This window comes from Halovivax ruber XH-70, assembly GCF_000328525.1.
GTDB lineage: Archaea > Halobacteriota > Halobacteria > Halobacteriales > Natrialbaceae > Halovivax > Halovivax ruber.
Window position 1 is genome coordinate 169,758 of record NC_019964.1, and the last position, 57,671, is coordinate 227,428.

The window sequence follows — 57,671 nt, forward strand, 5'->3', positions numbered from 1 at the left end:
CCTCGTCGTACGCCCCGCGGTTGATGGCGACGCGAGCCAGTCCGAGCAGGCGTTCGCCACGCTGAGCGATGGTGTCGTTCGGTATCCGTTCGAACGCTCGCTCCGCGCGATCGTAGTAGCCGCCAGCGAGGAACAGTTCTCCGAGCCAGATCGGTATATCCCGAACCGTCGCATCCGAACATTCCTTCGGGAGATCGATCCTGTCCCGTTTCCCATCGCCGAATAGCGGCGCCAGTTGCGACCGATGCTCGCCCACGGCGTACACCGCTTCAACCGTCTCGTCGACCCATCGCCGCGGCTCGTCACGAATCTCGGCGAGTCCGAACGGTCCGTCGACGTGTCCGGCGATCCGATCGATCCGCGCCGGATCCGCCGCGAGTGCGAGGACGTCGCTCACGACAGTCCCGAATTGTTCGGCGGCCCGTTCCGCTCCCGCCGCTTCGATGACGTGTGCGAGAAGCGCCGTCGACCACTCCTCGTGGACCGTCCGGTACCGCCCGCCGCGTCCGGGGAAGAGAACCCGTCCCTCCAGGCGGGAAATCGCGTCGTCGACGGCGTCGAACGCCGTTTCGTCCCCGACCGCGTACAGGAGGCCCCGATCGATGCCGATTCCCGCCGCGTTGAGCACGTTGGCGAGGATACAGACGGATCGAGCTGTCTCGTCGTTTGCTACCTCGTCGTAGACCGCGGCGACAGCGTCTTCGAGCGCGGTCGGTTCGTTTGCGAGCGGGTCGGCGTACGTCGAGAGCCGGTGGACGAGTCGGAGCAGTTCGTGCGTCCTGTCGCCACCTTCGGTGGTCTCGTCTCGAATCGACGACCACAGCTCCTCGGCGGGGACGTCGAACGCGCGTTCGACGGTCCGTTCGAAGTGGTCGACGAGTCGCTCGCAGTCTCGCTCCCGGAGCGGCGGGACGTACGTTACCTCGAGACCGGTGCTCTCGGTCGACCGGGCGATCCGCTTTCGCCACTCGCTCTCGCGGGAATCGAGGAGCACGCTGACGTCCTCGCGATGACCGATCCGCTCTAGCACCTCGAAGATGGCCTCGGCATCCCCTCTAACAGCGTCTTCGACGACGACGAGCGCGTGGCCGTCGGCGGCCGTCGCCGTCGCGACGAGTTCCTCGATCGATTCGAAGGAGCGGTCGTGGTGCGCCTCGCGATAGTACACCGGTCCGCGGTCGCGCTCGTACCAGTCGCAGGCGACTTGCTTGCAGATCGTACTCTTTCCGGATCCCGGCGGCCCGAGAACGATCGTATTTCGCCCGTCGCGGAGCGCCTCGGAGACGGAGTCGGCGATTCCCTGACGGTCGTCGGCTCTCTCCTCGGCGCTGCGACCGTCTCTCGATCCGTCGGTCTCGGTTTGAACGGGTCGGTCGATCGCGTAGCCGGTGTGCACCTCGGCGAGCGAGAGCCCGGCCCGCCAGGCCATCGGCGGCTTCGCGACGGGTTCGTTCCGAAAGTACTCGCCGTCGATCCGAACGAATCCGTCGCGTTCGAGTGCCACCGGAAGCGATTGTCCGATCGCTGGTGACTCTCTCCTCCGAGTCGGCTGCGATCGATCGCCGGGAAGCAAGTCGACCGTCCGGTCCGTTGCCGTCTCCCGATAACGCTCGTACTGCGTCGTCGCCCACGAAACGCCGCGGTCGGTTCGGTTGAAGAGCGCCCCGTGAATTCCGCCAGTTTCGGCGTGGACGACGAGATGCGCCTGGCCGGCCGCCGGTCGACCGCGGTCGGAGTCGCGTTCGAGCAGTCCGAGGCCGTACGGCGGAACCTCGCCGACGTACACGGTGAATGCGTCGGCCTGAGCGAGCACAGCCATTCGCCGCGGAAACTCGCTTCCTAACGTTTGAAACACCGCGGCGGATACCACGAGCTCGACCGGTTTCTCCCGGGTGACGGCCAGCTCGTACAACGCCCTAACGGTCCGCGATTCCTCGATCGTCGGAACCAGCGCCCGGTAGGCCGTCGCCTCGCTTACAGCCTCGACGAGCCGATCGGCCGGTCTGTAGGGTGCCGGCTCCGTCGCCAGGATCCCGTCGGCTCCCGTCACCAGATCGTACGCGATGTCGGTTTCCGCTGGCAGGGGAGCGAGGATCGCGTGCGTCGTCAGGATGTCGTCGAGCGTCTCGAGGTACTCGGTAAGTTGATCGCGAGCGAACCGGCCGGTGAGCGTCGCTTCGATACCGTCGTCGCCACGTCGGGCGAGGTCGAGCGCTTCGAGTTCCTTGATCGCCCGATGGACCGTCGACCGAGCCTGGCCCGTTTCGTCGATAATGTCGCGAACGTGTGCTGGCGATACACAGAGTCGATCGAGGAGATCGAGCCGGCTGAGTAGCGTTTCCGCCTCACCGCTCCGGTCGGTTGACATTTGTTGATTCGGACATCGCTTCCATCTGCCTTATATTCATCGTGCGTGAAGCCTGGCAGTTCGAAACCGTTGTCGGCGGGTTTCCTCCGGTTCGGACGGTGCCGTTCTACGCGGCGAAACACCGTTTCGTCCCGTAACATGAGGTGGGTCTCGTCGCAAGTGATCGGTGGACCCGAACCAGGCCCGTCCGTTGGCCGTACCGTTACCGGTCGAATCGGACGCTGGTACGTGGATCATCAATGACTGTCAGTATCCCATTACAGCAGCGACCCGGAACGGATCGATCGATCGGCCGCCTCGAGGCGCGCCTCGACGAAACGCCAGCAACCTTCTCGATAATGCGGACTTTCTCGGAGTCAGACTCGACTCGACTAGCGCGAACGGCCAGCTGGACCGATTCGAGATGGCCGCTCGCTCGTCAGAAGCGCTGTTCGCTCCCACGATCACGACTGTTCCGCCGACGGAGCACTCGAGTCAGCACAGCAAACATCTCGTGTGACCGCTCAGACCCTCGCTCTATCGAAGGGGGTGGTCGCCGATGACTGATCGACGCCGCTCGGAGCCGTGCCAGCCTTCGATGGAAACAGACGATTCACACCACCCAATGACGGACGAAACAAGCGAATCCACGACGGACGACCCGTCTCTCGAAGACCGAATCGACGCTCTCGAGTCGGTCCTCGAGAGCCAACGGGAGACGATCGAACAGCAAGCGGACCGACTCGAGAAACAGCGGGCGACACTCGAACGACTCGACGGGGATGGCCCCGGCGAGGTTCAGGATGAACTGGCGGAGCGGCCGACCATCAGTCGTCGCACGGCGCTGACCGGGATCGGTCTCGCCGGTCTGGCGGGCCTCGGGGCGACGTCGGCATCGGCGAGCGAGGCCGAACCGTCGGGTGAGATCGGGACCGAGACGCGTCCGCTCGAATCTGTGTACACCCAGCAGTTGCGTGGCGTTCCGGACGGTGAGACGCCGTTCGACCTGTTCGCCGGTGGTGATCGAATCGCTCGATTCGAGCCGAACGGTTCCGAGTCTCCGAACCTGCTGTTCGGTGAGGGGACCAACGCGTACGATGTCGATAGGCAAGGACAGACGATCAGTGGCGGGCGAAACAACGTCACGAGTGGAAACTCTTCGGTAGTCGGCGGGGGAAGCGGAAACGAGGCACTCATGCACAGCGCGACGGTTTCGGGTGGCCAAGAGAACGTTGCAGAGTCGACGTTTTCAACCGTCGCGGGCGGAAATAGTAACCACGCCACGAATTCCGGCGCGACAGTCGGAGGCGGCAGTTCGAACGTCGTCGAAGGTGATCGGGCGGTGATCGGGGGCGGTTCCGATAACAGCGCCACCGGAACCCGGTCGGCGATCGGCGGCGGTTCCAATAACAGTGCCAACTCAATCGGCTCGACGATCGGCGGCGGCGGCCAAAACTCCACGAGCGGCAACTATTCCACGGTCGGCGGTGGCCAGGAAAACGAAATCGATGGTTACGACGCGACGATAGCCGGGGGACGGTTGAACACCGTCGACGCACCGGCGGCAACGGTGGGTGGCGGCGATCTGAACGAGGTGACTGGGGACCGGGCTACCGTTTCCGGGGGCCAACGCAACATTGCGTCGGCTTTTTGGGCGACGATTCCGGGCGGGTCCCACGCCAGAGCCAATTCGTCCGGTCAGTTCGCGTATGCGAACGGCGACTTCTCCGAACCCGGTGATGCGCAGGCCTCGATGTACGTCCTTCGGAACGAGACTAGTAGCGACAGCGAGACCGTCGGGTTGTTTCTCGACCATCTCGGTGAACAGATCGTCGTTCCGGGCGACCGATCCATCGCGTTCACGGCACAGATCCTCGGTCGAACGACTGCTCACGATGCGTCGTCCTGGTGCGTCAACGGCGTCGCGACCAACGATGGGTCGTCGTCGACGCTCAGTACCGAAACCGTCAGCAAATTCGACCAAGCGAATCTGGGAAGCGTCGATGTCGGCTTCGACGATGGCGAGAATCTTCTCGAGTTTTCGGTCACGTCGAGCGGTGACAACTTCCGGGACACCCAATGGGTGGCGACGATCAGGACCACCGAGACGGAGTTCGCGAACGGAGGTTCATGACGTGGCATCGAACTCGACGACCGGTGACCGTGAGTCGCGGGACTCGACGCGGTCGGGTCGGATCTTCGTGGCCCTGTTGGTCTGCGTACTCGCGGTCAGTCTACTGACCGTCGGTCTCGCCGGTCCGACACTCGCGGCCGATTCGTCCGTCGAGTGCGCCGCTGGATCCGGCGGCGGACCGGTGTACGTGACCGATAGCGGTCTCGAAGTCGCCGACAACGCCACCGCGGCCGACGAATCGTATCCCGCGTTCCCGGACGCAGAGACGGTCTCGCTAGAGGACGTGAACGTCTCGTTCAGTGCGGCTGGTCCGGCCGACCTCCGCCTCGAAGAGCGGTCGGCCGATTTCACCTGCGTCGCTGCGGTCAACGCATCGGCGAACGACGTCCTGATCGGCCCCGCGGAGGGGCCGGGGATGACGATCAACGGCTCGCTCGAGGCGCTCTCGTTCGGGCCTCTCGACTTCGAGTCCGACGACGCGGCTGACCTCACCTACGACGCGAACGACTCCGTTACGCTCACCATCGACGACACCGGTCTCGACGAGGGTGAGACGGTCGCGTTCGAGAGCCTGGGTTCGGACACGATCGACGCGGAGGTCGACGCCGACTCGAACGGCACGTTCTCGGTGGAACTCCCGGCCGGTGACTACGAACTGGCACTCTCGACGGCGTCGAGTGGCGGCGGTCTCCCGGGTCTCCCGCCACCGCCGCCGGACGACGAGCCGGCCGCGTTCGAATATTCCGAGATCGCGCTCGAGTCGACCGAGATCGGGGCGGGCGAGGAGATCACCGTTTCGGCGACGGCGACGAACGTCGGGGAAGCGTCCGGCTCACACACGGTGGAGCTGCTGGTCAACGGCGAAGTGGTTGGCGAAGAGAGCGTCTACCTCGCCGGCGGAAGTTCCGAGACGATTACATTCACCACCGTTCTCGACGACGCGGGAACGACCGGCATCTCGCTCGGAGACGAGTCGGTCGGAACCGTGACCGTCACCGACGAGGAACCCGGCTCGGACAATTCCGGGGGCACCGATCCGGGATCGGACGACGACGGCGAAGCGACGCCTGATCCCGAGTCCGAGATCGACGAGGGGAGCGAAACGCCGTGGCTCCTGATTACGATCGGTCTTCTCGCAATCGTGACCGCGGGCGTTGGCGTGGCGTACTCGCAGGGACACCTGGACCCATATCTGTCCGAGTGAGCCCCTTCCGTCCACTGTTCCGTTCGACGGAGGAGGACGGGTCGCATACACTTTTCCGGGCAACCGAAATGCAAGTCACACGGGTGTGACAGGACGGTCTCGCCGCAGAACCACGTGAGCGCGTCGTTCGTCGATGTCCTCACGACGGATAATTGAATGCGACCGAGGAGTCCGTCAACAGGACGGATGGTCCCACGCGCCTGCGAGCTTCTTTCTATGCCACACGGACACGTTCTGCGGACGCCGGTCAGGCCGCTCGCTCGGACGGGGTGATCGATGACGACCCACGAACCGTCCATCGAGGATCGAATTGAACAGCTGGAGTCGATAATACAGACCCAACAAGAGACCATCGACCTAATCGCTGACCTATATGGGGGTTGACGGATTTTGCTCCAGCGGATCGATACGTCTGATGAGTGCACCCGCATCCTGAGCGCGGCCCGTCTTGACCGTTCTACCGCATTGCGCGTGTCTACGTAGTATACTATTTCGGGGCCGGTTGCTGCGGAGGGGTGTCGATCAGGTCGTCGGTACTTCGACGAGTCGATCACAGGCAGCGTCGAGACAGCGTCGATCGGACCCGGTGTCGAACGCCGGCAGGCCGCAGCCGCAGGTGCCGTCGACGACGCCGCTGGGGACCACGAACCCGGTCTCACACTCGGGGTAGTGCTCACAGCCGGCGATCAGCCCACCCCGGCGAAGGATGCGCAGGTCGCCGCTGCAGTCGGGACAGCTCCATTCGCGGTCGAAGGCGTCGCGAACGGCGTCGTCGAGCGATTCACAGGTCCGGTCGAGACAGATGTCGAACGCGAGTCCGCGCTCGGCCCGGATTCGGGGCAGTCCACACGAACAGTACTCGTCTCGCACGACGGCGTCGGCCGGGATGGCGTAGCGTTCGTGGCAGTCGACGCAGCGAACGCCGTCGGCGCGGACGAGCGTCCCGTCGCACGTCGGACACGTTCCCACCGGCGTGCCAGCGGGCGAGGCGCGATAGTTCGTAAAGCCCTCCCGGTCGTGGGTCGCGATGCGCAGCGTCTGGACGTCTTTCTTCGCGACGAGGGTGAAGCCGCCGGTCCGTTCGGTGGAGACGCTGTCGGCCCGGGTCAGCCAGGCGACGGGCTGGTAGCCGTCGACGTCGTGGACGAGGACGGTGTTGTCTGGCTTGACGATCGTCGTCACGCGACCGCGGTACTCCTCGCGCTCGGTCCCGTCGAACATGACGGTGCAGTCGCCCGCGAGGATCCGGATCGTGTCTTCGAGCATGGGCCGTCTGGCCGCGGGTTGGTATATAAACGTGCGGTCGAACGACGGGGGTGACGACACGTCGTGACCTGGGCGGCGCGCTCGTCAGCCTGCCGACAGGCCGCTTCGCCTGGGGCAAGCCACGGCCGATCGACCCGCTCTCGACGGCGCTCGTCGCCGAACGCGTAGATCATCACACGTATAAGAGGTGATTCCGTGAACTCGTTCATGCAGCTCGACTGGACCGGGATCGACCACGTGACGAAGGTCGACCCGGAGAAGGCGATGCCGTCGGATCCGGCCTCGCTCCTCGCGGCGACGGACCTCGTGATGATCGGTGGCTCCGACGGTGTCACCGAGAAAAACACCATCGAGACGATCGAGGCGGTTCGCGACGCGGCGCCCGACGTGCCGATCTTCCAGGAACCGTACAACGCCGACCAGGTGACGAAGGAGACGGTCGACGCCGTCGACGTCCTCTCCGTGCCGGCGGTGTACAACGGCGACATGAAACACTTCGTCGGCAAGCACGTCTCGATGTACGCTCAGCTCGCGAGCAAACCGTCCTCGATGATGGGGACGAGTCTCCCGGTCGTCGGCAGCGTGATCGAGTCCAAGGCCGAAGGAGTGGTGGCCGACCTCACCGAGAAGATCGTCGGCGAGGGGTACGTCATCCAGCACACGGACTCAGCGGCCGCTCGAACCGCCGGCGCCACCGAGCCGTTCACGACCGAGGAGGTCGCTGGCGCGGCGCTCGCGACCGAGACGTTCTACGGCTTCCCGATCTTCTACGTCGAGTACTCCGGGACGTACGGCGGCCCCGCGGACGTCGAAGCCGCTGCGGCGCACCTGGAGGACACCGTCTTGCTCTACGGCGGTGGTATCGACTCGCGCGAGAAGGCCGAGGAGATTCTGGACGCCGGCGCGGACGCCGTCGTCGTCGGCGACTGTTTCCACGACGACCGCGAGAAGTTCACCGAGACGATCCCCCGGCGGTAACGCCGTTCGGCGCCCGCTTCACCCGTTCCTCCGCCTGTTTTACCCGTTCTTGCGCCCGCTTCGCTCGCTCCTCCGCCTGCTGACGTCGTGTTCGACCGTGACCGCTATCGCGCTGGATCCGTACGTCCTCGTATGGCCACGTTCGACGTCGAAATAGTGCTGTTCGACGGGTTCGACGAACTCGACGCCGTCGGTCCCTACGAGGTGTTCGACACCGCACGGTCGTTCGGTGCCGACCTGACCGTCTCGCTGGTGACACTCGACACACCGGGGCAGGTGACCGCGAGCCACGGTCTCCGCGTCGAAGCCGATGGGTCGCTCTCGACGGACGCTGCGCCCGATCTGCTGGTCGTCCCCGGCGGCGGCTGGACGAGCGACGATGGCGGGGTGCGACGAGTCGTCGACGAGGGGCGACTTCCGGCGGTAGCCGCCGAGCTGGCCGCGGCCGGGACGACGGTCGCGTCGGTCTGTACCGGGGCGATGATCCTGGCCGAGGCCGGGTTGGTCGACGGCCGACCGGCGACGACCCACGAGGCCGCCCTCGACGATCTGGCAGCCGTCGCCGGCGAGGTTTACGACGACCCCGCCGTCAGGGCCGTCGACGACGGCGACGTTCTCACCGCCGGCGGGGTCACGGCCGGAATCGACCTCGCACTCTGGCTCGTCGAACGCGAGTTCGACGCCGACGTGGCAGCTGCGGTCGCGACGGAACTCGAACACGAGCGCCGGGGAACGATCGTCCGGTAGTCGCCACCCGTCCGCGAGGCAGACTGCGCAACCGAATCGCTTTCCGGCGGGCCTGCGTACGCTGACCCGATGACCGCTGTGTTGTTCGACATGGACGGCGTGTTAGTCGACAGCGAGGATTACTGGGTCGCGTTCGAGGAGGACGAACTCCTGCCCGATGCGGTCCCCCACACCGAGATCGATCTCGCGGAGACCTCGGGCATGAACTTTCGGGAGATCTACGACTACCTCGACGCCGAGTACGGGACGGCGATCTCCCGCGAGGAGTGGATCGACCGGTTCGACGAGATGGCGCGGACGGTCTACACCGAGCGCGTGTCCCTCCTGCCCGGTCTGCGGGAGCTGCTCGCGGACCTTCGGGAGCGCGGGGTGACCGTCGCCGTCGTCTCCTCGTCGCCGCACGACTGGATCGGCCTCGTCCTCGATCGATTCGACCTCGTGGACGCGTTCGACGCCGTGGTCAGTGCTGACGACATCGATGGCGCCAGCAAGCCCGCGCCCGACGTGTACGAGTACGCCGCGGCGACGGTCGACGCGGAACCCGACGACTGTGTCGCCGTCGAAGATTCTGAAAACGGTATCACTGCGGGCCATCGAGCGGGGATGGCGGTCGTCGCCTACCGGGTTGTGGCTCACGGCGACATCGACCGATCGCGGGCGGACGTGGTGGCCGACGATCCCGCCGAGTTGCGCGAGGCAGTGCGGTCGCTGGTCCAGTAACTCGATAGTGCCAGGTGCGTCTCCTGTTGTCGCGCAGGAACGCCCTCGAAACTTCAGACGCTCGTGAGGACGGTCGTCACCGGTAGTTCAGCACTGCCGGCGCTCGTCCGCGTCGTCGTCCATCCCGGCCGCCTGGATCACCTGTCGAATGTGAAAGTCCTTCTCCCGCGGATCCTCGTTCGCCAATGCGTCTTCCAGATGCTGCTTGCACTGATTGCTAAGCTCCCCCATCCCGGGAATTACATCGAACGAAGCACCTATATCTGCTGTGGAATCGGTCCGCTATCGTGGGTACGCGGGACGGATACTAACTACCGGGGACTGTCCACCGTCGGCCGAGCGCTCCGGGCCGTGTCCGGTGCCTGCGTGGGCACTAGCGCGTCCGCACCGGCCCGAAGATCACTCGACGTCGACCGTTCGCGTTTCGCTGATCGGCACCAGCGGGAGTTCCGGAAACGCCACGCTCACGGTCAGTTCGAGGGTGTCGTGATCGGCCGAGCCGAAGACGGCGGCGGGAACGACCTCGCTTCCACGGAGGTAGGTGCTGGTACTGGTCATCTCGTGGCCGTTGACCATCACGCGAACCTCGGCGCGGGCGGCCTCGCCGGTGTTCGTGACGGTGACCGTTTGCATGTCGTTCTCGCCGACGGCGATGGTCGACGGGAAGTCACGCTCCCACGCGATTTCGACGGCGGGGAGTGCCCGGGCGCTCTCGAGGATTCGCTCTGCGACGCCCTCGTCTAGCCCGGCCTCGACCAGTCCCGACACGCCGGTCTCGCGGACGTCCGCCGGCGTGTGGATCTCGGATCGTGCGAGCTTGCTCGCTCGACCGGGGCCGACGCCGTCGATCGCGGTCAGGCCGACGGCAGCGGCGTCGACGCCGTTTTCGACGCGCGCTTCGAGCCGACTGGCGAGGTTCGCGTCGTGTCCGCTGGCGAAGCGATCGAGGAATGCCCGGAGCGCGGCGAGCAGGCGGAGCGCGTTGCGAGTGATCGCCCAGGCGTCACTCCGGAGTTCCGTCGGCGTCGTGCCGTTGGCCTCCGATCGGAGGATGGCGAGCACCTTTCGCTGCCCATTCGAGCCGATGTCGTCTCCGACGGGCTGGCCGGTGAGAACGCCGTCGATGGCGTCGCGCTCGGCCTGGCGCGTCGTGACGGAGTCGAATGCTCCCGCCTTCGCGATCGCTTCGAAGACTGTCGCCTCGTCGAGCGTGCCCTCGACCGCGCGCTCACAGCAATCGGCGAACCCGCGTGCGGTCTCCAGATCGAGGTAGTATCGAGAGGTCAGCCGGCCGAGTGCGGTCGGTTCGAGCCCGTTCCGCGCGTCGTCGGAATCTCCGGCCCCGTCACCGTCCCGTTCGACGAACCCGTCGGTGACGAGCGTCTCGATCGCGTCCCGGACGCGCCGATCGAGGTTCTCGAACCCGTACTTCGTCGGCCGCGTCTGGCCGCGTTCGTAGAAGAACGTGGTCTCGAGCCAGTCGAAGACGTCCGCCTCGCTCGTGACGTTTCCCATCGCGATCTCGGCGTTGAGGTGGGTTTCCAGGCTGTCTGCGAGTTGTGACTCGATCTCGGTTCCCTCGCGGAGCAGGCGTCGGTAGCGGTCGGCGTCCGCGGTGTCACAGACCACCCAGCCGTAGCCGACGTCGTCGTAGCCGGGTCGGCCGGCCCGTCCGAGCATCTGGAGGACGTCGAGCGGACTCATGTCGACCTCGCCTTCGAGTGGGTCGTGATACTTCGTGTCCCGGATGACGACGCAGCGGGCGGGCAGGTTGACGCCCCAGGCGAGCGTCGTCGTCGAGAAGAGCAACTCGATCAGCCCCTCCTTGAACCACGCCTCGACGAGGTCCTTGTCGTTCTTCGAGAGGCCGGCGTGGTGGAAGGCGACCCCGTCTAACACCGATTTGCGGAGGGTGTCGTTCTCGAGTTCCGTCGCGTCGGTGTGAAAGTCGTACTCGCCGCGAGCGCCCATCGGGATGTCGCGCTCGGCGATCTCGTCTCGGGATTTCTTCGCGGCCTGGACAGTGTCCTGCCGGGAGGAGACGAAGACGAGCGACTGGCCGTCCTCCCGGAGGTGCGGTTCGGCGAGGTCGAGCGCGCGGTAGAGTCGGCGATACTTGTCGGCGAAGGCGTTCTCGCCGTGCGTGTAGGTTTTGACGTCGGCGTGGAGGTCTACGGGGCGGTACTCGTCGCCGAAGTCGAAGGTGCACGCGTCCGGGGCGTCGAGCCAGGCGGCGACGTCGTCCACGTTGGGCATCGTCGCCGAGAGGGCGACGACGCGCGGATCACACAGTCGCCGCAGCCGGGAGATCGTCACCTCGAGGACGGAACCGCGGCCGTCGGCGTCCAGCAGGTGCACCTCGTCGATCACGCAGCAGTCGATGTCGGTGACGAAGTCGTACCGGCGTGAATCGTGCTTGCGCGTCGCCGAATCCAGCTTCTCGGGCGTCATCACCAGAATGTCGGCCCGGCGCGCTCTGCGGGGATTCAGGTCGCGCTCGCCGGTGACGACGTAGACCGAGTAGTCGAGTTCCTCGAACCGGTCCCAGTCGGCTTCCTTCTCGTTGGTCAGCGCACGAAGCGGTGCGACGAACAGGGCCGTCCCGCCCGAATCGAGCGCCTTGCAGATCGCCAGCTCTGCGAGCGCGGTCTTGCCGGAGGCGGTCGGCGCGCTGGCGACGACGTTTGCCTCGCGCTCTAACAGGGCCGGGAGGGCCTCGCGTTGCATCCGGTTGAACGAGTCGAACGCGAACGCCTCGGCGAAATCGGCCTCGAGCGAGTCGGCGAGCACCTCGGCGACGTCCATCTATCGGAGACGGGCGTCGGCCCGTGAAAGGCGTTTCCTTCGCGGCGACGCCGCGCTCCGTCGTGACACCGAATTGGGAAAAACGGACGATTCAAGCCGTGTCGACGGCCCGTCGTTACCGCAACGCCGACGTGATTACGGCGCCAGCCGTCGCGAACACGAGCGGGTAGAGGATCCCCGCGAGGACGACGGCCGGGAGGAGGACTGGGGCCATCGAGCCACCCCACTCGACACCGAAGACTGCTCCCTGGGAGCTCGACTCGGTCACAAGTGCGCCGAGACTCATCACGACACTGTAGCCGAGCGCGACCGGCGCTCCGGTCACGACGGCGCCACCGAGGTCGCGCACGTCGAGCCGATACGCCAGAAGCGCACCGGCGAACAGGAGCACGACGGGCGGAATAACATACAGCAGATCGGCGTTCGCGCTCCCCGATTCGCTGATCAGGTTGATCGTATCAGTGCCGCTGATCCCACCGACGGAGCCGCTCCGTTCCAGTTCGACGAAGTGGGCGTTGAAGTAGTACCAGGCTGTTCCCTTCCACTCAGCGAAGTTCTCTAGATTCTCTTTGACCTCGTCTCGTATCAGGAGCGTGGTCAGTAGGTAGCCGATCGCCGCGACGAGGACGCCGACCCCTGCGCTCGCAGCGATGCGTCCGCCGTCAGTACTGCCGGCTGTTCGGGACATGGAGTCGAACCTGAGCGACGGGGTCGGTATATGCCTTCTGTAAGGTACAATCCGTATTTGTCGCGGGCGAATTGGCGAATCTGGGCCGGGAACCGACGAAATACGAGGAAAGCGGGGTCAGAATAGGGCCGATCAGTTAATTTTTATTACAGACACGTTTACGAAGCGTCGTGAACCCCGATCGAAATCCCCTCGCACTCGCGTTCGCCGTGACAGTGGGCTGGATCGCCCTCCTGACGGTCGTATTCCTCGGGGGCGTCTGGGCGATCACTTTCGGCGTGTTTTCGGTTCTCGGTGTCTCCAGCGCGTCCACCTCTGCCTCCCTCCTGACGGCGGTCGCGCTTTGCTGGCTCGGCGTTCGGGAGTTCAGGCAGGTAACGGCCGTCGAGCGCCTCGCCGATGCCCGGACCGTCACACCGGACGAGTGTCCCACGTTGTATCGGCTGACGACGCGGGTCGCCGCCCAGCTCGACGTCCCACCGCCGACGATCGCCCTCGCGGACAGCCCCGCGCCGCAGGCCCTCGTCGTCGGCTTGCGACCCGGGAACGTCCACCTCGTCCTCTCGACGGGCGTCATCGACGCGCTCGGCGGGGACGACAGCCCAGTATCGGGCGAACTGGAGGCCGTGATCGCCCACGAACTCGCCCACGTCGCGAACCGCGACGCGATGGTGATGACGGTTGCATCCGTGCCGGTGCTCCTGGCGTCGCGACCCAAATCGTGGGCGCTGTCCGTGGCATCGGAGACCGACTCGTTCGCTTCGGTCTTCCTCACCGCGCCGATCGGCCTGCTCTCGGGCGCCGTCTGGCTGCTCGGACGGGCGACGACGGCCCGCCTCTCGCGCGCCAGAGAGCGCGTGGCCGATCGGACGGCCGTCGAGGTAACGGGGTCGGCGTCGGCGCTCGCCGGTGCGCTCGCGACGCTCGACGACGAGATCGACGCCGCGCCCGACCGCGACCTCCGGACGGTGTCGGCGCTCTCGTCGCTCTCGATCCTGCCGCTCGAACCGTCAGACCCGGTGTTGCTCGGTCCGGATGGCGAACGAAAACCGCCGTACTGGCGCGTCGAACGCGCGTTGAACCGGCTGTTTCGAACCCATCCGCCGACGGCGGACCGAGTCGACTCGCTCGCGACTCTCGTCGATCGGTCCTGACCGTGCTCACGCCTGCAACCGCACGACGGTCGCGTTAGGCGCGATCTCCGTTTCCCGACCGCCCGACCTGGGTGGCGAGGGCGGCCCTGGCGGCGTCCGGCTCGGGTGCCCGGACGAAGGTGACCTCGGGTTCGTCCGATCCGGCGGTGTAGACGCCGATGTCGCCGTAGCCCAGGACCCGGCCGGCGACCGACTGCCGCAAGGTGGTGTTCTGTACCCGTTCGAGCGAGAGTTGCGTGACGTCGCGCGAGACGACGCCACGTTTGGCGTAGAGCTGGTCGGTCGTGATCACGTAGCGCGTGTTCGTCCAGAACGCGTAGGCGGCCGTCGCACCGCCGATCCCGACGACGGCGACCGCGATGGCGAGCCAGCCGACCAGCTGGTAGCCGGCGTTCCACGCCCAGGCCGCGACGAGGAGTCCGGCGAGCGTGACGACGAGTCCGAGGACGAACCGCATCCCGAGCGCGATCGGGTGCGGTCGGTTCGTCCACGTGACGCGCTCGTCGTCGCGCAGGTGTACCCAGTCGGCCGTCTCTCGCGGGACGCTCACACGGGGACGTTCGTGGATTCCGACATAGTTAGGGTGTGATTTCTCCGGCGACGATCCGAGGTAGCGGGTCGTGAAACCCGGTCAGTCGCTCGCCGACTGGGCGGCGGCGACGGCCTGCCGGTTCATTCCTTCGGTCGTCTCGTAGTGGTAGTACGCCCCGAGTCCGACTGCGATGGCGGCGTTCGAGAGCGTGACCGCCCAGAAGACGCCCTGGACGTCGAACCCGAGCGGGTACGCCAGGACGAGTGCGAGCGGGAGCCTGACGACCCAGTACTGGGCAAGTGTGGCGACCAGGCTCGTCCGCGTCCGTCGCGCCCCGTTGAAACCGGCCTGCAGGAGGTACGTCGAACCGATCGCCCAGTAGCCCAGCGCGAGAATGACGAGGTACTGGGCGGCCAGTTCGATCTCGTGTGGCTCGGCTTTCGGCATCGCAATCTCGGAGAGCGTCTCGGGAATCACCAGCTGGACGAGGCCGACGAGGGTCAGCGCGCCGGCGGCGATGGCGACGCCGGTCCAGGTGGTCTGGCGGGCGCGTTCCGGCCGGTCGGCGCCGAGGTTCTGCCCGATCATGCTCTGGGCGGCCTTCTGCAGCCCCATCGCGGGGACGAACGCGACGCTCGAGATGCGCGCGCCGATGGTGTAGGCCGCGATGGCGGGTGAGCCGCCGACGGCCGAGACGACGCCGACCATCAGGACGCGTGCGGCCTGGCTCGCGGTGTACTGCCCGGCGGTGGGCCAGCCGATGTCGACAATTTCGCGACAGTCCTCGAGGTCGAAGACGAGGACGTCACGCGTGAGCGCGAACCCGTCCCGGCCGGCGACGAACATACCGAGGCCGAGCAGGAAGCCACAGCCGTAGCCGAGGCCGGTGGCCAGCGCCGCGCCGGCGACGCCGAGCTCCGGAGCGGGTCCCCAGCCGAAGATGAGGAACGGATCGAGGACGACGTTGACGACGACGGCGAGGAGGTTGATGTACAGCGCCGCTCGCGAGTCGCCCCATCCCACGAAGCCACCTTCGATCACGTCACTTGCGGACAGGACGGGCAGAAAGAGCGCGTAGATCGCGAGGTATTCGGCGGCATACTGCGTCGTGAGTTCTTTCGCGCCGAAGAGGGCCATCCCCTCCTGTGCGAGAAAGAACGCCACGACACCGACGATGGCGCCGGCGACGATCCCGAGTGCCGTCCCGTTGACGGCCGCCCGTCGCCCGGCGACCAGCTCGTCTGCGCCGACGCGCTGGGAGACCAGGACTTGCGTCCCGACCATCACGCCGATGGTCATCACGCTGATCAGCGTCACGACGGGGAAGTTGAGCCCGACGGCGGCGACGGCCTCCACGCTGTGGCGGCCAAGAAAGAGCGTATCGATCAGCTGCTGGCCGACTTGCACGAGGTTCTGGACGAGTAGCGGGGCCGCGAGGACGAGCAACGTCCGCGTGATCGGACCGTCCGTGATCGCCTCGCGATCGACGTCGAGCATGCTCGATCCGGAAATTGCCGCTACCAACGATAAATGTTTTCATCTACAGTCCGTTGACAGAATCCTGTTCGGCGACGTCGATCCAGCCGATCGGTCGTCCCTCGGGCGGTTGTCGCGCTGGCGGGCGACGGTGTGGGCCTGCTCCGCGTCGCGTCGGATCACCACGCTTTTTCACCATCGCCCCCGACGCTCTCCGTATGAGCAGTGCCCGGAAGCCCGACTGGCTGAAGATGCAACCGCCGTCGGGACGGGAGTTCGCGGGGATCCGCGAGACGCTCCGCGAGCACGATCTCCACACCGTCTGCGAGGAGGCCAACTGCCCGAACCTTGGTGAGTGCTGGTCCGGCGGCGCCGGCACGGGCTCCGGCGACGGCGGGACGGCCACGTTCATGCTGATGGGCGAGAAGTGCTCGCGCGCCTGCAACTTCTGTGACGTCCAGACGGGCGGGATGGACCCGCTCGATCCAGACGAACCCGAAAACGTCGCGGACGCGATCGCCGAGATCGGACTCGACTACGTCGTCCTCACCTCCGTCGACCGCGACGACCTCCCGGATCAGGGCGCCGGCCACTTCGCCGAGACGATCCGCGAGATCAAGCGGCGCCACCCCGGCATCCTCGTCGAGGTGTTGATTCCCGACTTCCAGGGCGAGGAGCGTCTCGTCCGGAAGATCATCGACGCGGATCCGGACGTCATCGCCCACAACGTCGAGACCGTCGAGCGCCTGCAGTTCCCGGTGCGGGATCGCCGCGCCGGCTACGAGCAGAGCCTGGGCGTTCTGGAACAGGTCGACCGCGAGTCGGACATCTACACGAAGACCTCCATCATGCTCGGCCACGGCGAGTACGACCACGAGGTCTACCAGACGCTGGCGGATTGTCGCGAGCGCGGCGTCGACATCGTCACGCTGGGCCAGTACCTCCAGCCCTCGCGGAATCACCTGGACGTGAAACGGTACGATCATCCCGACAAGTACGAGACCTGGCGCCGCGTCGCCGAGGACGAACTCGACTTCCTCTACTGCGCCAGCGGCCCGATGGTCCGCTCGTCGTACAAGGCCGGCGAACTCTTCGTCGACGCCGTCCTCCGGGAGGGAAAGACGGTCGAGCAGGCTCGCGCCGACGCTCGGGCGAGCGGGCAACCGTCACCGGCCGGAGGCGACTGAGTACACTAGGGTGACTGAGCACCCACTGTCGACTGATGCTGACGGCGACCGAGTGCCCACCGCCACCCTGCCGAGGCACGCGAGTGAGGGACGCTTCTCCGATTAGTTGTTGGACGCGTGACTGTGTGCCGGTGCACTCGACACACCCGTTCGACCACGAGCCGAATGCGGTGTGGTCTCCGTCACCAGTGAACGGCTATCCACGCACGTCCAGTTCCTCCCGAAAAATCTTGCAGAAATGGCCGCATACGCTCACCACACGAGATAAGAATACAAACGTCCAGTGCAATACTACATCGCCGCCGTCCTGTGGGACGCTGTCGCAATAATTCCGCTGTTAGTAAACTATTTACGAAAATTCTATACCGGGCGCGGTCCAATCGGACGGATATGCGAAGGTGGGTCTACCCGTGAGTACGTTACAGCGTGAACCAGACGAACGCGTCCAGATTCTCGACGAAGACGGTCGAGTCCGTGAGGGCGCGACGGTACCGGATCTGGACGAGGACGCCCTCGTCCGGATGTACGAACAGATGCGACTGGTCCGCCACTTCGACCAGCGCGCGGTCAGCCTCCAGCGCCAGGGGCGGATGGGAACCTATCCGCCGCTGTCCGGCCAGGAGGCCGCCCAGATCGGCAGCGCGACGGCGCTATCGGAGGACGACTGGCTCTTCCCGAGCTACCGCGAGCACGGGGCTGGCCTCGTCCGCGGCCTCTCGCTGAAGCGCACCCTGCTGTACTGGATGGGCCACGAGCACGGGAACTACATCCCGGAGGACGTCAACATGTTCACGGTCGCGGTGCCCATCGCGACGCAGATCCCCCACGCCGCGGGGGCCGCATGGGCCTCCCGGCTCAAGGGCGAGGAGAAAGCGTTCCTCTGTTACTTCGGTGACGGCGCCACCTCGGAAGGCGACTTCCACGAAGGGCTGAACTTCGCCGGCGTCTTCGACGCGCCGTCGGTGTTCTTCTGTAACAACAACCAGTGGGCGATCTCGGTGCCCCGGGAGCGCCAGACTGCGAGCGAGACCATCGCCCAGAAGGCGACGGCCTACGGCTTCGAGGGCGTCCAGGTCGACGGCATGGACCCACTGGCCGTCTACCAGGTGACCCGCGACGCCGTCGCGAAGGCCAAGAACCCGGGCGAGGACGAACTCCGCCCGACGCTGATCGAGGCGGTCCAGTACCGCTTCGGCGCTCACACCACCGCCGACGACCCCTCGGTCTATCGCGACGAGGAGGAAGTCGAGCGCTGGAAGGCGAAGGATCCGATTCCGCGCATGGAGACGTTCCTGCGTAACTACGGCATGTTAGACGACGAGCGCGTCGATACCATCGAATCGCGTATCGAGGACGAGGTCGCCGACGCGATCTCGGCGGCCGAGGAGTTCGCGGACGCCGAGCCCGAAGAGATCTTCGCCCACGTCTACGACGGCATGCCGAAACGACTGCAAGAACAGCTCGAGTGGCTCGAAACGCTTCGTGAACGCCACGGTGACGAGGCGCTTCTGGAGGACTGACAATGACGGCTCAACAAACACACCAACCGGCCGACGACGCAGAAACCGAGAGCCTCACGCTCGTTCAGGCGGTCCAGGACGGCCTCGAGACGGAGATGGCTCGCGACGACGACGTGCTCGTCATGGGCGAGGACGTCGGGGAGAACGGTGGCGTCTTCCGCGCCACAGACGGCCTCTACGAACAGTTCGGCGGGGACCGCGTCATCGACACGCCGCTCGCGGAGTCGGGAATCGTCGGGACGGCCGTCGGCATGGCCGCCTACGGCATGCGCCCGGTCGCCGAGATGCAGTTCCTCGGCTTCATCTACCCGGCGTTCGACCAGATCGTTTCCCACGCCGCGCGCTTGCGGACGCGTTCGCGCGGGCGATTCGAATGTCCACTCGTCGTCCGCGCACCCTACGGCGGCGGCATCCGTGCGCCGGAGCACCACTCCGAGTCCTCGGAGGCCTTCTTCGCCCACCAGCCCGGTCTCAAGGTCGTCGTCCCATCGACGCCGTACGACACGAAGGGGCTGCTGACGAGCGCGATCCGCAGTCAGGATCCCGTAATGTTCCTCGAACCGAAGCTGATCTACCGGGCGTTCCGCGAGGACGTTCCCACGGAGTCCTACGAGATTCCCCTCGGCGAGGCCGCCGTCCGCCGCGAGGGGGCGGACATCTCGGTGTTCACCTGGGGGGCGATGACGCGGCCGACGATGGAGGCGGCCGACGAACTCGCCGGCGACATCGACGTCGAGGTCGTCGACCTCCGGACGCTCTCGCCGCTCGACGAGGAGACGATCGTCGAGTCCTTCAAGAAGACCGGCCGCGCCGCGGTCGTCCACGAGGCGCCCAAGACGGGTGGCCTCGCCGGCGAGATCACGGCGACGCTCCAGGAGGAGGCGTTGCTCTATCAGGAGGCGCCGGTCGAGCGCATCACCGGGTTCGACACGCCGTTCCCACTGTACGCGCTGGAGGACTACTACCTGCCGGAAGCGGAACGAATCGTCGACGGTATCCGTAACGCGGTGGAGTTCTAACCATGACGATGGAATTCACCCTCCCCGACGTCGGCGAAGGCGTCGCCGAAGGCGAACTCGTCTCCTGGCTCGTCGAACCCGGCGACACGGTCAGCGAGGACCAGCCGGTCGCGGAAGTCGAGACCGACAAGGCCCTCGTCGAGGTCCCCTCACCGACGAACGGCACCGTCCGCGAACTCCACTGGGCGGAAGGCGACGTCGTCCCCGTCGGCGACCTCTTCATCACGTACAACGTCGAGGGCGAGGACGATCAGGACGTAACGGAACAGGGCGCCGATACCGCCTCCGCGGAGCAGGGTGGTGCGGACGCGGCCGACGATGCTGACGCGACCCCCAGCACCGAGTCCGAAGCGGGTGGCGAGGCCGACGAATCGGGCGAGACCGACACGCCGTCCGGGCGCGTCTTCGCACCGCCGTCGGTCCGACGGCTCGCTCGCGAACTGGGCGTCGACATCGAGACGGTCGAGGGCACCGGCCCGAGCGGGCGACTGACCGAGGGCGACGTCCGTGCGGCAGCGGAGAGCGACGAATCGGCACCGGCCGGTACTGGTGACGAGCAGCCCACGGAGACGGGTGCCGACGCGTCGACCGCGCCGGAATCGACCCAGTCGGCCGCCACGCGCGGCGGCGCGACGGCACAGGTCGAATCGGCCGATCGCGAGCGGACGCTGGCAGCACCCGCGACGCGCAAACTCGCCGAGGAGGAGGGCGTCGACCTGAACACCGTCCCGACCGACGAGGAGCGCGACGGCGAGGCGTTCGTCACGCCCGAAGCGGTGACGGAGTACGCCCAGGCCCAGCGCCAGGCCCAGGAGGCAGACGCCGCGGCCGTCGCGACCGGCGAGACCGGTCCGCGAGAGCGGCGTGAGCCGTTCAAAGGCGTTCGCAAGACCATCGCCGACGCGATGGTCGAGTCGAAGTTCTCCGCGCCCCACGTCACCCACCACGACGAGGTCGACGTGACGAAGCTCGTCGAGACCCGCGAGCGACTGAAGCCGATCGCCGAGGAGCAGGGTATTCGCCTGACCTTCATGCCGTTCATCATGAAGGCCGTCGTCGCGGCGCTGGAGGAGTACCCCGAGATGAACGCGGTGATCGACGAGGACAACGAAGAGGTCGTCTACCGCAACTACCACAACATCGGTGTCGCGGCGGCGACCGACGTCGGCCTGATGGTGCCGGTCGTCGACGACGCGGACCACAAGGGTATGCTCCAACTCTCCTCGGAGATGAACGAACTGGTCCAGAAGGCTCGCGAGCGCACCATCTCGCCCGACGAACTGCAGGGGTCGACGTTCACCATCACGAACATCGGCGGCATCGGCGGCGAGTACGCCACGCCGATCCTGAACTACCCCGAATCGGGCATCCTGGCCGTCGGCGAGATCAAGCGCAAGCCCCGCGTCGTCACCGACGAGAACGGCGAGGAGTCGATCGAGCCACGCTCGGTCATGACTCTCTCGCTGTCGTTCGACCACCGCCTCATCGACGGCGCCGTCGGCGCCCAGTTCACCAACGAGGTCATGAAGTACCTCGAAGAGCCGGAGCGGCTGCTGCTGGAGTAACGCGGTAACTCATCTCGTCTGGTTTTTCGTCGTTCTTGTTCGGTGTGTGCCGAGGGACGAGCCTCTCTTTTCCGCTTCGCACCTATCCAGATTCAGGTCCGTTTACGAAACGTCGAAACCGAAGAAGGGTTCATCCCCGCCCGCGAAGCCCGCCGGTATGGGAGACGTTGGGTTAGCTGACGTACGGCAGGCCCGCGAGCGGTTCGACGACGAGTCGGTGGTCAGAGAGACTCCGCTCGAACTGAACCGCTCGCTGTCGGCCATGGCAGACGCGACGGTCCACATGAAGATGGAGCACCTCCAGCGGACGGGCTCGTTCAAGACGCGGGGTGCGTACAACAAGCTGGTCCAGCTGGCCGAACGCGGTGACGTCTCGCGTGTCGTCGCGGCGAGTGCGGGCAACCACGCCCAGGGTGTCGCCATCGCGGCGACGAAGAACGATATCGACTCGACGATCGTGATGCCGCGACACGCCCCGCAGGCGAAGGTCGACGCGACGCGCAGTTACGGCGGCGACGTCGAACTCGAGGGGACGGACTTCCAGGCGGCGATGGCCCACGCCCAGACCCTCACGGACGGCGACGACGTCGAGTTCGTCCACGCCTACGACGACCCGGCGATCGTCGCCGGGCAGGGCACGCTCGGGCTGGAGATCTACGAGGCCCTGCCCGAGGTCGACACGGTTATCGTCCCGATCGGGGGCGGCGGGCTCATCGGCGGGATCAGCGCCGCACTCGCAGAGCTAGATCCCGAAATCCGGGTCGTTGGCGTGCAGGCCGAGGCGGCCGCGACGGTCCCCGACAGTCTCGACAAGGGGATCCCCCAGTCGATCGACGACGCGAAGACCATCGCGGACGGCATCGCGACCGGCGGCATCTCCGAGCTGACGTTCGGCCTCATTCAGGAACACGTCGACGAGGTCGTCACCGTCTCCGACGACGAGATCGCCAGCGCAACGCTTCTGTTGCTCGAACGGGCCAAGCAACTCGTCGAAGGCGCCGGCGCGGCGTCGGTCGCGGCACTGCTCTCCGACGACCTCGACGTGGCGGACGAGACGGTCGTCCCGGTGCTCGGCGGCGGGAACATCGACATCTCGATGCTCCAGACGGTCCTCGACCACGCGCTGACGGACCGGGACCAGTTGCTCCGTCTTCGCGTGCGCATCGAGGACCAGCCGGGCAAGATGGAGGCCGTTTCGGGACTCATCTCGGACCGGGGCGCGAACATCCGGACCGTCAGGCACGATCGCGCCGTCGGCGACCTCCAGGTCGGCGAGGCGTACCTCGTCTTCCAGGTCGTCACCAGCGGGTCAGAGCACGCCCGGACGATCATCGAGGCGATCGAAGCCGCGGGCTACGAGGTTTCTCGGGTCAACTGATAGCAGGGCTGCGAATCGAATTTCTCGGCTGTGCGCTGGCGAGGGTCCAGTCTCTCGTTTCACTGGTCGTCGTTGGCGAGTGCGTGGGCCACTCACGTGTCGCGAATCCACACGCTGATTGCCGCCATCTGTGTGGTTCTGGCGGTAAATATGGCCTTTCGATGGACGGATGGGCACTAAATCTACAACCCGTTTCGAGTAACACAGGCGCGATACCTGCCCGTTTTTATATCTCGACTGGATTTGTCTACGTAGCAATGGTCGTCGGAGACGTAACTACTGGAACGGACGTGCTCGTGATCGGCGGCGGACCGGCGGGCTACGCGGCTGCGATTCGCGCCGGACAACTCGACCTCGACGTAACGCTCGTCGAGAAGGACGCCTACGGCGGGACCTGCCTGAACCACGGCTGCATCCCGTCGAAGGCGCTGATTACGGCGACCGACGTGGCCCACGAGGCCCGTCACGCCGAGGAGATGGGGATCCACGCCGACCCGGCGGTCGACATGGCCGGCATGGTCGACTGGAAGGACGGCGTGGTCGACCAGCTCACGAGCGGTGTCGAGAAACTCTGCAAGGCAAACGGCGTCTCCCTGATGGAGGGAACGGCGAAGTTCGCCGACGAGAACTCGGTTCGTGTCTCCCACGGCGGGGAGGGCCAGGGCTCGGAATCCGTCGACTTCGAGCACGCGATCGTCGCCACGGGGTCGCGCCCGATCCAGATCCCCGGCTTCGACTTCGCCGACGAACCCGTCCTCAGTTCGAAGGACGCCCTGTCACTCGAATCGGTCCCGGAATCGCTGGTCATCGTCGGTGCCGGCTACATCGGGATGGAACTCGCCGGCGTCTACGCGAAGCTCGGCACCGACGTCACCATCGTCGAGATGCTAGACGAGATGCTCCCGGCGTACCCCGACGACCTCACCCGACCGGTGGCCCAGCGTGCCGAGGAACTCGGCATCGACTTCCACTTCGGCTACAGCGCCGCCGAGTGGCAGGATCTGGGCGACGGGATCCGCGTCGTCGCCGAACCCGCGGACGCCGTCGCTAGCGACGGTGGTGCCGAAGCGGTCGAAGCCGACCCGATCGAACTCGATACGGAGAAGGTCCTCGTCGCGGTCGGCCGGCAACCGGTCTCCGACACGCTGGACATCGAGGCGGCCGGCGTCGAGACCGACGATCGTGGCTTCATCCCCACGGACGACCGCGGGCGGACGAACGTCGACCACATCCACGCGGTCGGCGACGTCGCGGGCGAGCCGATGCTCGCCCACAAGGGCATGTACGAGGGCGAGACCGTCGCAGAAGTCATCGCCGGCGAACCCGCAGCGATCGACTACCAGGCGATGCCCGCCGTCGTCTTCACCGACCCGGAGATCGCGACCGTCGGGATGACCGAGGACGAGGTCACCGACGCTGGCTTCGAACCGCTCGTCGGGAAGTTCCCGTTCCGTGCCAGCGGACGCGCGCTGACGACCGGCCACGCGGACGGCTTCGTGAAAGTCGTCGCCGACGAAGAGAGTGGATTCTTGCTCGGTGCGTCCGTCGTCGGGCCCGAAGCCTCAGAGTTGCTCGGCGAACTCGGCCTCGCGGTCGAACTCGGCGCGACGCTCGAAGACGTCTCGGGTACGATCCACGCACACCCGACGCTCTCCGAGTCCGTGATGGAGGCCGCCGCGAACGCGCTCGACCAGGCGATCCACACGCTGAACCGGTAGGGAACGCATCTTTTACCACAGATATTAGCCGACGTCATTGGTGCCTGCTACCCCGGAATACCCGTTCCTGCCACGATTCGCCTGCACGGACTCCGCCCGCGCGGAGGTTAGACTCCTCGCGTCTAGCGGCGCCTGCTGCGGCATTTTGTGACTGACCTACTACTCCAGATGGCTGCCGGAGCAGGCGAATACATTCACCAGCTCGGTTGCTGCTCTCGCCGGGGGAATTCGCTACACCCCTTGATACCACAGGCTTCAAACCGGGCCTGTTTGGGAAATCACCGGCTACGCTCGATCGACGTATGCTCTTCAAGACGATCTGCACTAACGCGCTGGTAGCCTTCCTACTGCCTCGGGTTCGGCGACGAGGAACCCGCTACCCCCACCGCCGCAAGCGGCGGCGGTGATGACCAACCAGACGGTTCTCCCAACCACGAGTACACGCGGCAGTTGCCCATAATCGATGTTCACGGCTAGGACCCCTAATGTAGGATCCGGTTGGCTATCTTCCACCCATCGTCCTTGGAAACACGATATATCCAACCAAAACCAAAGAAGGTCTAATAACATACAATAAATCTACACGTCTCTTTATATAATAATACAAGATATTAGCTTCAAATAGTAAGTATTATGTATTTGCACAATAATGGCTATTTAGTGGTAGAGAAACTGTGAGTTCAGAGAACGTGAACAGACGAAATGTGCTAAAGGCAATAGCGGCCTCTGGAACGGGTACCGCTGTTGGGGGTAATGTCGCTGGTAAAAATAACCCAGAGGACAAATACACCCAGCCCTGGCCATTAACCGGGTCTGAAGGGCGTAAAACACTACGAAAGGCATTATCTGATCCTGATTTCGAAATGCTCACAAATGAATTCCAAGAAAATGGGTGGAGGGTCAGGTCATCTGACGCAATTCTTCTTCATGTACCGTTTACCGATCCGCCGGAGGACCCCAGTTTGGATTTCACGGGAATCAGCGATATGAGACTTGTAGTTTTACCGGCCGAACCACGTGAAGGTGCCGATCAAGGGGCACTCGTTTGGACTTCTGAACAGTGGAACAACAATTTGACAACGTCTGTTGCCTATAAGGCAGAAATAAATCTTCCACGGAACAATAAGTCTGTAGAATATCCTGACCACGAATTTGGCGCCTTAGACGCAAACTCTCTCAAGATATACAAGGTAAATGATGGAAAAATCGACACGGGTGTTCGCAATGTCGACCCGCAAGAATTCAATTCTCCCTCTTCCCCCTCTTCAGCTAATAGTGGAGAGGCTGAATCATCTTGTGATTGTAAGATGCACACCCAAAACAATATCCCGCTTTCATGTTTGGTAGCTCTGAGCGTTGGCTTCTCAAGCATGTTCACTTCTTGCGGGGCGTGTACCATGCTCAACCCTGTGGCATGTTGGGGGTGCTTCGCTTCTGTATCGGCCTCGGGAGCATCTTTGCCTTCGTGTGCTGAGGGCTCATCAGGGGTTGAATGCCGTGACTTTGATGATTTACCCGGTCGACAGTATGCTCATAGATGCCATATGTGTATAAACTTAGAACAAGAAGACTGCGAAGAGGATTTTGACGGTCCCCATTGTCGCTGCCGTGGAATGGGATAAAGCGTAGGGATCCAATCACATAATAAATCATCTAAACAAAGGATTGAGTCAATATAACTATAGTATGTTCCCAGCATTTTTCCTGCGCGAATTCCCTGATCCGATAACAGTATTTATTTATGCCCTCATGCTTCTCGGTTTTGGGCCTCTGGTACTACAGTCCGGAATCGTCTGGCCGTGGTTCATGGCCGGTACTATTTCAGCGATTCTCTTTCTCGGTCCTCTTGACAACTCGCGATTCGGAACCTGGGTGCGAGAGGGTGGAATCCTCGGATTCGCCGGCATGATTGCGATCCTGTCACTCGTATTTGTAACACCAGTCCTGTACTTCGGTGCCTCCACGGGGGAGCTGCTTAATCTAGCGTCTGGCGGAATCCTGGGTGTACTTTTCCTCATCATAGCGACCGTTCTATACACACGTGTATCCACGGGTGAGCTTCCGTAACTACTCTCCTCGCCAAATATTGGTAGCAATCGGCCTTGGAACCGTTAATTTCCTACCCGCGCCGATGCAGGTGGTTCTAATCGACGGTATAGTGACGTACTGAACGCTCGCAACGGCTGGCTGTGCTGATCGTTATCGTGGTAAAATGGCGCCGGGCGAACAAATCGGCCTGGGTCACCCTTCGGCGCTGACGGGGTGGAACTAGGATCTCCACTAACGACTTGGTTTTGCGTTCCCGAGAACTCGAGATTGATGTCGCCGGTCCGACGATCTGCGGCCGATATCTGTTTTATCCACCAACCGTACGCTCACTGCACGTACAGCGAGTACGCGATGACGGTGAATCCGGCCAGAACGAGGACACTCTCGGCGAGCACACCGAGTTCGAGACTCACGTTGAGGATTTCGTGCAACAACCCGGCGAAGGCCAGCCCTAGCGTGACCAGGCCGAAGCCGCCAGCCAGGAGGCCGAGTGCACGCTGTCTCGTTCGCCGATACGCCTTCAACGCGAAGAAGGTGACGAGGCCGCCGACGATGAGGACCAGCGTCTTCACGACGGCGAGGGCGATCGTTACCTCCATGGTAGCTGTGTATAGACTCATGTTTCTCTCCTGACTTCCGACCACAGATCGGCGAGGCGCTCGTCCGCCGTCCGGGCGGGACGGTCGAGGGCGACCTCGAGCTCGTGGTCCGGTCCGAGACTGATCCTGACCTCGTCGAACGCGACGATGTACTTACTCGCGTGGTGGCCGTCTCGTCGTATCTCCGTCGTCTCCTCCAACAACGTGGCGTCAGTCAACTGCTCCAGCTTCCGATAGAGTGTCGACTGGGGGATCTCACAGCGCGTCTGTATCTCCGACGCGGTCAGCGGCTCGTCTAACGCGGTAATGATCTCCCGACAGTCCGGATCGTCGAGAGCGGCACAGATGTCCGCGGTCGAGGGGCCATCCTCGGACCCGAACGGGTTCCGGACCATTCGCCCCATGCTACTCACCCCCTGCCCATAGTCGCGTCGGTTACTGCCCGCTGGATACGTTCGCTCGGCCTGTCACCCGTGATATCTGGGGATCCCTCTCGTCGGGTCGATCTCACGGACTCCGTGTGAGTCTTTCCTCCTGGACCACACCGAACCATCTCGCATAACGAAGGGGCCTTACGCACGTGCGCCCCCGTTGTACACGCGCGGGTATCATCCGATCAGACCGTACCTGCGAGGGAGGGATGACCGATCGACCTCCGCCCGCGCGATATGCGTTCTCCGACACACTCTCTTCGACTACCGGCCACTGTCCGCTACAATTGCAACCCGACCAGCTGGCCTCTCAGTGGAGCCCCTCTCGATCGCCTCGCCGTTGAACCCGGTTCGGCATCCATAGTCGTCATGCACACCCACATTCATATACTGCTGAATGACTCGGGTTTCGTGTCCAACCGTACCACGGTAGCGGGACCCGGAGCGCGATTCGTTCGACGGCCTTATATAGGCACCCGGGCTTCCAAATGAATGCGAAGGACGTGGCGCACCGCGCCACTCCCTCCGGCCGCGTTCCGGCACGGAGGCAGGAACCATCCGCCCTCGATCGACGGCTCGGCCGTCGCTCGGTAACGGAGTCCGACCCGGTCACGGCGACCGGGCATCGATCCCCTTATATGCAACCGGGGTCAAGGATCGGATCCACGATGGCGTCGCCGGCTGCGAAATCCGGCGCGCCTCGATCCGTTGCCCTTAAGTGTTCGAGAGGGCTCGGATGGAATGCAAACGGATGATCGCCGGCGCGTTGGATGTGCCGGTGATTGGACGGCTCGGGTCCGAAGGGGTTAAGTACCTCTCACGGATTACGAATACGTCCGAAGGAGATGAGGATTCCACCCCTGCGGTCCGCCGTTAAGATGGGATCTGATGTTAGCCTCGACAGTTCGGTGACGCTCGATCGGTCGGTTCCGATCTGGTCGCCGAACGGACCACGCAATGTGTGAGTGTGCGATACCATTCACCGCCAGACCCCGACAGTTTTGTCGGGGAATAGCATTCCGGTTGATCCTGCCGGAGGTCATTGCTATTGGAGTCCGATTTAGCCATGCTAGTCGCACGAGTTCAGACTCGTGGCAGATAGCTCAGTAACACGTGGCCAAACTACCCTGTCGATCGGGACACCCTCGGGAAACTGAGGCTAATCCCGGATACGGCTCGCTGCCTGGAGTTGGCGCGAGCCCGAAACGTTCAGGCGCGACAGGATGTGGCTGCGGCCGATTAGGTAGACGGTGGGGTAACGGCCCACCGTGCCGATAATCGGTACGGGTTGTGAAAGCAAGAGCCCGGAGACGGAATCTGAGACAAGATTCCGGGCCCTACGGGGCGCAGCAGGCGCGAAACCTTTACACTGCACGCGAGTGCGATAGGGGGACTCCAAGTGCGAGGGCATACAGTCCTCGCTTTTCACCACCGTAAGGAGGTGGTAGAATAAGTGCTGGGCAAGACCGGTGCCAGCCGCCGCGGTAATACCGGCAGCACGAGTGATGACCGCTATTATTGGGCCTAAAGCGTCCGTAGCCGGCTGGGCAAGTCCATCGGGAAATCCGCACGCCTAACGTGCGGGCGTCCGGTGGAAACTGTTCGGCTTGGGACCGGAAGATCCAGAGGGTACGTCTGGGGTAGGAGTGAAATCCTGTAATCCTGGACGGACCACCGGTGGCGAAAGCGCTCTGGAAAGACGGATCCGACGGTGAGGGACGAAAGCTTGGGTCACGAACCGGATTAGATACCCGGGTAGTCCAAGCTGTAAACGATGTCTGCTAGGTGTGGCACAGGCTACGAGCCTGTGCTGTGCCGTAGGGAAGCCGTGAAGCAGACCGCCTGGGAAGTACGTCTGCAAGGATGAAACTTAAAGGAATTGGCGGGGGAGCACTACAACCGGAGGAGCCTGCGGTTTAATTGGACTCAACGCCGGACATCTCACCAGCATCGACAGTAGCTGTGACGGTCAGTGTGATGAGCTTACTAGAGCTACTGAGAGGAGGTGCATGGCCGCCGTCAGCTCGTACCGTGAGGCGTCCTGTTAAGTCAGGCAACGAGCGAGACCCGCACGCCTAATTGCCAGCAACACCCTTGAGGTGGTTGGGTACATTAGGCGGACTGCCAGTGCCAAACTGGAGGAAGGAACGGGCAACGGTAGGTCAGTATGCCCCGAATGTGCTGGGCGACACGCGGGCTACAATGGTCGAGACAGTGGGATGCCACCCCGAGAGGGGGCGCTAATCTCCGAAACTCGATCGTAGTTCGGATTGCGGACTGAAACTCGTCCGCATGAAGCTGGATTCGGTAGTAATCGCGCTTCAGAAGAGCGCGGTGAATACGTCCCTGCTCCTTGCACACACCGCCCGTCAAAGCACCCGAGTGAGGTCCGGATGAGGCTGCCGGTATGGCAGTCGAATCTGGGCTTCGCAAGGGGGCTTAAGTCGTAACAAGGTAGCCGTAGGGGAATCTGCGGCTGGATCACCTCCACAGACCGGGACTGGGGCGACGCCCCAGCCCACTTGGTCCGCTTTCGCGCGATCGCCGTTCTCGGCCGATCGGGCACCTTAGAACTGTCGAGGCTAGAGCCCCTCGTGATCGAGGGGTGGGCCCATAGCTCAGTGGGAGAGTGCCTCCTTTGCAAGGAGGATGCCCTGGGTTCGAATCCCAGTGGGTCCATGACTCGGACGATCGCGGATCGTGCCCCTTAAGTGGGGGACGGCCCGATGATCGAATCCGAAGAACCGATGCACCACTCCGCGCAAGCGTGAGTGGGAAGGGTTAATGCACGCCTGCAGTCACAGGCGTTTGCAGATGAGACCGTGTGTACGTGTAGTCCAGGCGTCCACTGGACCCGTTCTCCGGGTTACTGATCGCTGTCTTCGGACAGCGTGATTTCCGATCCGACGAACGTGGCTACTGTGCCAGCTGGTGGATCGCTCGGCTCGAGAGCCGATGACGGACGTGCCAAGCTGCGATAAGCCCAAGGGACCCGCACGGAGGGGAAGAACTTGGGATCTCCGAATAGGAATCCTCTTTGCAATTGCTTTGCGCAATAGGGAACGTCGAGAACTGAAACATCTCAGTATCGACAGGAAGAGAAAGCAAGTCGCGATGTCGTTAGTAACGGCGAGTGAACCCGACACAGTCCAAACCGAAGCCTTCGGGCAATGTGGTGTTCGGACTGACTTTCAGCATCGGACCTACTACAAGAAATCTCCTGGAATGGAGTACGAAACAGGGTGACAGTCCCGTACTGTAGTGTAGTACGTTGTGCGTCAGCTCCAGAGTATCGGGGGTTGGATATCCCTCGTGAAGATCGCGGGCATCGACCGCGAAGACTAAACACTCCTCGAGACCGATAGCGAACAAGTAGCGTGAGCGAACGCTGAAAAGCACCCCACAAAGGGAGGTGCAATAGGGCGTGAAATCAGTTGGCGATAGAGCGACGGGGCACGAAAGGTCCTGACCCAAACGACCGAGACGCGAGTCTCCAGTAGGTCGGTCAGGAAGCCGGTGTTCCGTCGTACGTTTTGAAAAACGAACCAGGGAGTGTGCCTGTTTGACGAGTCTAACCCGATCATCGGGGAAGGCGTAGGGAAACCGATACGGCCGCAGCGCTTTGCGTGAGGGCCACCGTGTTCAAGCGCGGGGAGTCAGACGGGCACGACCCGAAACCGGACGATCTAGGCGTGGGCAAGGTGAAGCGTGCCGAAAGGCACGTGGAGGCCTGTTAGCGTTGGTGTCCTACAACACCCTCGCGTGACCTATGTCTAGGGGTGAAAGGCCCATCGAGTCCGGAAACAGCTGGTTCCAACCGAAACATGTCGAAGCATGACCTCTGCTGAGGTAGTTCGTGGGGTAGAGCCACGGATTGGGTGACCGGCCTCCGAGAGGAGTTCGCCACCCTGTCCAACTCCGAACCTACGAACGCCGTTGACGCAGGGAGTCCGGTATGCGGGGTAAGCCTGTGTACCGTGAGGGAGACAACCCAGAGCTGGGTTAAGGTCCCCAAGTGTGGACTAAGTGCGATCGAAGGTGGTCGCAAGCCCTAGACAGCCGGGAGGTGAGCTTAGAAGCAGCTACCCTCTAAGAAAAGCGTAATAGCTTACCGGCCGAGGTTTGCGGCGCCGAAAATGATCGGGGCTCAAGTCCACCACCGAGACCTGGCGGCACCACCCATAGTGGTGATCCTGTAGGTTGGCATTCCGTTCGGGCGGAAGCACGGGAGAGATCTCGTGTGGACCGTGCGGTAACGAAAATCCTGGTCATAGTAGCAGCGTTAGTCGGGTTAGAACCCCGACGGCCGAACGAGTAAGGGTTCCTCAGCAATGCTAATCAGCTGAGGGTTAGCCGGTCCTAAGTCTCACCGCAACTCGAGTGAGTCGAAAGGGAAACAGATTAATATTTCTGTGCCGGTGTGCATCAAAAGTCGACGCTTTGGGGTCGCTCAAGCCGGGCTTTCGCCCGGTCGAACTGTCAAAGTTCGTGGAAGCCGTAATGGCACGAAGCGAACGAACGGCAGGACAGCGCAAGTTGAGTCAACCTAGAGCCCGTGAAAAGACGAGCACACTGTCCGTACCGAGATCCGACACAGGTACTCGTGGCGGCGAAAGCCAAGGCCTGTCGGGATCAACCGACGTTAGGGAATTCGGCAAGTTAGTCCCGTACGTTCGCAATAAGGGATGCCTGCCCCGCAATGGGGCAGGTCGCAGTGACTCGGGCGCTCCGACTGTCTAGTAACAACATAGGTGACCGCAAATCCGCAAGGACTCGTACGGTCACTGAATCCTGCCCAGTGCAGGTATCTGAACACCCCGTACAAGGGGACGAAGGACCTGTTAACGGCGGGGGTAACTATGACCCTCTTAAGGTAGCGTAGTACCTTGCCGCTTCAGTAGCGGCTTGCATGAATGGATCAACGAGAGCGCCACTGTCCCAACGTTGGGCCCGGTGAACTGTACGTTCCAGTGCGGAGTCTGGAGACCCCCAAGGGGAAGCGAAGACCCTATAGAGCTTTACTGCAGGCTGTCGCTGAGACGTGGTCGCTACTGTGCAGCATAGGTAGGAGCCATTACAGAGGTACCCGCGCTAGCGGGCCACCCAGGCATCATTGAAATACTACCCGGTAGTGACTGCGACTCTCACTCCTGGCGGAGGACACCGGTAGCCGGGCAGTTTGACTGGGGCGGTACGCGCTTGAAAAGATATCGAGCGCGCCCCAAGGTTTCCTCACTCGGGTCGGAGACCCGAGACAGAGCGCAAGAGCATACGGAAGCCTGACAGTGTCCGGCACAACGACGGACGCTGACGCGAAAGCGTGGTCTAGCGAACCAATTAGCCTGCTTGATGCGGGCAATTGCTGACAGAAAAGCTACCTTAGGGATAACAGAGTCGTCACTCGCAAGAGCACATATCGACCGAGTGGCTTGCTACCTCGATGTCGGTTCCCTCCATCCTGCCCGTGCAGAAGCGGGCAAGGGTGAGGTTGTTCGCCTATTAAAGGAGGTCGTGAGCTGGGTTTAGACCGTCGTGAGACAGGTCGGTTGCTATCTATTGGGGGTGTTACGGTTCCTGACGGGAACGTTCGTATAGTACGAGAGGAACTACGAATGGGTGCCACTGGTGTACCGGTTGTTCGAGAGAGCACGTGCCGGGCAGCCACGCACCACGGGGTAAGAGCTGAACGCATCTAAGCTCGAAACCCACCTGGAAAAGAGGAGCCACCGAGACCACTCGTAGAAGACGAGTTCGATAGACTCGGGGTGTACGCACCGAGGCAACGAGGTGTTGAGCCCGCGAGCACTAATCGGTCGAGCCACCATTCATAATTCGCATGGATCGGACCCGGAGTTCGGGTCCAGGCGCGAACTGGACTACACGTATACACGGTTTTGCCACCGATCTCGGAGGTAGGTCGTGGTTCGATTCCACGAGTCGGCGTTAAGGCGGCCAGAGCGGTGGGGCAACACCCGTACCCATTCCGAACACGGAAGTTAAGCCCACCTGCGTATCGGCAAGTACTGGCGTGGGAGACCCGCTGGGACCCCCGATTCGCCGCCTCCACTCATATTCAGCCTCACACAGCACCTGCTGTGTGGGGCTTTTTGCATTTCGGGCTCGCTGCTGGCGGGCCCTGGTTCGCTCGGGGTGAGTGGTCATGCTGCCCCCGCTCGATGAGCTCGTTCCCGACGAGGTGGTTCGGTCGGGTAGATCGACGCGGACCAGAACCCATAAATCGATGCCCGACAGAGGTACTGATGCGCCAAGGTGGCAGAGTCCGGCCGAACGCAGCGGCCTGCAGAGCCGCCCATCGCCGGTTCAAATCCGGCCCTTGGCTTCTTGCGACGAACGGACGTGAGGAGTAGATGCAAAACGAGGTTTTGAACCACATCAGTCGCGCGCAACGAAGCGAGCACGTCTGATCTCGGTTCAAATCCGGCCCTTGGCTTTCTGTGACGAACGGACGTGAGGAGCGAACGCCACACGGACGGTTTGGACCCTGGAAGTCGCAACCGCGAGCGGAGCGAGCGGTCCGTCTTCCTCCGGTTCAAATCCGGCCCGTGGCTTCTTGCGCCGTGAGCAAACTCGCGAGCGGCGCGAATCAGACGTGGTGTTGAACCAGGGAGTGGAGCGGAGCGGAACGACTGTGGTTCAAATCCGGCCCGTGACTATTCACGAACCACTGATCCAGGTGGGCTTGCACTCTCGCGTTGTCCGGGTCAGCTCGGCTCGGCCTCGATCGTGGTAATCACGCCGAGCATCGCGGTTGAGGCGTCGGTGACCGACAGCTCCGCCCGAGAGACGTGCTCGAGTGGGTCCTGATTCCAGCGACAGCGGTGTTTTTCGAAGTGGGCGGCAGCCCGCCAGTCTTGCAGTCGTCCGAGCATTTCGACGCTGCTGCGACCGTGCTCTACGAGCAGCACTCGCCCGTCGGGGGCACAGACGCGATTCATCTCCCGGAGTGCAGCGACTGGATCGGGAACGGTACACGTCGAGAGCGAGGAGATGACCGTGTCGAAACTGTCGTCTGGAAACGCGAGCGCCTCCGCATCCATCTCCGCTACCTCGTGGTCATCGTCGAACTGCTTCACGCGTTCGCGAGCCCGTCGAACCATCGCGGGGCTGACGTCGATTCCGACGTACTCGACCGTCTCCGGGAGGTATCGGACGTTCGTCCCCGTCCCGCAGGCGACGTCCAGCACGCGACCGTGGGCCGTCTCGAAGTGGCGGCGATACCGGCCCAGGAGCAGCCGATCTACCCACTCCATCCGGTCGAGCGCGTCGGCCTGCTCGTCGTAGGTCTCCCGGATCGCTGCGAGCGCCCCAGCGCGGTCCTGCCGGATGTCGGCCGCGTCTTCGTCGCCGGCCATCGCCGTACCGGCGTCTGACGTGGGTTCGGTGTCGGGGCCCGTTCCGTTCATATGCGAAATTCGGGTCGCTCCTCCATAGATTCAGTGCTGGCTACGGTGGCGGAGCCGTCCTCGCGGTGTTGCCGGGTCACCTCGGTTCTCTTTTGAACGGGCCGTTCGAGCGCTCACGGAGTCGCAATAATAAACCGGCCACCCCATGGCGGTGTTTCGTATAAGTTGTTTGGTACCACACCACTGCCGCATGTTCGACGAACGTGTCTGGTCGAGTGAGGGGGAAACGACGGAATCCGCCGAAACGGCCCTGAAAACGAAAACGATCGGTGACGTCGACCTGTCAGTTATTCAGAGGAGGCCGGTTGCCAAGTTCCTTCTCGCGTTTCTGGTTGGATTCGTCTTCTTCCTGGTTCCTGTCCCGTGGGACGGGCAGGTAACCGTCCCGTTCGACATCGTGGTCAGCTGGATCACGGAGTCGTTCCCGTCGGCAGCTGGCGTGTACGCCCTCGCGCTCATCATAGCGGGCGGGATCTTGACGACGCTCGCGGAGCTTGATAAACGCGGTCTCGTATCCATGGGCGATGCGGTCGCCGACCGACTGGCACTCTCGTACTGGGAGACGTCGATCCCGTTTTGGTTCTTCCGCGTCGTGGGCGCCGCGCTCGCGCCGGTCCTGTTCCTCGATGTGGGGCCAGCCTGGCTCGTCGGACCGGCGACGGGTGGGCTCGTCTGGGGGACGCTCATTCTGAGCGTCGCCGTGATCATCCCGATCGGTGCGGTGTTCATCAATCTCTTCGTCGAACTCGGTGGGCTGGAGTTTGTCGGCACCCTCTCCCGCCCGATCATGCGGCCGCTGTTCAAGATTCCAGGCCGCGCGGCACTGGATAGCGTCGCATCTTGGGTCGGTTCCTACAGTGTCGGGCTCTACGTCACGCGAAACGTCTTCGACCGCGGTGAGTACTCGAAGCGGGACGTGTTCGTCATCTGCACGTGCTTCGCGACGGTGTCGATCGGATTCGTCGGGGTCGTCGCCTCGACGCTCGACCTGCTCGATCTCTTTCCGGTCATCTTCCTCGCGTACCTCGTCTGTATCGCGATATCGGCGTTCATCCTCGTTCGAATCCCGCCGCTGAGTAACGTCCCCGACGCGTACATCGCTACGCCGAACCCCGAGACGCCGTTCCACGGATCGCCGGGGGACTACGTCCGATTTGGCCTGTCCGAAGCGGTCGAGAAGGCTGAGGAAGGCGGTTCTATCGTCGGCGCGCTGGTTCGCGGGTTCGTCGACGGACTCAAACTGGCCGTATTGATCCTCGGCACGATCCTCTCGATCGGACTCGCCGCGGTCGTGATCGCCGAAAACACGCCCGTCTTCGACATTATCTCGACCCCTCTCGTGCCGATCATCGACCTCCTCGGAATTCCCGACGCCGACCTCGTCGCCCCGGCGACGATCATCGGCATCACCGAGATGTTCATTCCCGCGTTGCTGGTGACCGAGGCCGCCGCGAAGGCCCGGTTCTTCATTGCCGTTCTCTCGATCTCGCAGCTCATCTTCTTCTCGGCCGTCGGGCCGATGATGATGGACATGTTCAGCGACATCCCGATTCGCTTTCGCGACCTCGTGACGCTCTTCGTCATGCGAACGATCATTCTCGTCCCGCTCGTCGCGGCGATCACCCACCTCGTTGCGGCGCTCGGGTTGCTCTGAGTCGCTCCCCGATGTCGCGGCCGTATTGGGTCGTTTTCCGGACACTTTCGATTCTATATCGATAGCCAGCGGCTCATCCCCTTTTGGAACGGCCGCAAACCCAGTTCACCCAGTCACCGCAGCCACAGCGACGAGCGTCGAGCCGTCGGTCAATCGAGCGAATCGTCGCGTCGGTTGGTCCTCCGTGCGATCACTCGCGTTCGGATCGCGTCGAGTCCTGGCTGTCCGTGCCCGTGCCAGAGCACGAGGGCGATGGCCGCGAGGACGAACTCGAGCAGGAAGTACGGGTCGCCGAGCGACCCCGCGAGGAGGTCGGCGATCGTCGGCGCTCCTTCTTCGTACGGTTCGACGGCCGTCACCGGCCACAGGAGCATGCCGACCGACGTCTCTCGCCAGAGCACGGGGACGATGTCCATAATCGGGTGAGAGAGCATTCCGAGAACGAACGCGAATCCGACCTCCCGACGGCCGACGTGCCGGGCGAGTAGCAGCGCTCCGATGGCCAGGGGGACGAGAAAGAGAAACGAGTGGCCGAGCGATCGTCCCGTCGGTAACATCCCCAGGTACCACGACAGTGGTTTGTCGAGCAGGTCCGGTACCTGACTCCCGACGAGCACGGCGACCACCGGCGCTGCGGCTGGTGGCTGGAGCGCCCGCCCCCGACGGGACAGTGTATAGCAGAGGTACGCGACGGCGGCGTGTCCGAGTGGCCACATTCTGTCTGGGCCGACGGGCGACGCGTACTTAACCGACGTGACTCGGCTCACCAGCCGCCGCGGGTCAGCGACGCCAGATTCGATACACGTCGCTCGCGAGATTGCTCACGACGTGAAAACGGGCCGGGCGCGATTGTGAACAACGTCCAGAAATGCTCGCTTCGCTGCGCCTTTCTGGCCTCCTTCAAATCGCTCGTGTCGTTTTCACTGCTCACGTCCGTTCGCAGGAAAACGGGCCGGGCGCGATTGTGAACTACGCCGAGACGGTCCTGCTCGCCTCGCTTCACTCACGGTTTCACCGTTCGTATCGCGGTTCTCACTTCGTTCCGAACCGCGCTTCGCTCGGCTGTGCGGGCTGCGACTCGTCTCCTTCAAATCGCTTATGGTCGCTTCGCTCCTCGCGTTTCGCTCGGAGCAGAAGCGGGCCGGGCGCGATTTGAACACGCGACCGTCTGGTTAAAAGCCAGACGCTCTGCCGGACTGAGCTACCGGCCCTCGAATTGGTATTCCGGTGAGTCGCGGTTAAACGTTTCTGTCCGTCCGGAGGGCGTCGGCCACGAGTTGGCCGGGGTCGACACCCTCGAGAGCGGCCCGCCGGCGAAGCTCTCGATAGCTATCGGGGGGTAAGTCGAGTTCGATCGTCCCGAGCGGGATGTCGCGCTCGGCGAGCGCCGTCTCGAGCGCTGTTCCGTCGGCGACGTCGCTCGTGATCCGTCGAACCTCACGGACTGACAGCTCGGCGTCGATCGTCGTCCACGCCAGGAGAAAGCGGTCCGACCCCTGGATGCGGGCGAGGTGTTTGGCGGCGGACGGCGCGATCTCGCCGCGGGCGACCTGGGTGCGGACCGCTCGGGGAAGGTCGTGGACGCGGGCCCATTTGCGGACGAACGAGACGGTTACGTCCCCACCGGCGCGGTCGGCAGCAGCGGTGTACGAGCCGACGCCACGAACCAGTGCCGCGCAGGCGGCTGCGCCGCGGAGCATCCGAAGGTGGTCGACGCCGTCGGCCGTGGCGAACGCACGGACGACGTCGGCGGCTTCGTCGACACTCGCCGGGTCGTCGGGATCGAACTGGACGGCATCACTCGCGTGCTCGCCGGTGACCGTTTCGTCGCCCCTGATGACCGGCTCGCCGACCGGCGACTCGCGATCGGTTGGGAGCTGTGGAGTGCGACCTTCGGGAGCGTGCTCGCTTCCCTCGTCGCCTGGGCCGTCTGGCATGTGTTACTTCGAACGAATAGCAGTCGGAAAAGGGATCCTATGGTGGCAGAACGTGTCTCGACTGGAGCGAGGCTGATCGTCTCGCACCGGGGTTTGTTTAGCCGCGTCGGGGCGATTCGAGTTCGATGTCGGCGGCGTCGAGCAGCTCTTCGACTTCGGCGCGCTTTTCCTGGTGCTCGGCTAGGAACTCCTTCATCAACTCGGCTGCTTGTTCCTTGCAGCCACCACAGAGCCGTTCACCGCCGACGCACTCCTCGTAGACGCGCGTCGCGAACTCGTCGTCGTCACCGGCGAGCAGGTAGGCGTAGAGTTCGTAGACGGGGCACTCGTCAGCCTCGCCGCCGAGTTCGCGCTGGAGTTCGGCCGTCTCCCGTCCGCCAGTCGTCGCGGCTTTCACCTTGTCGTAGCCGTCTTCGGGGTCGTCGAGCAGCGAGATGTGGCTCGCGGGGATCGAGGAGGACATCTTCCCGCCGGTGAGGCCGGTCATGAAGCGGTGGTAGATCGACGACGGGGCGAGGAAACCGTAGCCGCCCTGGTCGACCTCGACCTCGCGAGCGAGTTCCTCGGCGGTCTCGAGATTGAGGTCGAAGGCGTCGATGTGTTCCTCGAAGACGCGTTTCTCGCCATCCACGGCGTCGATCAGCGCCTCGAATGCCTCGTCGTCGCCGCGTCGGTTGACGATTCGGGTTCGCGGGCGGAGCGGCTCCATGCCGGCGTTCTCGAGCGAGTCGGCCGCGCGTTCGAGTGCTCCTTCGGTCTCCGAGGCGTCGAGCCGGTCGCCGCCCTCGTTGCGAAGCCACTCGGCTGCCTCGGTACATCGTGGCTGGTCGGGATCCTCGGCGTACTCCTCGCGGGCGTCGTAGGCCTGGGAGAGAACCACGAGTTCCGCGTCGTCGGCCTCGAAGCTCGCGTACGCTTCCGTGACGCCGAAGTAGCGCATCCGGGAGGCGAGGTCTCGTGCGAGGCGGACGTGCGGATCCTGGTCGGGGCCGACGGGGATGACGGTCGGTTTCGGCCCGTCGAGTTGTGGATAGAGGATGTCGGCCATCTGCGTGACGACGCTCTGCATGTGCGAAACGTCGGTCTCGCCGTCGAAGCCGTAGATCGATCCCAGCTCGGAGAAGTTGGCCTCGATGCCGAGTTCGAAGGCCAGGTCCTGGACCGCGCGGTTGGTCGACTGCCGGTAGAGCTCCCCCTCGTCCGGGTCAAATCCGAGTGCGAGCAGCGAGAGGAGGTAGTCGCGGGCGTGTTCGTCGATCTCGTCCCAGGAGAGGTCCCGCGCCGCGTGGGCCTCGAGGTCGGCGATCAGCCCGAACGCGTCGGCGCCCTGCTCCTGGTGCCAGATGATCTCGTCGAAGACGAGTTTGTGGCCGATGTGCGGGTCGCCGGTCGGCATGAATCCCGAGAGGACGGCCGCCTCCTCGCCCTCACGGAGGGCGTCCATCACGGGACGGTACTCGCGTTGGCCGAAGATGACGCCCCGGCGCATCAGGTAGTGCGGGTTCGGCACGTCCGCGAGGACGTCGTCGAACTCCTCGATGCCGAACTCCTCGAAGAGCTTGCGGTAGTCGGAGACGCTCGCCGCACCCCAGGGATCGAGGACGACATCGTCGACGTCGTCGGTTTCGACACCGCCATCTGCGGCCAGTTCGACGTGGTCACTCGGCGCCCCACCGTCGGTGAGGCCGTCCCCACCGCGTCTCGACCGTTCGTCCTCGCTCATTAGCTTTGTCCGCGTCCCGGCGGACGAAAAACCCTTCGTGTCGGGGGCTCCCCGGTGCCGCAATCGTCCCATATCAATCGCTCCCATCAGTCGCCATCCGGGAAGCGATCGCCTGTCTCCGACCGGAACGCCTTACTGGCGAGCGTCCCTACGTTCGAGTAATGACGACAGAGGTTCCGGACGGCGCACCGGTCGTCCTCTTCGACGGCGTCTGCAACCTCTGTAACGGCTTCGTCCAGTTCATCGCGCCGCGGGACGACGAGGGGGAGTTTTACTTCGCCTCGCTGCAGTCAGACGTCGGTCGCGAACTCCTCTCCAAACACGACCTCCCAACCGACGAACTCGAATCGATCGTGCTGGTCGAGGGCGAGGCGGCCTACGTCAAGTCCGGTGCCGTGCTCCGGATCGCCAGCCGACTCGGCGGCCTGTATCGTCTGCTCTCGCCGTTTCGGTACGTCCCCCGAGTGCTCCGGGACACCGTCTACGACCTCGTCGCGAACAACCGCTATCGCCTCTTCGGGAAGAAAGACCGCTGTGAGATCCCCGAGGGCGACGTCGGTGCCCGATTTCTGGAATAAGGTGGCGGTCTTCACACGCTAGTCGCCACTCAGGCGACGCTTACCGGTTCCAGACAGCGGCGTCCGGGTCGACCAGTCGTTCCTCGTGGTCGATGTCGTCGATGCGTGCCACTTCCTCGTCGGAAAGGTCGATCTCGCTCGCTCCGAGGTTCGCCTCGACGTGGTCGCCGCTTCCCTTCGGGATGGCGACGACGCCGTCGCGCTGGTGGTGCCAGGCCAGGGCGATCTGGTGGGCCGTGGCGTCGTGGGCGTCGGCGATCTCGGTGAGCGTCTCGTCCTCGTCGGCGCGACCCTGCATGATCGGGCAGTAGGCGACGGTGGTGATGTCGTGATCGCGTCCGTACGCGACGAGTTCGTCCTGCTGGAGCCACGGGTGACACTCGACCTGGTGAGCGACGACCGGCGAGTCGAGAATGTCGCGGGCCTCGTCTAAGTGGGCAACGTCGAAGTTACTGAGTCCGACGTGACGCGCCCACCCGCGGTCGCGAACCTCGTCCATCGCGGGAAGAGTGTCTTGGGGCTCGTAGGCGTCGAGCGGCCAGTGGACGTACAGGAGGTCGACGGCGTCGACGCCGAGCCGGTCGAGGCTCTCCTGGGTCGACTCGACGACGTCCTCGCCCCCGAGGTTCTCCGGTTTGACCTTCGTCGCGAGGAAGACGTCCTCGCGGTCGACGTCCGCCTGTGCGAGCGCGTCGCCGACGGCGTCCTCGTTGTCGTACATCTGTGCGGTGTCGACGTGGCGGTAGCCCGCTTCTAGCGCGCGAACGACGTTCTCGGTGCACTCGGCGCCTTCGTGGCCCGACGTGCCGAAGCCCGGCTGTGGAATTCGTGCGGTCATACGCGGGTGGACGCGGTCCCGACACTCCCGTCTCGGGAAAGCGGCAATCGAGGCCGCGACAGGTTTTTGCGACAACCGGCAGCATCGTTCGTATGGCTCCCGACGGTTCCGACGCGCCCGATACGGCCACCGGGGACGGAGGACACGGCGATCCCGACCGCGCCGGCCAGTTGCATCACCTCGAACTCTACGCCTCGGATCTCGAGGCGTCGATCGACTTCTGGGGCTGGCTCCTGGGCGAACTCGGCTACGAGAGACAGAACGACTGGGCCGGCGGCCGGTCGTGGATCAACGGCCCGACCTACGTCGTGCTCGTCGCGGCCGACGACGCGGTTGCCGCCGACCACCCGTTCGATCGTCGGGCGGCCGGACTCAATCACGTCGCCTTCCACGCGGCCTCGAACGAGCACGTCGACGCGATCACCGCCGGCGTTCGCGAGCGCGCCGACGCGACAGTGCTCTACGAGGATCGCCACCCGTACGCGGGCGGGTACTACGCGCTCTACTGCGAGGATCCGGAAGGGATCAAGGTCGAGGTCGTCGGGCCGGAGTGAACGGGCCGTTCCGTGCCGACGGTGATAGCGCCCGTCGAGCGTCCCTAACCCAGCACGTTTACCGACCCCCCGTTCCAAGACCCGCCAATGAGTGCCGACGACGAACCCCTCGCCGCCGACGGCGAGAACCCCTACCTCCGGGAGCCGCCGACCGACTTCCGGCCCGTTGCGGACATCGAGGAGTCCGAGGCCGACCGCCAGATCGAACTGTTGCGTGAGGCCATCCGCGAGCACGACCGCCGATACTACGTCGAGGGCGACCCGGCCATCGCCGATCGCACCTACGACGCGCTCTTCTCTCGGCTGGAAGTGCTCGAAGATCACTTCGACCGATCGGCCCCCGACAGCCCGACGAACCGCGTCGGCGGCGAGCCGGTCGACGCGTTCGAGACGGTCGAGCACGTCTCGCCGATGCTCTCGATCGACGCCAGCGGCGAGGTCGACGACGTTCGTGAGTACGACCAGCGGGTCAGACGGGAACTGGGCGTCGGCTCGACCACTGACACGGCTGCCGACGACGGCACGTCCGACATCGGCGCCGTCGATAGTGCCGGTGCCGACGACGGAACCGCGACCCTGTCTGACTTTAGCGACACCGCCGCGGCCGGTAGCACCGACGTCGACGCCGATCTCGGCTACGTCTGCGAGCCGAAGTTCGACGGCGTCTCGATCGAGTTCGTCTACGAGGACGGCCGGCTGGTCCGGGCGGTGACCCGCGGTGACGGCCAGGAGGGCGACGACGTGACGAAGAACGCCCGGACGATTCGCACCGTCCCGCAGCGCCTCCGCGGCGACTACCCCGACTTCCTCGCGGTTCGCGGCGAGGTCTACATGCCGAAGGACGCGTTCCAGGAACACAACCGCGAGCGCATCGAACAGGGGAAAGAGCCCTTCGCGAACCCGCGCAACGCGACGGCGGGGACGATCCGCCAGCTCGACCCATCGATCGTCGCCGAGCGGCCGCTCTCGGTCTTTTTCTTCGAGGTGCTCGACTCGAGTGACGGCATCGAGCGCCACACGGAGGCCCTGGAGCGCTTTCCCGACTGGGGATTTCGGGTCACCGAGGAGGTCGAACGCGTCGAATCGATCGATGCCGCGATCGACTATCGCGACGACCTCCTGGACCGCCGGGACGACCTGACCTTCGAGATCGACGGCGTCGTGATCAAGGTCGACGAGTACGCGTCGCGCGAGGCCCTTGGCACCACCGCCCGCCACGACCGGTGGGCCTACGCGTACAAGTTCCCCGCCCGCGCCGAGGTGACGACGATCCAGGACGTCGCGGTGCAGGTCGGCCGGACTGGTCGCGCCACGCCTGTCGCCCTGCTCGACCCCGTCGACGTCGGCGGGGTGACGGTCTCGCGAGCCAGTCTGCACAACCCCTCCGAGATCGCCGAGAAGAACGTCAACGTCGGCGACACCGTCCGCGTCCAGCGCGCCGGCGACGTCATCCCCTACGTCGCAGAGGTCGTCGAGAAGGGAAGCGACGGACACTGGGAGCTCCCCGACACCTGCCCCGTCTGTGAGAGCCACCTCGAGCGCGACGGGCCGATGGCCTTCTGCACCGGCGGGCTGGCCTGCGACGCCCAGCGCCGGCGCTCGATCGAATACTACGCCTCGGACGACGGGCTCGACATCGAAGGATTGGGCGAGAAGAGCGTCCGCCAGCTCGTCGCCGCCGGCCTCCTCGAGACGGTCGCGGACCTCTACGAACTCGATCGTGAGGATCTCGTGACCCTCGAGGGCTGGGGCGAGACCAGCGCCGACAACCTCCTCGCCGAACTCGAGGACGCGCGCGAACCGCCACTGCCGGACTTCCTCTCCGCGCTCGGCATCCAGCTGGTCGGTCCGACGACCGCCCGCGAACTCGCTCGCGAGTTCGAGACCTTCGCGGCCGTTCGCGAGGCGGCGATCGACTCGCCCGAGACCCTCGAATCAGTCGACGAGGTCGGCGAGACGGTCGCTCGCGCCATCCACGACTTCTTCACGAGCGAGGCTAACGCGGCCGTCGTCGAGCAACTTCTCGAGCACGTCTCGCCACAGGCCGCGGCTATCGAGGCGGGTGGCGACGAACTCGACGGGCTCACCTTCGTCTTCACCGGCGCGCTCGACGCCTGGACGCGGGGCGACGCCCAGGACCTCGTCGAGGCCCACGGCGCGAACGCGACGAGCAGCGTCTCCGGCAACACGGACTACCTCGTCGCCGGCGAGAACGCTGGCGCCTCGAAGCAGACGGACGCCGAGGAAAACGACGTCCCGGTGATCGACGAGGCTGAATTCACGGAGCTGCTCGTAGAGAACGGCATCGAGGTCGCGTAGGTCGAGCTCGCGGGAGTCGACGGCGCGGCGTCGAAGGTGTGGCGCACGTTCGCCCCTGCTCGTCAGCCCGACATGTGTTCTTCGGCGAACCAGTGGATGACGTGATCCTCCGCGCGGTGGAGCACGTCGCTGGCCGTCGAGCTGGCGACCCCGAGTCGGTCGGCGACGTCGCCGAGCGTCGCCTCGCGTGGCGTCCGGTAGTAGCCCGCTTCGACTGCCTCCCGGAGCACCGCCCGCTGGCGATCGGTGAGCAACCGGTCGGCCTGGCTCGTGTCGATCTCGCGGACGTGCTCGATGGTGAACCCGATGCCGAGGTTCTCCAGTTGGGTTCGGAGCGCCGAGAGCCGGCTCCGCGAGGTCGCCACCTCCCACGTCGCCTGTCCATCCTGGATGTCGAACGGCATCTCGAGCGGCACGCCGGCGCGCCAGACGGGCAAGAGGGGCAGTGGATTCGTCGTTTCGACCTGGAGGAGCGCCTCGTCGTCGTGCTTCCAGAGGAGCTCGAGCCGTTCGACGGTCTCGCGGTCCTGTATGTCGGTGATGATCGGGAGCGGGTCGCTCGCGACGAGTCGGACGAGGCCGATCCCGACGTCGTCACCCGGAATGCCGGTGACGACCCGGAAGACGACGGCCGGGTGCTGTCTCGAGAGTTCACCGATCCAGGTGTGCGCGGGGAGGTCGATCGTCAGTTTCGCGTGAGGCATCGAGTGTCTGGGCGTACGATTCGCCGAAGAATAACGCCACCTTCGAATATGTTAGCAACACTCTCTGATATTCGCCCGTTCGACTACCCGGACGCCAGCCCTCTACAATCGTAATGAGCGCATTCGTTTCGCGTCCGGTCGGGACGGTACTGGGGCTGTGGCCCGAGAATGGGTTCGACCGTCCGAACCTATCGCGGCGGGGCCGTCTCACCGTTCGTCGGGTGGTCTGCAGATGATGGCGGGGATTCCCCGTTTCGTCGCCGAGAACGCGCGCCTCGTCGTCGTGGGTATGCTGGTTGCATCGGCCGTGATCGGCGCCGGGGTGCCGATGGTCGAGCGCTCGCTGTCACTCGATCAGTTCCAGACGGACGACGAGGCCGCCGACGCCCTCGACTACGTCGAGGCGAACTTCTCCACCGACGGGTCGGAAACCACCACCGCACAGGTCGTCGTCCGGGACGAGAACGTCCTCGATCGAGAGACGCTCGTCGCCATGCTCGAGTACGAACGTTCCCTGCGGGACGACGAAACGGTCGACGAGACGCTCGTCGAGACCCGAAGCGTGGCAACCCTGGTCGCGACCGCGGCGATCAGTGAGGAACGTGATCCGGCGAACGCCACGCAGGACGGGACGGCGCCCTCCGATGCGAGTGCGTCGTCGGCGGACGGCGAGCGAGCGCCCGACATCGACGCTCGACTCGATGCGCTCCGGTCGCTCTCCGACGACGAGGTCGAACGGCTCGTGGGGGACGTCCTCGCCGGTGACGGGAATCGATCGTCGCAGGCGCTCACACTCCTGCCCGACTACTACGAGCCGGGAACGACCGAGACGAACGCGACGCTACTGGTGGTCACGCAGGAGACGCCTGGCGGTTCGTTCGCCCCAGGTGCTGCACCGGACGAGCTCGAAGCGTCCCAGACGGCCATGCAGGACCTGGCTCCGACCGACGGCTCACTGACGGTTCTCGTCTACGGTGACGGGATCGTCTCCACGGAGATCACCGACTCGATGGTCGACAGCGTACTCCTCGTGGGGCCGCTGGCCGTCGCGTTCGTCCTGATCGTCCTCGTGGTCGTCTACCGCGACCTCCTCGACATCCTGCTCGGGCTCACCGGGATCGGCCTCGTTCTCGTGTGGACGTTCGGTACGATGGGCTGGTTCGGTATCCCGTTCAGCCAGCCGTTTATCGTCGTCCTCGTCCTGCTGATCGGGCTTTCGATCGACTACGGCCTCCACGTCGTCATGCGCTACCGTGAGGCCCGTCCGTCCGGCGAGGTCGCCCCCAGTCGCGCGATGGCCGCGGCGCTCGGGAGTGTCGGCGTCGCACTCGTCTACGTGACGGCCACGACCGTCATCGGCTTCCTCTCGAACCTCGCGAGCCCGCTCGCAATCTTCCGAAATCTCGGGCTCGTCAGCGCGATCGGTATCGTGGCCACGCTGGCAGTCTTCGGCCTCTTCGTTCCGGCACTGAAGGTCGAACTCGACGGCCTGCTCGAACGCCACGGCGTCGATCGAGTGAAACCGGCGGTCGGAACCGGTGGCGGGTCGATCAGTCGCCTTCTCGGTGTGGGTGCGACGCTCGCGACGCGGGCGCCCGCGGCCGTCATCGTCGTCGCGCTCGTCGTCAGCGGCGTTGGGGCCTACGGCGCGACGACGGTCGACGCCAGTTTCGAGCAGTCCGACTTCCTGGCGGAGGATCCCGACGACTGGGTGAAAGACCTGCCCGAGCCGATCGCACCGGGGACCTACACGGCCGAGCGGGCGATCGACACGCTCGAAGCGGATTTCGTCAGGCGGGATACGACGGCGTCGATTCTGCTCACCGGTGACGTCACCGATCCAGCGACGCTAGAGCGCCTCGATGCGGCACGCGCTACCGCTCGCGACGGGCCGGTGACCGCGACTTACGCCGACGGCGAACCCGCAGTCACCGACCCGATTACGGTGATGGACCGCGTCGCCGCCGCGAACGAATCGTTTGCCGCGACGTACTCGGCCGCAGACGTGGACGGGGATGGCATCCCCGATCGGAACGTCACTGCCGTCTACGACGCTCTCTACCGGGTCGCTCCCGACGATGCGTCGAACGTCGTTCACCGCGACGACGGGGACTACGAGGCACTCCGGATGGTGGTGACCGTCGACGGAAGTGCCGCCGACGTGGCCGTTCAGGACCTGCTGGACTCGATCGCTGCCGATGCCGACCGTGACGGCGTCGACGCGATCGCGACGGGTGATGGCGTCGTAAACCGGCTCACGGCTGATCAACTCGCGGAGACGGCGCTCACGAGCCTGTTCGTTGCCCTCGCGTCGGTACTCGTCGCCCTCGCAGTCGCCTACCGCGTTACCGAGGGGAGCGCCTCGCTCGGTGTCGTGACCATCGCCCCCGTCGCCGCCACGCTGACGTGGGTGCTCGGGACGATGGCGTTGCTCGACATCCCGTTCAACATCGTCACCGGCATGATCACCGGCCTCACGATCGGTCTCGGCGTGGACTACAGCCTGCACGTCACCGAACGATTCGTTCAGGAACTCGCGAGTGCGAACTCGACCGCGTCGGCGCTGCGAGAAACCGTCACCGGGACTGGCGGCGCCTTGCTGTCGAGTGCTGCGACGACCGCGAGCGGGTTCGCGGTCTTGCTCGTCGCGATCTTGCCGTTCCTCCAGTCGTTCGGTCTCATCACGGCACTGACGATCGGGTACGCGTTTCTGGCGAGCGTCTTCGTACTCCCGAGCCTGCTGGTCGTTTGGGTGCAGGTCGTCGGGAAAGGGGCGGATCCGAGCTAGAGATCGGCGCGCTGGAAGCGCCAGTAGCCGATCGCGACCGGGACCGCGACCCAGAGCGCGAGGATGACGAAGGCGAACCAGTGCTGGAGGAAGAACGGCTGTTCGAGCCCCTGGTACTGGTCGGGGTTCGAGAGGACGTTCTGGCCTTCGCCGACGACCGACGTATTCGGCAGCTCCTCGTATCGCAGCGAGAAGACGGCGAGCAGCATGTCCATGAAGACGTTGAACAGATCGAACCGATAGACGAATGCTGCGGCATCGCCACTGAGTAGTTCTAGCCGGCTGTTGACGTACGAGAAGATGGCCTGCCAGGCGTAAAACAGGATGAAGATCGTGATGCCGACCAGGGTCGCGCGCGACTCCGTGCTGACGAGCGCGGAGGCGCCGATGCCGACGGCGACGAATGCGATGCCGAACAGGATCGTCAGCCCCGTCACCACTGACAGTTCGAACAGCGGGAATGCGTCGAACTGTACCATCAGGAGGATCGCGCTCGGAACGAAGCTGGCGAGGATCGCGATCGTTAGCAGGCCCGACCGACCGATCAATTTGCCGACGAGGACCTCCAGGCGGCTGTGAGGCAGCGAGAGAAGGATCTTGATGCTTCCGAGGTCGCGCTCGCGGGAGATCGACTTGATACTGACGACGAGACCGGTCAACGGCACCAGGAAGGCGATCGCCGGCATCGCCGAGATGACGAACAGTAGCCCCACGGCGAGTTTGCGCTCGACGCCGGTGCCGAACTCCGCCGCGCCGGCCGAATCGACGAACAGGTAGGTGATCCCACCGACGGCGAGCAGGAACAGCGCCATCAGGCCCCACAACATGCGCGAGCGGATGCCGTCCGAGAAGTCCTTCCGGGCGACGGCAGCGTAGCTCATGCCGTCACCTCCGCTTTGTCGGTCGTGTAGGCATGGAAGACCTCCTCGAGCGAGGCCTCCTCCGTCGAGAAGTCCTCGACGACGAAGCCCTCGTCCTCGAGCGCAGAGAGGATGGCTGTCTTCGAACCGCTCGTCGAGACGACGAGTGCGGAGGTCGAGGCGTCGCGATCGATCGAGGCCGACGTCACACCGTCGACCCGCTGGGCCGTCTGGACTGCCTCGTCCGTTGCGCGGTCGAGTTCGATCCGGAGCGTCTCACCCCCGCCGACCGAATCGCGCAGTCCCTCGATGGTGTCCTCGGCGACGAGCTGTCCCTCACGAACGATGCCGACGCGGTCGCAGACCGCCTCGACCTGTTCGAGGATGTGACTCGAGAAGAAGACCGTCGCGCCGCGGTTGGCCTCCTCCAGGACGAGTTCGCGCATCTCCCGCGCGCCGTTGGGATCGAGCCCGGTCGTGGGTTCGTCGAGGATCAGGAGATCGGGGTCGCCCACCAGGGCCATCGCGAGGAGGAGGCGCTGGGCCATCCCCTTCGAGTACCCGCCAGCCTTGCGGTCGGCGTCCGCGGGATCGAGGCCGACGCGGTCGAGGAGGGCATCGGGATCGTCGTTCACGCCTTTCGACCGGATGGCGAACTCGAGGTGCTGGTAGCCGGTCAGGCGATCGTAGGTCTGATAGCCCTCGGGCAGGACGCCGATACGCTTTCGAATCTGCTTACTCTCGCGCTGGGCATCCATTCCGAGGACGGAGATCGACCCGCTCGTCGGCTTGACGAAGTCGAGGACCATGTTGATCGTCGTCGACTTTCCGGCGCCGTTCGGCCCCAGAAAGCCAAAGACCTCGCCCGATTCGACCGACAGGGAGAGGTCGTCGACGGCGACGACGTCACCGAACCGTTTCGAGACGCCGTCGATTGCTATCGTTGCCATATCTCACAGATAGTAACCGTCGAACAAAAGTATTGTCACTCGTGTGTAATTCTCACGGGGTACCAACAGGATGGCTTTTGTCACGTGCCGTACTAGATCAGTTCGTCCGGATCCGTCGATTCGGCGACGCGACTCGCCTCTGTCGCGTATCGCTCTCGCGTCTCGGGGTCGGGGACGGGTTCGAGATCGGCCACCTCGATATCGACCGCTGCCGTCGCCGCATTGTCGCCCTGCAAACTGGTTGCACTGCGCTCCTTGCGCTGGTAGCGTTCCCCATCGGGCGTCGCGTAGACGAGCGTCACGAGATTTCGATCGTCGAACGTTCGTTCGACCAGCCAGCAGCGGACGGTCTCGTCGTCGGCTTCGGTCATGACCGGCGGTTGGCCAGCCATCGTGGTGAGTCTGTCGGCGAGCATTGGCGAGGGCGCGCGGTAGTCCGTCCCTAGTCGGGTGTACGGCCGGGACGTTATTCCCCCGGGGTGTCGAATCCATCCGCATGGTGAGACGCGATCGAGCACCGGTCGACCCTGATTCCGACGGGCATCCCTCGCAGCGCGATGCCTGGCGCGATCGCGTCGCGGAACTCCTGCTGGCAGGCGAGCGCGTTCGAGAGCGCGTGGATGCCGACGAACACGCACTCGTCGTGACGAGTCACCGTGTGCTCGCGTTCCACCCGAAATCGGCCGACGGGCCCCAATTTCGGGCCGTCGACCGACCGAACGCCGTCGACGTCCGTACGGAGACGCAGGAGTCGCTTCGCCTGCTTGGCTGGGCGTTTCTGCTGAGCGCCGTCGGGACACTCGTCGCGCTCGTCGGGGTCTCGGTGGACTTTGCGGGCCTCGTTCCGACCGTCGAGAGTCCCGGGCCGATGGCGGGGACCGTCCAGGGGACACTCGACACGCTCACGACCGTTCTCGACACGCTCGGCCACCTCCTCGTTCTGCTCGGTCTCGTCGGCCTCCTCGGCGGTCTCGCCGCGTTCGCCCGGTACCTCAACAGTCGCCGCGAACGCCTCGTCGTCGCCGTGTCGGGAGCGCCCGATCTCTCGATCCCACCGCCAGCTACCCCGGACCGGTCCGTTGCCGTCCTCACGCGGGCGATCGAGGCCGGGCCGGATTCGGGGGCGGTCAAGGCCAAGCCGGATTCAGGACTGGTCGAATCGGAATCGCCCGGCGGCGAACACGGCACCGGCCCGTCCGTCACCACGTCGAAGGGTGGTGCCAGCACTGACGCGGGATCGGACCAGGGTTGATCCGCCGTGGTCACGACGCTCGGTCGAACGCGTCACGCTGATACCGCTCGACGCCCTATCCGGGTTCGATGCAGCCGCAGTCGGTTCGTGAGCGAGCCGGCGATCTCCCGACCGAGCCCGGCGTCTACCAGTTTCTCGACGGGGAGACGACGCTGTACGTCGGGAAGGCCGTCGACGTTCGATCGCGGGTGCGCTCGTACGCCGACCCCCGGAGCGCGCGGATCGCGCGGATGGTTCGCGAGGCCGACGCGATCGACGTTGCCGTCACGGACACGGAGACGCAGGCGCTGTTGCTCGAGGCGAACCTCATCAAGCGCCACCAGCCGCGGTACAACGTCCGACTCAAGGACGACAAGTCCTACCCGATGGTCCAGCTGACGGATCACGACGTGCCGCGGATCGAAATAACGAGAGATCCCGACGAATCGGCCACGGTGTTCGGCCCGTATACCAAGAAGACGCGGGTCGAGACGGTCGTGAAGGCCTTGCGCGAGACGTATGGAATTCGTGGCTGTTCCGATCACAAGTACAGCGGCCGCGACCGGCCCTGCCTGGACTTCGAGATGGGGCTGTGCACGGCGCCGTGTACCGGTGAGATCAGTGTGGACGCATACAGCGAGGACGTCGACCCGGTCCGCCGATTTCTCGAGGGCGAGACGGGCATCCTCGCTGATCCGCTCGAGTCGGGGATGCAGGAGGCAGCTGCGGCGAAGGACTTCGAGCGTGCAGCCAACCTGCGCGACCGCCTGGCCGCCGTCGAGCGCTTTCACGGCGAGGGCGGCGAGGCCGTCCAGGCCTACGACGACGCGAACACCGTCGACGTCCTCGGCGTCGCCATCGAGGGCGAAGAGGCGACCGTCGCCAGACTGCGCTCGGAGGGCGGCAAGCTCGTCGATCGGGACCGCTTCACCCTGGCGGCACCCTACGGCGCGGACGAAGGTGTCCCGACCGTGATCGCCGCGTTTGTCGTCCAGCACTACGCCGAGCGCGACCTGCCCGACGCCCTTCTGCTTCCCGAGCGCCACGACGACGAGGAGGTCGCCGCCTGGCTCGACGCGGAAGGCGTCGCCGTCCGGGTGCCCGGCGCCGGTCGGGAGGCGAAGCTGATCGATCTCGCGCTCAAGAACGCCCGGCGCAACGTCGGCGGCCGAGACGAGTGTGGCATGCTGGCCGACGCGCTCGAGATCGACGCCGCGCGCCGGATCGAGGGCTTCGACGTGAGCCACGCCCAGGGGAAGTCGGCCGTCGGGAGCGACGTCACGTTCGTCGGCGGCAGCGCCGAGAAGGCCGACTACCGGCGCAAAAAGTTAGACGACGAAAACGACGACTACGCGAACATGCGCCGACTGATCACCTGGCGGGCAGCCCGCGCTGTCGAGGGCCGGGACGACCGCCCAGATCCTGACCTCCTCCTGATCGACGGCGGAAAGGGCCAACTGGAAGCGGCGCGCGAGGCCCTTGAGGCGGAAGGCTGGGACGTCCCCGCGGTCGGTCTCGCGAAATCCGAAGAGCGCGTGATCACGCCGGACCGCGAGCACGCCTGGCCCAGCGACGCGCCGCACCTCCACCTCCTCCAGCGGGTGCGCGACGAGGCCCACCGCTTCGCGGTGCAGTACCACCAGACGATTCGCGACGACGTCCGGACGGTGCTCGACGACGTCCCCGGGATCGGCCCCGAGACACGCAAGCGCCTGCTCGGTCGGTTCGGAAGCGTCGAGAACGTTCGCGAGGCGACCCTCGACGACCTGACCAGCGTCGACGGCGTCGGCCAGAAGACCGCGGAGACGGTCAAGTCGCGGCTGTAGTGTCGGACCACTTGATAGGCCCTGCACAGACGTCATCGACTCTCTCTTCGGCTCGTGACGTTTTGCCCCGCGCCTGGCCCGACCCTCGCTGTTTCAGATGTCCGTTGCCCGGAATCGCCACGCGGCGATCCCGGTAGATGCGACGATCCAGCCGAGGAGTATCGCACCCGCGACGGCCGGCTCCTCCCAGAGCTCGGGGTTCTCGGCCGCGCTCGCGACCGACGCGTCGGCGAGCGAGGGGGAGATACCGGCCACCAGGTTTGCAAATGCCGTCATCGGGCTCGTCGCCGCCACGACTTCGGCCCACGTCGCCGTCGTCTCGGGCCGTTCGAAGCCGTGGATGACGTACCGGACGACTGCCGGAAGCTGCGACCAGCCGTCGAAGACGAAGACGACGTAGGCGCCGAACGCCGTCACCGTCGCCAGCATCGTCGAGCGCGCGAGGGTAGAGATCGCGACCGCGATCGAGACGAATGTGGTCGCGAGCAGCGAGAGGGTGACCGCGGCGGCGATCAGGTGTCCGGGGTCGACGGCGACGTCTGTCACGAGCGCGACCGGAAGCGCCGCCAGCAGCGCGACCAGCGGGGCCGAGGCGATCACCGCACTCCTGCCGAGGAGCGTGCCGAGGACGACCGTTCGACGGGCGAACGGGAGCCCGAGCAGGACGGTCAGTGCCCCGGATCGACGCTTCTCCACGATGGTCGTGGCGACGAATCCGAGCGCGACGAGCGGTACGAGCATCACGAGCGCTCCGAACAGCGATGCAACCATCCCGACCGGCTCGCTGCGGACGCCCGCTCCCGTACCCTGACTCGCGCTGTAGGTGATCACCAGCCCGACGAGCCCGAACAGTCCCCAGAGGGTGTGTAGCTGGCGCTCCCGTCGTGCGTCGAGAGCGTCCTCGCGCGCGTACAGGAGCAACCGTCGCGGCGTCCCGACGAGTCGATTCACGCGACCCCCTCCGTGAACACGGCGAACAGGTCCTCGAGGGGCGTCTCCTCGACTGCGACATCCGTGACGGGAACGCATTCGTGCATCGTCGCGATCGCCGCGGCCTTGGCTCGCGCTTCGCAGGTGACGACGACCGTCGCGGCTGCGTCCGGGTCGCCGTCGAACCCTTTTGCACCGTCGCCTAGTCCCGCGCCGTCGATGGGTTCTGCCGACTCGGCACGCTGGGGACTGCTCGTCCGTTGCTCGTCTCCTCCGCCTGACCGGTGGCCTGCTGTCGCCGTGACCTGCCTGGGCGACGCATCATCGGCAGCGGACTCGACGCGGACCGAGACGACGCCGTCGACGGCCCGAACGCGCTCGATCGCCGCCTCGTCGTGGTTCGCGAGCGCGAGGGTCACCGTGGCGGTGCCGCCGGCGCGCTCGCGGAGGTTCTCGATGCTGTCGACCGTGACGATCTCGCCGCGATCGAGGATGGCGACGCGGTCGCAGACAGCTTCGACCTGCTCCAAAATGTGACTCGAGAAGAAGACGGTCGCGCCGCGGGCGTTCTCCTCGCGGATGATCTCGCGCATCTCGCGGGCACCGTTGGGATCGAGCCCGGTCGTGGGTTCGTCGAGGATTAGCAGGTCCGGCTCGCCCACCAGAGCCATCGCGAGCAGGAGCCGCTGGGTCATCCCTTTCGAGTACTGTGCGACCGGGTACTCCTCCGGACCCAGCATTCCGACGCGGCCCAGCAACTCGTCCGGATCGTCGTCGGCGCCTTTGGCTTCGATGGCAAACTCGACGTGTTCACGACCGGTACGCTCGCCGACCGGTCCGTGACCGTCTGGCAGGACCCCCGTCCATTCTCTGACTCGCACGCTCTCGTCGGGGACGTCGTGACCGAGGACGCGGACCGATCCGGCGGTCGGTTCGAGGTAATCGAGCATGATGTCGATCGTCGTCGACTTGCCGGCGCCGTTCGGCCCCAAAAAGCCGAAGATTTCCCCGTCTTCGACGCGAAGGTCCACGTCGCGGAGGGCGGTCACATCGTTCGATTTGCGGAGTCCGCTGGCGCCGTACCGTTTCGTGACGCCGCGGAGTTCGATGGCGGCCATACTTCGACAATTCCTTCCAAGAACAAAATATTTTGTCACGAGAGGTACGATGTGCAACTAAATTCTGCGTTCGGAGAGCGACCATACCCCTTCGGACAGCGTTCGGTAGCCCGGGAGTAGCGATACGGAGTGGGATGTACTACATGATGCACTCGCTGATCGATCCGGACTCGGCGACGTCGGGTCGCGAATCCGACGAGTGCATACCTCTTTGCCGGCTCGGCACCTACGATCACACGTGGCAAACGACGAGGACATCGACGACCTGTTAGACGAGCTCGATACGCACGGCGACCTGGATGCGGCGGAGCAAGTGTTGCGGCTCCGCACGGAGAGCAGACGGTACGACAAGCCGGTGACGATCGTCGAGGGATTCGACCTTTCCAAGTCGGAAATCGAGTCGCTCGCCTCCGACCTGAAGAGTGCGATGGGGACCGGCGGGACCGTGGACGAGGGCCGTATCGAACTACAGGGCGACCATCGCGATCGAGTGCCGGACCTGCTTCGCGATCGAGGTTTTCAGGTCCAGGCGTAACGTCGCATCGCTTTCTCCGGCGCTGTCTCGCTCAACTGCAGCTGAATCCGTCCAAATACGCTTGAGAGAACTACTTTATCTCTCGTCGGTGGAGCCGTTCCTATGGGACAACGTACCATAGCCATCAGGCCGGCGACGACGGCCGACCGCGAGGCGATTCGCGAGGTCGCCAGGGACACCTGGCACGACACCTACGACGAGCTCGATTCGGCAACGATCGACGAGACGATCGCGGAGTGGTACGACGACGAATCGTTTTCAGCGGCGCTCGAGAAGCCGGGAACCGCGGTTCTAGTGGCCGAATCCGACGGCGAGATCGTCGGCTTCACCCACGGCGTCGTCTCCGAGGACGAGGGCGACGTCCTCCGAATGTACGTGCATCCGGACCATCAGCGGGAGGGCATCGGGACGGCGCTACACGAGCGACTTCGGTCGTCTCTCGAGGACTTCCACATGAATCGCATGCGGGCGATCGACCTCGCGTCGAACGAGGGTGGCCGGCGGTTCTACGAGCGCCTCGGCTTCGAGGAGAGCGGCGAAGGCGAGGTCGAGATAGGCGGTGAGACTCGAACAGAGGTCGTCTACACGCTAGAATTGTAGGGTCAGGTGTGGGGCCTGTGGCGCCCCGTTTCCCTGCTCACTCGAACGCGTACAGGGCCCCGTCGCTCGTCCCGACGAAGAGCGCGTCGTCGGCGACGGCTGGTCGCCGGCCGAACTCGCCGTCGAGGGGTCGTCGCCACTGCACTTCTCCCTGCTGGTAGTCGATGCCGACGAGGACGGCCTCGTCGCCGACGAGATACACGCGATCCTCGGCGACAACCGGGCCCGAGTGTGGTCGCCCCTCGAGTTCGAGGATCCAGTCGGGCCCGTCGTCTCGGGATTTCGTGGCGAGAATGCCGCCCGTTCCGATCACGACGGACGTCCCGTCTGTCACGGCCGGCGTCCAGAGGATGTGTCCGGAGACGGATTGGACCCCGGATCGAAAGCCGGAGGGCTCGTACACTTCCATGGTGAGCGACGGGGCGTAGATGGTCTCGTCGGCGACCGCCGGCGACTGCATTCGCGACCCCTCTCTCGTCCAGGTGACGTCGCCTGACTCGCGATTGACGCGGTGAATCCAGCCCTGCAGCATGGCGGTGTTCTCCGTGCCGACGTAGACGGCGTCGTCCGTCACGGCGGGGTAGTCGACGACCGGTGCGTCGACGGGAGCGTTCCACTCGATTTCGCCGTCCGTCGCCCCGAGCGCGTAAACTCGGGGCGATTCCGTCGTCCCGACGTAAAGTTCGTCCCCGGCTGGCGTGGGTCCGGCGACGGGACCCGATAGTTCGGTCGTCCACGCCTCGCTCCCGTCCGTCCGGTCGAGCGCGACGATGTCCCCAGTCTCCGTTCCGAAGACGACCTGTCCGTCGACCACGCACGGACAGTGTGCCTTCGCGCCGTAGCCGTGTTCCGCCCACTCTTCGTCGCCCGATTTTGCGTCGAGCGCGTGGACGGACCCCGCCTCGGTGCAGACGTAGACGGTTCCGTCGACGACTGCGACCTGCTCACCGACGCCACCCGGAAGGTCGACGCGCCATCGTTCTGTCGGCTCGTCGCCCGGGCCGCCCGCTTCGGTGTACCCGTGGTTCCGGGCCGTCCGCTGGAAGCTCGGCCAGTCCGTTGGGCCGATCGCTGGCTCCGTCTCCTCGGCTGCGAGGAAGTCGATACACCCGGCCGTCGAGACGAGTGTCGACCCGGCGAGCATCGCCGATACCTCCCGTCGCGAGACGTTCATACACCATCTGATAAACTACTGTGAGTTATCGGTTCCGTTGCAGGTGCTGGTGGACAGAACGTGCCGTTCGGTCGACGTCTGGTCGAGAGTGATTCCTGCCGTTGTTCCGGGCTGTGAGGCGCCTGGCTCGGTGTTCGACGCCGGCGGGAATCTGGCGAGTACCGTCTCGGATAACTGAAGTTAATATAACACACACGCCAGATTACTGAAATATGCACACGATTCATATCCGTGTGGCTGTGAGGCTATCGCATGCACGAACCCGAGCGGTCGACCGCGTTCGACACTCGCGCCGTGACGGCGGGGGAGAAGGCACTCGCCCACGAGGGCGGGTACGGCGATGCGGTGTCGCCAATCCACCTCGCCTCGACGTACGGTCTGGAGGCGCTGGATCCGTCGATGGGGCTCGAC

General features: G+C 64.7%; 44 protein-coding genes, 3 tRNA genes and 3 rRNA genes (2 of these 50 cut by a window edge). 28 read left to right on the top strand and 22 right to left on the bottom strand.

Annotation, left to right across the window (positions count from 1 at the left end):
* A protein-coding gene (locus tag HALRU_RS00730) for a tetratricopeptide repeat protein (RefSeq protein WP_015299504.1) crosses the window boundary here: on the bottom strand, positions 1 to 2,368 show its 5' portion. The gene continues 1,532 nt to the left of window position 1, outside the view; the window shows 2,368 of its 3,900 coding nt (coding positions 1–2,368); its start codon is at positions 2,366 to 2,368; the stop codon falls past the left edge of the window.
* A 604-nt stretch (positions 2,369 to 2,972) separates the two neighbouring features.
* On the opposite strand from HALRU_RS00730, the gene HALRU_RS00735 reads away from it, so the two are divergent.
* Positions 2,973 to 4,481: a hypothetical protein gene (locus HALRU_RS00735; RefSeq protein ID WP_015299505.1), complete on the top strand. Its 1,509-nt coding sequence runs from the start codon at positions 2,973 to 2,975 to the stop codon at positions 4,479 to 4,481.
* 67 nt (positions 4,482 to 4,548) lie between these two features.
* The gene (locus tag HALRU_RS00740; RefSeq protein ID WP_148680376.1) at positions 4,549 to 5,685 is read left to right on the top strand and encodes a CARDB domain-containing protein; all 1,137 of its coding nucleotides are present in this window, start codon (positions 4,549 to 4,551) and stop codon (positions 5,683 to 5,685) included.
* A 522-nt stretch (positions 5,686 to 6,207) separates the two neighbouring features.
* Here the strand turns inward: HALRU_RS00740 and HALRU_RS00745 are convergent.
* A complete protein-coding gene (locus HALRU_RS00745) occupies positions 6,208 to 6,951 on the bottom strand; it encodes an endonuclease NucS domain-containing protein (protein WP_015299507.1) in 744 nt (247 codons plus the stop codon).
* Positions 6,952 to 7,001: 50 nt separating this feature from the next.
* Between HALRU_RS00745 and HALRU_RS15530 the strand changes: the two genes are divergently transcribed.
* The 4 genes from HALRU_RS15530 (at position 7,002) to HALRU_RS00760 (ending at position 9,396) form a co-directional block, all read left to right on the top strand.
* The gene (locus tag HALRU_RS15530; protein ID WP_171814973.1) at positions 7,002 to 7,142 is read left to right on the top strand and encodes a hypothetical protein; all 141 of its coding nucleotides are present in this window, start codon (positions 7,002 to 7,004) and stop codon (positions 7,140 to 7,142) included.
* A gap of 16 nt (positions 7,143 to 7,158) precedes the next feature.
* Positions 7,159 to 7,929 carry a heptaprenylglyceryl phosphate synthase gene (locus HALRU_RS00750; protein WP_015299508.1) on the top strand — a complete coding sequence of 257 codons (771 nt, stop codon included), beginning with the start codon at positions 7,159 to 7,161 and terminating at the stop codon, positions 7,927 to 7,929.
* 132 nt (positions 7,930 to 8,061) lie between these two features.
* Positions 8,062 to 8,676, top strand: a complete 615-nt coding sequence (locus HALRU_RS00755) for a DJ-1/PfpI family protein (protein ID WP_015299509.1) — start codon at positions 8,062 to 8,064, stop codon at positions 8,674 to 8,676.
* A gap of 69 nt (positions 8,677 to 8,745) precedes the next feature.
* Positions 8,746 to 9,396, top strand: coding sequence for an HAD family hydrolase (locus HALRU_RS00760; protein WP_015299510.1), 651 nt, complete (start codon positions 8,746 to 8,748; stop codon positions 9,394 to 9,396).
* Positions 9,397 to 9,483: 87 nt separating this feature from the next.
* Here HALRU_RS00760 and HALRU_RS15535 read toward each other — a convergent pair whose 3' ends face one another.
* From HALRU_RS15535 to HALRU_RS00770, 3 genes are all read right to left on the bottom strand, one after another.
* Entirely contained in the window at positions 9,484 to 9,627 is a 144-nt protein-coding gene (locus HALRU_RS15535; protein WP_007701677.1) for a hypothetical protein, read from the bottom strand.
* 168 nt (positions 9,628 to 9,795) lie between these two features.
* Entirely contained in the window at positions 9,796 to 12,201 is a 2,406-nt protein-coding gene (locus HALRU_RS00765; protein WP_015299511.1) for a DEAD/DEAH box helicase, read from the bottom strand.
* Between the two features lie 115 nt (positions 12,202 to 12,316).
* Positions 12,317 to 12,889: a hypothetical protein gene (locus HALRU_RS00770; RefSeq protein ID WP_015299512.1), complete on the bottom strand. Its 573-nt coding sequence runs from the start codon at positions 12,887 to 12,889 to the stop codon at positions 12,317 to 12,319.
* Between the two features lie 170 nt (positions 12,890 to 13,059).
* Between HALRU_RS00770 and HALRU_RS00775 the strand changes: the two genes are divergently transcribed.
* Entirely contained in the window at positions 13,060 to 14,043 is a 984-nt protein-coding gene (locus HALRU_RS00775) for a M48 family metalloprotease (protein ID WP_015299513.1), read from the top strand.
* A 34-nt stretch (positions 14,044 to 14,077) separates the two neighbouring features.
* Here the strand turns inward: HALRU_RS00775 and HALRU_RS00780 are convergent, their stop codons facing one another.
* On the bottom strand, positions 14,078 to 14,593 hold the full coding sequence (locus HALRU_RS00780; protein ID WP_015299514.1) for a PH domain-containing protein: 516 nt from the start codon (positions 14,591 to 14,593) through the stop codon (positions 14,078 to 14,080).
* 81 nt (positions 14,594 to 14,674) lie between these two features.
* Complete coding sequence (locus tag HALRU_RS00785) at positions 14,675 to 16,072, bottom strand: MATE family efflux transporter (protein ID WP_015299515.1); 1,398 nt, start codon at positions 16,070 to 16,072, stop codon at positions 14,675 to 14,677.
* A 197-nt stretch (positions 16,073 to 16,269) separates the two neighbouring features.
* Here HALRU_RS00785 and lipA point away from each other — a divergent pair, with 197 nt between their 5' ends.
* The 6 genes from lipA (at position 16,270) to lpdA (ending at position 24,438) form a co-directional block, all read left to right on the top strand.
* Entirely contained in the window at positions 16,270 to 17,238 is a 969-nt protein-coding gene (lipA, locus tag HALRU_RS00790; protein ID WP_015299516.1) for a lipoyl synthase, read from the top strand.
* A 410-nt stretch (positions 17,239 to 17,648) separates the two neighbouring features.
* Positions 17,649 to 18,758, top strand: coding sequence for a pyruvate dehydrogenase (acetyl-transferring) E1 component subunit alpha (gene pdhA / locus HALRU_RS00795; protein ID WP_015299517.1), 1,110 nt, complete (start codon positions 17,649 to 17,651; stop codon positions 18,756 to 18,758).
* Positions 18,759 to 18,760: 2 nt separating this feature from the next.
* Entirely contained in the window at positions 18,761 to 19,777 is a 1,017-nt protein-coding gene (locus tag HALRU_RS00800) for an alpha-ketoacid dehydrogenase subunit beta (protein WP_015299518.1), read from the top strand.
* Positions 19,778 to 19,779: 2 nt separating this feature from the next.
* Positions 19,780 to 21,342, top strand: a complete 1,563-nt coding sequence (locus HALRU_RS00805) for a 2-oxo acid dehydrogenase subunit E2 (protein ID WP_015299519.1) — start codon at positions 19,780 to 19,782, stop codon at positions 21,340 to 21,342.
* 157 nt (positions 21,343 to 21,499) lie between these two features.
* Positions 21,500 to 22,720, top strand: coding sequence for a threonine ammonia-lyase (gene ilvA, locus HALRU_RS00810; RefSeq protein ID WP_015299520.1), 1,221 nt, complete (start codon positions 21,500 to 21,502; stop codon positions 22,718 to 22,720).
* A 257-nt stretch (positions 22,721 to 22,977) separates the two neighbouring features.
* Positions 22,978 to 24,438 carry a dihydrolipoyl dehydrogenase gene (lpdA, locus tag HALRU_RS00815; RefSeq protein WP_015299521.1) on the top strand — a complete coding sequence of 487 codons (1,461 nt, stop codon included), beginning with the start codon at positions 22,978 to 22,980 and terminating at the stop codon, positions 24,436 to 24,438.
* Positions 24,439 to 26,813: 2,375 nt separating this feature from the next.
* On the opposite strand, the gene HALRU_RS00825 is transcribed toward lpdA, so the two are convergent.
* Together HALRU_RS00825 and HALRU_RS00830 are read right to left on the bottom strand one after the other, a co-directional pair.
* A complete protein-coding gene (locus HALRU_RS00825) occupies positions 26,814 to 27,107 on the bottom strand; it encodes a DUF7521 family protein (RefSeq protein ID WP_015299524.1) in 294 nt (97 codons plus the stop codon).
* Positions 27,104 to 27,481, bottom strand: a complete 378-nt coding sequence (locus HALRU_RS00830) for a winged helix-turn-helix domain-containing protein (RefSeq protein WP_015299525.1) — start codon at positions 27,479 to 27,481, stop codon at positions 27,104 to 27,106. The genes HALRU_RS00825 and HALRU_RS00830 overlap by 4 nt, the downstream gene beginning before the upstream one ends.
* Before the next feature lie 1,052 nt (positions 27,482 to 28,533).
* Here HALRU_RS00830 and HALRU_RS00835 point away from each other — a divergent pair.
* The 5 genes from HALRU_RS00835 (at position 28,534) to HALRU_RS00855 (ending at position 33,857) form a co-directional block, all read left to right on the top strand.
* A 16S ribosomal RNA gene (locus HALRU_RS00835) occupies positions 28,534 to 30,007 on the top strand.
* Between the two features lie 117 nt (positions 30,008 to 30,124).
* Positions 30,125 to 30,196, top strand: a tRNA-Ala gene (locus HALRU_RS00840).
* Positions 30,197 to 30,424: 228 nt separating this feature from the next.
* A 23S ribosomal RNA gene (locus HALRU_RS00845) occupies positions 30,425 to 33,344 on the top strand.
* 117 nt (positions 33,345 to 33,461) lie between these two features.
* Positions 33,462 to 33,583 (top strand): 5S ribosomal RNA (rrf, locus tag HALRU_RS00850).
* Together the 16S, 23S and 5S rRNA genes with 2 tRNA genes alongside form the textbook arrangement of a ribosomal RNA operon.
* Before the next feature lie 198 nt (positions 33,584 to 33,781).
* Positions 33,782 to 33,857: transfer RNA gene (locus HALRU_RS00855), tRNA-Cys, on the top strand.
* A 382-nt stretch (positions 33,858 to 34,239) separates the two neighbouring features.
* Here HALRU_RS00855 and HALRU_RS00860 read toward each other — a convergent pair.
* On the bottom strand, positions 34,240 to 34,941 hold the full coding sequence (locus HALRU_RS00860; RefSeq protein WP_015299526.1) for a class I SAM-dependent methyltransferase: 702 nt from the start codon (positions 34,939 to 34,941) through the stop codon (positions 34,240 to 34,242).
* A gap of 190 nt (positions 34,942 to 35,131) precedes the next feature.
* On the opposite strand from HALRU_RS00860, the gene HALRU_RS00865 reads away from it, so the two are divergent.
* Positions 35,132 to 36,595, top strand: a complete 1,464-nt coding sequence (locus tag HALRU_RS00865) for a YjiH family protein (protein WP_015299527.1) — start codon at positions 35,132 to 35,134, stop codon at positions 36,593 to 36,595.
* A 149-nt stretch (positions 36,596 to 36,744) separates the two neighbouring features.
* Here HALRU_RS00865 and HALRU_RS00870 read toward each other — a convergent pair whose 3' ends face one another.
* The 4 genes from HALRU_RS00870 to HALRU_RS00885 all read right to left on the bottom strand — a co-directional run bounded on the left by HALRU_RS00870 (position 36,745) and on the right by HALRU_RS00885 (position 40,255).
* Positions 36,745 to 37,311, bottom strand: a complete 567-nt coding sequence (locus HALRU_RS00870; RefSeq protein ID WP_015299528.1) for a metal-dependent hydrolase — start codon at positions 37,309 to 37,311, stop codon at positions 36,745 to 36,747.
* Between the two features lie 421 nt (positions 37,312 to 37,732).
* Positions 37,733 to 37,806: transfer RNA gene (locus HALRU_RS00875), tRNA-Lys, on the bottom strand.
* 27 nt (positions 37,807 to 37,833) lie between these two features.
* On the bottom strand, positions 37,834 to 38,532 hold the full coding sequence (locus HALRU_RS00880) for a DUF7119 family protein (protein WP_015299529.1): 699 nt from the start codon (positions 38,530 to 38,532) through the stop codon (positions 37,834 to 37,836).
* A gap of 97 nt (positions 38,533 to 38,629) precedes the next feature.
* Positions 38,630 to 40,255: a tryptophan--tRNA ligase gene (locus HALRU_RS00885; RefSeq protein WP_015299530.1), complete on the bottom strand. Its 1,626-nt coding sequence runs from the start codon at positions 40,253 to 40,255 to the stop codon at positions 38,630 to 38,632.
* 161 nt (positions 40,256 to 40,416) lie between these two features.
* Between HALRU_RS00885 and HALRU_RS00890 the strand changes: the two genes are divergently transcribed.
* Positions 40,417 to 40,833, top strand: coding sequence for a thiol-disulfide oxidoreductase DCC family protein (locus HALRU_RS00890; RefSeq protein WP_007701737.1), 417 nt, complete (start codon positions 40,417 to 40,419; stop codon positions 40,831 to 40,833).
* Between the two features lie 40 nt (positions 40,834 to 40,873).
* Here HALRU_RS00890 and HALRU_RS00895 read toward each other — a convergent pair whose 3' ends face one another.
* On the bottom strand, positions 40,874 to 41,671 hold the full coding sequence (locus HALRU_RS00895) for an aldo/keto reductase (protein ID WP_015299531.1): 798 nt from the start codon (positions 41,669 to 41,671) through the stop codon (positions 40,874 to 40,876).
* A gap of 92 nt (positions 41,672 to 41,763) precedes the next feature.
* On the opposite strand from HALRU_RS00895, the gene HALRU_RS00900 reads away from it, so the two are divergent.
* Both HALRU_RS00900 and ligA read left to right on the top strand, forming a co-directional pair.
* On the top strand, positions 41,764 to 42,225 hold the full coding sequence (locus HALRU_RS00900; RefSeq protein ID WP_015299532.1) for a VOC family protein: 462 nt from the start codon (positions 41,764 to 41,766) through the stop codon (positions 42,223 to 42,225).
* An 87-nt stretch (positions 42,226 to 42,312) separates the two neighbouring features.
* Positions 42,313 to 44,544, top strand: a complete 2,232-nt coding sequence (ligA, locus tag HALRU_RS00905) for an NAD-dependent DNA ligase LigA (RefSeq protein ID WP_015299533.1) — start codon at positions 42,313 to 42,315, stop codon at positions 44,542 to 44,544.
* A 62-nt stretch (positions 44,545 to 44,606) separates the two neighbouring features.
* Here the strand turns inward: ligA and HALRU_RS00910 are convergent, their stop codons facing one another.
* The gene (locus HALRU_RS00910; RefSeq protein ID WP_015299534.1) at positions 44,607 to 45,248 is read right to left on the bottom strand and encodes a helix-turn-helix domain-containing protein; all 642 of its coding nucleotides are present in this window, start codon (positions 45,246 to 45,248) and stop codon (positions 44,607 to 44,609) included.
* 232 nt (positions 45,249 to 45,480) lie between these two features.
* Between HALRU_RS00910 and HALRU_RS00915 the strand changes: the two genes are divergently transcribed.
* Complete coding sequence (locus HALRU_RS00915) at positions 45,481 to 48,036, top strand: efflux RND transporter permease subunit (RefSeq protein WP_148680378.1); 2,556 nt, start codon at positions 45,481 to 45,483, stop codon at positions 48,034 to 48,036.
* Here HALRU_RS00915 and HALRU_RS00920 read toward each other — a convergent pair.
* From HALRU_RS00920 to HALRU_RS00930, 3 genes are all read right to left on the bottom strand, one after another.
* On the bottom strand, positions 48,033 to 48,917 hold the full coding sequence (locus HALRU_RS00920) for an ABC transporter permease (protein WP_015299536.1): 885 nt from the start codon (positions 48,915 to 48,917) through the stop codon (positions 48,033 to 48,035). The two genes, HALRU_RS00915 and HALRU_RS00920, sit on opposite strands and share 4 nt — an antisense overlap.
* Positions 48,914 to 49,846 (bottom strand): ABC transporter ATP-binding protein, encoded by a 933-nt coding sequence (locus HALRU_RS00925; RefSeq protein WP_015299537.1) that lies wholly within the window; start codon positions 49,844 to 49,846, stop codon positions 48,914 to 48,916. The genes HALRU_RS00920 and HALRU_RS00925 overlap by 4 nt, the downstream gene beginning before the upstream one ends.
* Before the next feature lie 92 nt (positions 49,847 to 49,938).
* Complete coding sequence (locus HALRU_RS00930) at positions 49,939 to 50,217, bottom strand: hypothetical protein (protein WP_148680579.1); 279 nt, start codon at positions 50,215 to 50,217, stop codon at positions 49,939 to 49,941.
* Positions 50,218 to 50,342: 125 nt separating this feature from the next.
* Here HALRU_RS00930 and HALRU_RS00935 point away from each other — a divergent pair, with 125 nt between their 5' ends.
* Both HALRU_RS00935 and HALRU_RS00940 read left to right on the top strand, forming a co-directional pair.
* Positions 50,343 to 51,098 (top strand): hypothetical protein, encoded by a 756-nt coding sequence (locus tag HALRU_RS00935; RefSeq protein ID WP_015299539.1) that lies wholly within the window; start codon positions 50,343 to 50,345, stop codon positions 51,096 to 51,098.
* Between the two features lie 68 nt (positions 51,099 to 51,166).
* Positions 51,167 to 52,903 carry an excinuclease ABC subunit C gene (locus HALRU_RS00940; protein WP_015299540.1) on the top strand — a complete coding sequence of 579 codons (1,737 nt, stop codon included), beginning with the start codon at positions 51,167 to 51,169 and terminating at the stop codon, positions 52,901 to 52,903.
* Between the two features lie 93 nt (positions 52,904 to 52,996).
* Here the strand turns inward: HALRU_RS00940 and HALRU_RS00945 are convergent, their stop codons facing one another.
* Together HALRU_RS00945 and HALRU_RS00950 are read right to left on the bottom strand one after the other, a co-directional pair.
* Positions 52,997 to 53,854, bottom strand: a complete 858-nt coding sequence (locus HALRU_RS00945) for an ABC transporter permease (RefSeq protein ID WP_015299541.1) — start codon at positions 53,852 to 53,854, stop codon at positions 52,997 to 52,999.
* Positions 53,851 to 54,951, bottom strand: coding sequence for an ABC transporter ATP-binding protein (locus HALRU_RS00950; RefSeq protein WP_015299542.1), 1,101 nt, complete (start codon positions 54,949 to 54,951; stop codon positions 53,851 to 53,853). Before HALRU_RS00950 ends, HALRU_RS00945 begins: the two co-directional genes overlap by 4 nt.
* Positions 54,952 to 55,189: 238 nt before the next feature.
* On the opposite strand from HALRU_RS00950, the gene HALRU_RS00955 reads away from it, so the two are divergent.
* Positions 55,190 to 55,486 carry a translation initiation factor gene (locus HALRU_RS00955; RefSeq protein ID WP_015299543.1) on the top strand — a complete coding sequence of 99 codons (297 nt, stop codon included), beginning with the start codon at positions 55,190 to 55,192 and terminating at the stop codon, positions 55,484 to 55,486.
* 117 nt (positions 55,487 to 55,603) lie between these two features.
* Positions 55,604 to 56,086, top strand: coding sequence for a GNAT family N-acetyltransferase (locus HALRU_RS00960; protein ID WP_148680580.1), 483 nt, complete (start codon positions 55,604 to 55,606; stop codon positions 56,084 to 56,086).
* A 37-nt stretch (positions 56,087 to 56,123) separates the two neighbouring features.
* On the opposite strand, the gene HALRU_RS00965 is transcribed toward HALRU_RS00960, so the two are convergent.
* Complete coding sequence (locus HALRU_RS00965) at positions 56,124 to 57,260, bottom strand: outer membrane protein assembly factor BamB family protein (protein WP_015299545.1); 1,137 nt, start codon at positions 57,258 to 57,260, stop codon at positions 56,124 to 56,126.
* Between the two features lie 252 nt (positions 57,261 to 57,512).
* Here HALRU_RS00965 and HALRU_RS00970 point away from each other — a divergent pair, with 252 nt between their 5' ends.
* Positions 57,513 to 57,671 carry the 5' portion of a trans-sulfuration enzyme family protein gene (locus tag HALRU_RS00970; protein WP_015299546.1) on the top strand. The gene runs 1,083 nt beyond the window's last position, so only the first 159 of its 1,242 coding nucleotides appear in the window; the start codon lies at positions 57,513 to 57,515; the stop codon falls past the right edge of the window.

Coding starts and splice junctions, on each gene's coding strand:
- ilvA (WP_015299520.1), top strand. CDS start 21,500: ATGGGAGACGTTGGGTTAGCTGACGTACGGCAGGCCCGCGAGCGGTTC.
- HALRU_RS00950 (WP_015299542.1), bottom strand. CDS start 54,951: ATGGCCGCCATCGAACTCCGCGGCGTCACGAAACGGTACGGCGCCAGC.
- HALRU_RS00880 (WP_015299529.1), bottom strand. CDS start 38,532: ATGCCAGACGGCCCAGGCGACGAGGGAAGCGAGCACGCTCCCGAAGGT.
- lipA (WP_015299516.1), top strand. CDS start 16,270: ATGAGCAGTGCCCGGAAGCCCGACTGGCTGAAGATGCAACCGCCGTCG.
- ligA (WP_015299533.1), top strand. CDS start 42,313: ATGAGTGCCGACGACGAACCCCTCGCCGCCGACGGCGAGAACCCCTAC.
- HALRU_RS00890 (WP_007701737.1), top strand. CDS start 40,417: ATGACGACAGAGGTTCCGGACGGCGCACCGGTCGTCCTCTTCGACGGC.
- HALRU_RS00860 (WP_015299526.1), bottom strand. CDS start 34,941: ATGAACGGAACGGGCCCCGACACCGAACCCACGTCAGACGCCGGTACG.
- HALRU_RS00825 (WP_015299524.1), bottom strand. CDS start 27,107: ATGAGTCTATACACAGCTACCATGGAGGTAACGATCGCCCTCGCCGTC.
- HALRU_RS00750 (WP_015299508.1), top strand. CDS start 7,159: ATGCAGCTCGACTGGACCGGGATCGACCACGTGACGAAGGTCGACCCG.
- HALRU_RS00915 (WP_148680378.1), top strand. CDS start 45,481: ATGATGGCGGGGATTCCCCGTTTCGTCGCCGAGAACGCGCGCCTCGTC.
- HALRU_RS00805 (WP_015299519.1), top strand. CDS start 19,780: ATGACGATGGAATTCACCCTCCCCGACGTCGGCGAAGGCGTCGCCGAA.
- HALRU_RS00935 (WP_015299539.1), top strand. CDS start 50,343: ATGGTGAGACGCGATCGAGCACCGGTCGACCCTGATTCCGACGGGCAT.
- HALRU_RS00745 (WP_015299507.1), bottom strand. CDS start 6,951: ATGCTCGAAGACACGATCCGGATCCTCGCGGGCGACTGCACCGTCATG.
- HALRU_RS00895 (WP_015299531.1), bottom strand. CDS start 41,671: ATGACCGCACGAATTCCACAGCCGGGCTTCGGCACGTCGGGCCACGAA.
- HALRU_RS00770 (WP_015299512.1), bottom strand. CDS start 12,889: ATGTCCCGAACAGCCGGCAGTACTGACGGCGGACGCATCGCTGCGAGC.
- lpdA (WP_015299521.1), top strand. CDS start 22,978: ATGGTCGTCGGAGACGTAACTACTGGAACGGACGTGCTCGTGATCGGC.
- HALRU_RS00885 (WP_015299530.1), bottom strand. CDS start 40,255: ATGAGCGAGGACGAACGGTCGAGACGCGGTGGGGACGGCCTCACCGAC.
- HALRU_RS00785 (WP_015299515.1), bottom strand. CDS start 16,072: ATGCTCGACGTCGATCGCGAGGCGATCACGGACGGTCCGATCACGCGG.
- HALRU_RS00865 (WP_015299527.1), top strand. CDS start 35,132: ATGTTCGACGAACGTGTCTGGTCGAGTGAGGGGGAAACGACGGAATCC.
- HALRU_RS00735 (WP_015299505.1), top strand. CDS start 2,973: ATGACGGACGAAACAAGCGAATCCACGACGGACGACCCGTCTCTCGAA.
- HALRU_RS00930 (WP_148680579.1), bottom strand. CDS start 50,217: ATGACCGAAGCCGACGACGAGACCGTCCGCTGCTGGCTGGTCGAACGA.
- HALRU_RS15535 (WP_007701677.1), bottom strand. CDS start 9,627: ATGGGGGAGCTTAGCAATCAGTGCAAGCAGCATCTGGAAGACGCATTG.
- HALRU_RS00910 (WP_015299534.1), bottom strand. CDS start 45,248: ATGCCTCACGCGAAACTGACGATCGACCTCCCCGCGCACACCTGGATC.
- HALRU_RS00830 (WP_015299525.1), bottom strand. CDS start 27,481: ATGGTCCGGAACCCGTTCGGGTCCGAGGATGGCCCCTCGACCGCGGAC.
- HALRU_RS00755 (WP_015299509.1), top strand. CDS start 8,062: ATGGCCACGTTCGACGTCGAAATAGTGCTGTTCGACGGGTTCGACGAA.
- HALRU_RS00900 (WP_015299532.1), top strand. CDS start 41,764: ATGGCTCCCGACGGTTCCGACGCGCCCGATACGGCCACCGGGGACGGA.
- HALRU_RS00800 (WP_015299518.1), top strand. CDS start 18,761: ATGACGGCTCAACAAACACACCAACCGGCCGACGACGCAGAAACCGAG.
- HALRU_RS00765 (WP_015299511.1), bottom strand. CDS start 12,201: ATGGACGTCGCCGAGGTGCTCGCCGACTCGCTCGAGGCCGATTTCGCC.
- HALRU_RS00760 (WP_015299510.1), top strand. CDS start 8,746: ATGACCGCTGTGTTGTTCGACATGGACGGCGTGTTAGTCGACAGCGAG.
- HALRU_RS00920 (WP_015299536.1), bottom strand. CDS start 48,917: ATGAGCTACGCTGCCGTCGCCCGGAAGGACTTCTCGGACGGCATCCGC.
- HALRU_RS00870 (WP_015299528.1), bottom strand. CDS start 37,311: ATGTGGCCACTCGGACACGCCGCCGTCGCGTACCTCTGCTATACACTG.
- HALRU_RS00925 (WP_015299537.1), bottom strand. CDS start 49,846: ATGGCAACGATAGCAATCGACGGCGTCTCGAAACGGTTCGGTGACGTC.
- HALRU_RS00940 (WP_015299540.1), top strand. CDS start 51,167: ATGCAGCCGCAGTCGGTTCGTGAGCGAGCCGGCGATCTCCCGACCGAG.
- HALRU_RS00965 (WP_015299545.1), bottom strand. CDS start 57,260: ATGAACGTCTCGCGACGGGAGGTATCGGCGATGCTCGCCGGGTCGACA.